Source organism: Muriventricola aceti (assembly GCF_025567565.1).
Lineage (GTDB): Bacteria > Bacillota > Clostridia > Oscillospirales > Oscillospiraceae > Lawsonibacter > Lawsonibacter aceti.
This window is the reverse complement of sequence record NZ_JAOQKF010000014.1, coordinates 31,964-89,634: the sequence shown is the minus strand read 5'-3', so window position 1 is coordinate 89,634 and position 57,671 is coordinate 31,964. Positions and strand designations below refer to the sequence as shown.

53 protein-coding genes, 2 tRNA genes and 1 riboswitch (1 of these 56 cut by a window edge) are annotated in these 57,671 nt (G+C 54.6%); of the genes, 42 read left to right on the top strand and 13 right to left on the bottom strand.

Annotated features, from left to right (window positions below):
• The 9 genes from alaS to OCV64_RS14120 all read left to right on the top strand — a co-directional run.
• Positions 1–1,109: the 3' end of an alanine--tRNA ligase gene (gene alaS / locus OCV64_RS14160; RefSeq protein ID WP_262670380.1), read on the top strand. It extends 1,576 nt beyond the left edge of the window; 1,109 of the gene's 2,685 nt are visible here — the last part of the coding sequence; its start codon lies beyond the left edge, outside the window; it ends in the stop codon at positions 1,107–1,109.
• Positions 1,110–1,112: 3 nt separating this feature from the next.
• Positions 1,113–1,655: a hypothetical protein gene (locus OCV64_RS14155; protein WP_262670379.1), complete on the top strand. Its 543-nt coding sequence runs from the start codon at positions 1,113–1,115 to the stop codon at positions 1,653–1,655.
• A 393-nt stretch (positions 1,656–2,048) separates the two neighbouring features.
• A complete protein-coding gene (locus OCV64_RS14150) occupies positions 2,049–2,552 on the top strand; it encodes an RNA polymerase sigma factor (RefSeq protein WP_262670378.1) in 504 nt (167 codons plus the stop codon).
• Positions 2,539–3,579 carry a cyclase family protein gene (locus tag OCV64_RS14145; RefSeq protein ID WP_262670377.1) on the top strand — a complete coding sequence of 347 codons (1,041 nt, stop codon included), beginning with the start codon at positions 2,539–2,541 and terminating at the stop codon, positions 3,577–3,579. The genes OCV64_RS14150 and OCV64_RS14145 overlap by 14 nt, the downstream gene beginning before the upstream one ends.
• A 65-nt stretch (positions 3,580–3,644) precedes the next feature.
• On the top strand, positions 3,645–3,983 hold the full coding sequence (locus tag OCV64_RS14140) for a histidine triad nucleotide-binding protein (RefSeq protein WP_262670376.1): 339 nt from the start codon (positions 3,645–3,647) through the stop codon (positions 3,981–3,983).
• Positions 3,984–3,994: 11 nt separating this feature from the next.
• Positions 3,995–4,168 (top strand): DUF4250 domain-containing protein, encoded by a 174-nt coding sequence (locus OCV64_RS14135; protein ID WP_186852028.1) that lies wholly within the window; start codon positions 3,995–3,997, stop codon positions 4,166–4,168.
• 301 nt (positions 4,169–4,469) lie between these two features.
• A complete protein-coding gene (locus OCV64_RS14130; protein WP_147572059.1) occupies positions 4,470–5,405 on the top strand; it encodes a LysR family transcriptional regulator in 936 nt (311 codons plus the stop codon).
• 89 nt (positions 5,406–5,494) lie between these two features.
• A riboswitch (ZMP/ZTP riboswitch) is annotated at positions 5,495–5,586 on the top strand.
• A 53-nt stretch (positions 5,587–5,639) separates the two neighbouring features.
• Complete coding sequence (locus OCV64_RS14125; protein WP_262670375.1) at positions 5,640–7,304, top strand: formate--tetrahydrofolate ligase; 1,665 nt, start codon at positions 5,640–5,642, stop codon at positions 7,302–7,304.
• A 9-nt stretch (positions 7,305–7,313) separates the two neighbouring features.
• Positions 7,314–8,135, top strand: a complete 822-nt coding sequence (locus tag OCV64_RS14120) for a formate/nitrite transporter family protein (RefSeq protein ID WP_262670374.1) — start codon at positions 7,314–7,316, stop codon at positions 8,133–8,135.
• A gap of 147 nt (positions 8,136–8,282) precedes the next feature.
• Here OCV64_RS14120 and OCV64_RS14115 read toward each other — a convergent pair whose 3' ends face one another.
• A complete protein-coding gene (locus tag OCV64_RS14115) occupies positions 8,283–8,645 on the bottom strand; it encodes a hypothetical protein (protein ID WP_262670373.1) in 363 nt (120 codons plus the stop codon).
• A gap of 2 nt (positions 8,646–8,647) precedes the next feature.
• On the bottom strand, positions 8,648–9,397 hold the full coding sequence (locus tag OCV64_RS14110) for a helix-turn-helix domain-containing protein (protein WP_262670372.1): 750 nt from the start codon (positions 9,395–9,397) through the stop codon (positions 8,648–8,650).
• A 453-nt stretch (positions 9,398–9,850) separates the two neighbouring features.
• Between OCV64_RS14110 and epsC the strand changes: the two genes are divergently transcribed.
• From epsC to rbr, 3 genes are all read left to right on the top strand, one after another.
• Positions 9,851–10,525 (top strand): serine O-acetyltransferase EpsC, encoded by a 675-nt coding sequence (gene epsC / locus OCV64_RS14105; RefSeq protein ID WP_147572071.1) that lies wholly within the window; start codon positions 9,851–9,853, stop codon positions 10,523–10,525.
• 57 nt (positions 10,526–10,582) lie between these two features.
• Positions 10,583–12,028 carry a cysteine--tRNA ligase gene (gene cysS / locus OCV64_RS14100; RefSeq protein ID WP_186852031.1) on the top strand — a complete coding sequence of 482 codons (1,446 nt, stop codon included), beginning with the start codon at positions 10,583–10,585 and terminating at the stop codon, positions 12,026–12,028.
• Positions 12,029–12,258: 230 nt separating this feature from the next.
• Positions 12,259–12,795, top strand: a complete 537-nt coding sequence (rbr, locus tag OCV64_RS14095; protein WP_147572073.1) for a rubrerythrin — start codon at positions 12,259–12,261, stop codon at positions 12,793–12,795.
• A 48-nt stretch (positions 12,796–12,843) separates the two neighbouring features.
• Here the strand turns inward: rbr and OCV64_RS14090 are convergent, their stop codons facing one another.
• Positions 12,844–13,557, bottom strand: coding sequence for a coiled-coil domain-containing protein (locus tag OCV64_RS14090; RefSeq protein ID WP_186852032.1), 714 nt, complete (start codon positions 13,555–13,557; stop codon positions 12,844–12,846).
• Positions 13,558–13,808: 251 nt separating this feature from the next.
• On the opposite strand from OCV64_RS14090, the gene OCV64_RS14085 reads away from it, so the two are divergent.
• The 4 genes from OCV64_RS14085 (at position 13,809) to OCV64_RS14070 (ending at position 17,484) form a co-directional block, all read left to right on the top strand.
• Positions 13,809–14,678 (top strand): class I SAM-dependent methyltransferase, encoded by an 870-nt coding sequence (locus OCV64_RS14085; protein ID WP_147572075.1) that lies wholly within the window; start codon positions 13,809–13,811, stop codon positions 14,676–14,678.
• 147 nt (positions 14,679–14,825) lie between these two features.
• Positions 14,826–15,671 (top strand): energy-coupling factor transporter ATPase, encoded by an 846-nt coding sequence (locus tag OCV64_RS14080; protein ID WP_147572076.1) that lies wholly within the window; start codon positions 14,826–14,828, stop codon positions 15,669–15,671.
• Between the two features lie 130 nt (positions 15,672–15,801).
• Positions 15,802–16,674 carry an energy-coupling factor transporter ATPase gene (locus tag OCV64_RS14075; RefSeq protein WP_147572077.1) on the top strand — a complete coding sequence of 291 codons (873 nt, stop codon included), beginning with the start codon at positions 15,802–15,804 and terminating at the stop codon, positions 16,672–16,674.
• Positions 16,675–17,484: an energy-coupling factor transporter transmembrane component T family protein gene (locus OCV64_RS14070; RefSeq protein WP_240287225.1), complete on the top strand. Its 810-nt coding sequence runs from the start codon at positions 16,675–16,677 to the stop codon at positions 17,482–17,484.
• Here OCV64_RS14070 and OCV64_RS14065 read toward each other — a convergent pair.
• Entirely contained in the window at positions 17,415–17,750 is a 336-nt protein-coding gene (locus OCV64_RS14065; protein WP_262670371.1) for a hypothetical protein, read from the bottom strand. The genes OCV64_RS14070 and OCV64_RS14065 overlap by 70 nt on opposite strands.
• An 89-nt stretch (positions 17,751–17,839) precedes the next feature.
• Between OCV64_RS14065 and OCV64_RS14060 the strand changes: the two genes are divergently transcribed.
• The 5 genes from OCV64_RS14060 (at position 17,840) to OCV64_RS14040 (ending at position 23,242) form a co-directional block, all read left to right on the top strand.
• Complete coding sequence (locus OCV64_RS14060) at positions 17,840–18,061, top strand: helix-turn-helix domain-containing protein (RefSeq protein WP_147572080.1); 222 nt, start codon at positions 17,840–17,842, stop codon at positions 18,059–18,061.
• A gap of 41 nt (positions 18,062–18,102) precedes the next feature.
• Positions 18,103–18,855, top strand: coding sequence for a tRNA pseudouridine(38-40) synthase TruA (truA, locus tag OCV64_RS14055; protein WP_147572081.1), 753 nt, complete (start codon positions 18,103–18,105; stop codon positions 18,853–18,855).
• 42 nt (positions 18,856–18,897) lie between these two features.
• Entirely contained in the window at positions 18,898–20,067 is a 1,170-nt protein-coding gene (locus OCV64_RS14050; protein WP_262670370.1) for a DUF5711 family protein, read from the top strand.
• A 29-nt stretch (positions 20,068–20,096) separates the two neighbouring features.
• Positions 20,097–20,792: a CvpA family protein gene (locus tag OCV64_RS14045; RefSeq protein WP_240287233.1), complete on the top strand. Its 696-nt coding sequence runs from the start codon at positions 20,097–20,099 to the stop codon at positions 20,790–20,792.
• A gap of 137 nt (positions 20,793–20,929) precedes the next feature.
• Positions 20,930–23,242: an ATP-dependent Clp protease ATP-binding subunit gene (locus OCV64_RS14040; RefSeq protein WP_186852038.1), complete on the top strand. Its 2,313-nt coding sequence runs from the start codon at positions 20,930–20,932 to the stop codon at positions 23,240–23,242.
• Between the two features lie 74 nt (positions 23,243–23,316).
• On the opposite strand, the gene OCV64_RS14035 is transcribed toward OCV64_RS14040, so the two are convergent.
• Positions 23,317–24,858: a copper amine oxidase N-terminal domain-containing protein gene (locus OCV64_RS14035; RefSeq protein WP_186852039.1), complete on the bottom strand. Its 1,542-nt coding sequence runs from the start codon at positions 24,856–24,858 to the stop codon at positions 23,317–23,319.
• A gap of 238 nt (positions 24,859–25,096) precedes the next feature.
• Between OCV64_RS14035 and leuS the strand changes: the two genes are divergently transcribed.
• The 6 genes from leuS to OCV64_RS14005 all read left to right on the top strand — a co-directional run bounded on the left by leuS (position 25,097) and on the right by OCV64_RS14005 (position 30,477).
• Complete coding sequence (gene leuS, locus OCV64_RS14030) at positions 25,097–27,520, top strand: leucine--tRNA ligase (RefSeq protein WP_186852040.1); 2,424 nt, start codon at positions 25,097–25,099, stop codon at positions 27,518–27,520.
• A 152-nt stretch (positions 27,521–27,672) separates the two neighbouring features.
• Positions 27,673–27,855 (top strand): 30S ribosomal protein S21, encoded by a 183-nt coding sequence (gene rpsU / locus OCV64_RS14025; RefSeq protein WP_023348912.1) that lies wholly within the window; start codon positions 27,673–27,675, stop codon positions 27,853–27,855.
• A 265-nt stretch (positions 27,856–28,120) separates the two neighbouring features.
• Positions 28,121–28,196: transfer RNA gene (locus OCV64_RS14020), tRNA-Ala, on the top strand.
• Positions 28,197–28,236: 40 nt separating this feature from the next.
• Positions 28,237–28,312, top strand: a tRNA-Ala gene (locus OCV64_RS14015).
• A gap of 440 nt (positions 28,313–28,752) precedes the next feature.
• The gene (locus OCV64_RS14010; protein ID WP_240287236.1) at positions 28,753–29,679 is read left to right on the top strand and encodes a nucleotidyltransferase family protein; all 927 of its coding nucleotides are present in this window, start codon (positions 28,753–28,755) and stop codon (positions 29,677–29,679) included.
• 39 nt (positions 29,680–29,718) lie between these two features.
• Positions 29,719–30,477: a creatininase family protein gene (locus OCV64_RS14005; protein WP_262670369.1), complete on the top strand. Its 759-nt coding sequence runs from the start codon at positions 29,719–29,721 to the stop codon at positions 30,475–30,477.
• A gap of 114 nt (positions 30,478–30,591) precedes the next feature.
• Here OCV64_RS14005 and OCV64_RS14000 read toward each other — a convergent pair whose 3' ends face one another.
• Complete coding sequence (locus OCV64_RS14000) at positions 30,592–31,641, bottom strand: aldose epimerase family protein (protein WP_262670368.1); 1,050 nt, start codon at positions 31,639–31,641, stop codon at positions 30,592–30,594.
• 157 nt (positions 31,642–31,798) lie between these two features.
• On the opposite strand from OCV64_RS14000, the gene OCV64_RS13995 reads away from it, so the two are divergent.
• From OCV64_RS13995 to OCV64_RS13940, 12 genes are all read left to right on the top strand, one after another.
• Positions 31,799–32,833, top strand: coding sequence for a LacI family DNA-binding transcriptional regulator (locus OCV64_RS13995; RefSeq protein WP_262670367.1), 1,035 nt, complete (start codon positions 31,799–31,801; stop codon positions 32,831–32,833).
• A 131-nt stretch (positions 32,834–32,964) separates the two neighbouring features.
• A complete protein-coding gene (locus tag OCV64_RS13990; protein WP_240287240.1) occupies positions 32,965–34,266 on the top strand; it encodes a galactokinase in 1,302 nt (433 codons plus the stop codon).
• Between the two features lie 26 nt (positions 34,267–34,292).
• Positions 34,293–35,282, top strand: coding sequence for a UDP-glucose 4-epimerase GalE (galE, locus tag OCV64_RS13985; protein ID WP_147572096.1), 990 nt, complete (start codon positions 34,293–34,295; stop codon positions 35,280–35,282).
• Positions 35,283–35,318: 36 nt separating this feature from the next.
• Positions 35,319–36,809, top strand: a complete 1,491-nt coding sequence (gene galT, locus OCV64_RS13980) for a UDP-glucose--hexose-1-phosphate uridylyltransferase (RefSeq protein ID WP_262670366.1) — start codon at positions 35,319–35,321, stop codon at positions 36,807–36,809.
• A 272-nt stretch (positions 36,810–37,081) separates the two neighbouring features.
• Positions 37,082–38,620, top strand: a complete 1,539-nt coding sequence (locus tag OCV64_RS13975; RefSeq protein WP_262670365.1) for an amidohydrolase family protein — start codon at positions 37,082–37,084, stop codon at positions 38,618–38,620.
• Between the two features lie 264 nt (positions 38,621–38,884).
• Positions 38,885–39,532: an aspartate/glutamate racemase family protein gene (locus OCV64_RS13970; protein WP_243200915.1), complete on the top strand. Its 648-nt coding sequence runs from the start codon at positions 38,885–38,887 to the stop codon at positions 39,530–39,532.
• 261 nt (positions 39,533–39,793) lie between these two features.
• Positions 39,794–41,233 carry a sodium:solute symporter family protein gene (locus OCV64_RS13965; RefSeq protein WP_147572100.1) on the top strand — a complete coding sequence of 480 codons (1,440 nt, stop codon included), beginning with the start codon at positions 39,794–39,796 and terminating at the stop codon, positions 41,231–41,233.
• 114 nt (positions 41,234–41,347) lie between these two features.
• Entirely contained in the window at positions 41,348–42,541 is a 1,194-nt protein-coding gene (locus OCV64_RS13960; RefSeq protein ID WP_262670364.1) for a Zn-dependent hydrolase, read from the top strand.
• Between the two features lie 23 nt (positions 42,542–42,564).
• Positions 42,565–43,947 carry an allantoinase AllB gene (gene allB / locus OCV64_RS13955; RefSeq protein ID WP_207721878.1) on the top strand — a complete coding sequence of 461 codons (1,383 nt, stop codon included), beginning with the start codon at positions 42,565–42,567 and terminating at the stop codon, positions 43,945–43,947.
• 156 nt (positions 43,948–44,103) lie between these two features.
• Entirely contained in the window at positions 44,104–44,874 is a 771-nt protein-coding gene (locus tag OCV64_RS13950) for an IclR family transcriptional regulator (RefSeq protein ID WP_147572102.1), read from the top strand.
• A gap of 83 nt (positions 44,875–44,957) precedes the next feature.
• Positions 44,958–45,206 carry a TIGR04076 family protein gene (locus OCV64_RS13945; protein ID WP_147572103.1) on the top strand — a complete coding sequence of 83 codons (249 nt, stop codon included), beginning with the start codon at positions 44,958–44,960 and terminating at the stop codon, positions 45,204–45,206.
• A 16-nt stretch (positions 45,207–45,222) separates the two neighbouring features.
• Positions 45,223–46,059, top strand: a complete 837-nt coding sequence (locus OCV64_RS13940; protein WP_374739753.1) for a nitroreductase family protein — start codon at positions 45,223–45,225, stop codon at positions 46,057–46,059.
• Positions 46,060–46,319: 260 nt separating this feature from the next.
• Here the strand turns inward: OCV64_RS13940 and OCV64_RS13935 are convergent, their stop codons facing one another.
• The 5 genes from OCV64_RS13935 to OCV64_RS13915 form a co-directional block, all read right to left on the bottom strand.
• A complete protein-coding gene (locus OCV64_RS13935) occupies positions 46,320–47,873 on the bottom strand; it encodes a tripartite tricarboxylate transporter permease (protein ID WP_240287247.1) in 1,554 nt (517 codons plus the stop codon).
• 12 nt (positions 47,874–47,885) lie between these two features.
• On the bottom strand, positions 47,886–48,320 hold the full coding sequence (locus OCV64_RS13930) for a tripartite tricarboxylate transporter TctB family protein (RefSeq protein WP_186852051.1): 435 nt from the start codon (positions 48,318–48,320) through the stop codon (positions 47,886–47,888).
• 116 nt (positions 48,321–48,436) lie between these two features.
• The gene (locus tag OCV64_RS13925; RefSeq protein ID WP_186852052.1) at positions 48,437–49,477 is read right to left on the bottom strand and encodes a tripartite tricarboxylate transporter substrate binding protein; all 1,041 of its coding nucleotides are present in this window, start codon (positions 49,475–49,477) and stop codon (positions 48,437–48,439) included.
• A 419-nt stretch (positions 49,478–49,896) separates the two neighbouring features.
• Complete coding sequence (locus OCV64_RS13920; protein WP_186852053.1) at positions 49,897–50,571, bottom strand: RraA family protein; 675 nt, start codon at positions 50,569–50,571, stop codon at positions 49,897–49,899.
• Positions 50,572–50,617: 46 nt separating this feature from the next.
• Positions 50,618–51,637: a C-terminal binding protein gene (locus tag OCV64_RS13915; RefSeq protein WP_186852054.1), complete on the bottom strand. Its 1,020-nt coding sequence runs from the start codon at positions 51,635–51,637 to the stop codon at positions 50,618–50,620.
• Between the two features lie 179 nt (positions 51,638–51,816).
• Between OCV64_RS13915 and OCV64_RS13910 the strand changes: the two genes are divergently transcribed.
• From OCV64_RS13910 to OCV64_RS13900, 3 genes are all read left to right on the top strand, one after another.
• Positions 51,817–52,746, top strand: a complete 930-nt coding sequence (locus tag OCV64_RS13910; protein ID WP_240287252.1) for a LysR family transcriptional regulator — start codon at positions 51,817–51,819, stop codon at positions 52,744–52,746.
• Positions 52,747–53,060: 314 nt separating this feature from the next.
• The gene (locus OCV64_RS13905) at positions 53,061–53,918 is read left to right on the top strand and encodes a MurR/RpiR family transcriptional regulator (RefSeq protein WP_186852056.1); all 858 of its coding nucleotides are present in this window, start codon (positions 53,061–53,063) and stop codon (positions 53,916–53,918) included.
• 226 nt (positions 53,919–54,144) lie between these two features.
• A complete protein-coding gene (locus OCV64_RS13900) occupies positions 54,145–55,092 on the top strand; it encodes a hydroxyacid dehydrogenase (protein ID WP_262670363.1) in 948 nt (315 codons plus the stop codon).
• 959 nt (positions 55,093–56,051) lie between these two features.
• Here OCV64_RS13900 and OCV64_RS13895 read toward each other — a convergent pair.
• Together OCV64_RS13895 and OCV64_RS13890 are read right to left on the bottom strand one after the other, a co-directional pair.
• On the bottom strand, positions 56,052–57,245 hold the full coding sequence (locus tag OCV64_RS13895) for a M20 metallopeptidase family protein (RefSeq protein ID WP_262670362.1): 1,194 nt from the start codon (positions 57,243–57,245) through the stop codon (positions 56,052–56,054).
• A gap of 98 nt (positions 57,246–57,343) precedes the next feature.
• A partial coding sequence (locus OCV64_RS13890; RefSeq protein WP_262670361.1) for a tautomerase family protein occupies positions 57,344–57,671 on the bottom strand: 328 nt, incomplete at its 5' end.

Below are 57,671 nucleotides of genomic sequence, written 5' to 3'. Positions count from 1 at the left end.
AGAGCGGGCGTGGGATGTTGTTTGAGGTCCATGACGTGCAGAAGAACAAGGGCGGCAAGTATATGCACTATGGCCGGCTGATGGAGGGAACCCTGAAGGTGGGCGACACGGTTCGGGCCCAGATCGATCTGGACCGCCGTCGGGCCGTCATGCGGGCCCACTCCGCCACCCACTTGCTGGATAAGGCCCTGCGCGCTGTTCTGGGCGATCACGTCCACCAGGCAGGCTCTCTAGTGGAGGCCGACCGGCTGCGTTTTGACTTCACCCACTTCTCCGCCATGACGGCAGAGGAGTTGGCCAAGGTCAGCGCCATGGTGAATGAGGCTGTGCTGGCCGGCTATGACATTGTGACCGAAGAGCTGCCCATTGAACAGGCCAAGCAGAAGGGGGCTATCGCCCTCTTTGGAGAGAAATATGGTGACGTGGTCCGAGTCGTGGACATGGGCCAAGGCTACTCCGTGGAGTTCTGCGGCGGTACTCACCTGGATAACACCGCCAAGGTGGGGGTGTTCCACATCTCCAGCGAGTTCTCTGTGGCCTCCGGCGTCCGCCGCATCGAGGCTACTACCGGTATGGCTTCTTTAGAGGTAATGAACCGCAATCAGGAGCTGCTCTTCCAGGCTGCTGCAGCCCTGAAGGCTAAACCCGGTGAGTTGCGGGAGAAGGCGGAGGCTACCATGGGCGAGATCCGCCAGCTCCACCAGGCAGTGGAGAAGTTCAAGGCCCGTGAAGCGGTCAGCGAGGCCGAGCGATTCCTTTTCGCTGCCCATGAGGTAGGGGGCCTGAAGGTGCTTACCGCCACGGTGCCGGACGCGGATGCCGACCGTCTGCGCAAAATGGGGGACTTTTTGAAGGACAAGGAGCCCAACGTTGTGGCCGTCCTGGCCGCCATCAATGGGGAGAAGATTACCTTCTTGGCCGCCTGTGGCAAGGAGGCCGTCCAGAAGGGAGTCAAGGCCGGAGAGATCGTCAAGCAGGTGTCCGCCATCGCCGGCGGCTCCGGCGGCGGCAAGCCTGACTCCGCAATGGGCGGCGGCAAAGACCCGCTGATGGTGGACAACGCCCTCGCTATGGTGGATAACGTGGTATCCATGAAGCTGGGGCTGTGAGCCATGACCCGCGAGGATCTCAAGCGCTTTTGCGCTCTGGATATTGACTTTGAAAGTATTGGCTTGATGGAGCCTGGACTTTCCTTGGAGCCTTATTTCTGTACTCCGATGAATGCCGAGCCGGTAGGGAGGCTGGGCTGCGACGGTATCCATTTTGTCCTTCTGCCCGGGGATGAGCGGGTGTTTTGCGTGGACCCCGCTATGGGGGAGCCGGGGACCTATGTCCTGCCAGTAGCGACAGATTTTCGGGAATTTTTGTCCTTTGTCCTCTACTGCCGGGATGCCAACCCCCTCTCCCAGATCTGGTGGCTGACGGAAGAACGGTTCCGGGAACTGTTGGAGGAGGACAAGAGGGCTGTCTGGCCTGGGTGTGAGACATTTTTTGCTGGGAAACAGACAGCCCTGGAGAGGATAGCAAGGGCCTTTGACCTGGCTCCCGCTGCTCCGTATCAGCAGGTCAAGGCCCTTCAGGCCGCCTTTGATCCCACGATTATGAAATTTTCCAACGAATACTATGATGTGCTGGGACTGGAGTATCCAGAGTGACAGGACAGGGATAAGGAAACGGGCTTTGCAGGGACAAGATTTTCCAGCATCGAAGTTCTATCTGCCTTCCTGATTTTGACTTTTTATGCTAACAGATACCGTGCGGCACGGTTAACTGGACCGTTGCCGCACGGCTCTTTTATCTTTCACTTTGATTTAAATCTAATTTTGACTGTTTTTTTAGTAGGCTGGAAAAGGCGGCGCCCCGGCTCTGAGTGGAATAGATGAAAACCGCGGCTGGGACGGGGAGGCCCTGTGTACTTGAAGCAAAAGCGGTAAACGGACCCCATCTTCAAAAGGGACGGCCCTTGGGCCGTCCCTTAAAATTTTTTGGGAGATTCTCAACATTTTCCCCAGCCAGATTGTGTGATAAGCAGAGAGACAAAAAGGGAGGTGTCCTATTTGGAACATAGCCAGAGCGGGGAGAAGATGGCCGCCCTCTACCGCCGATATGTGACCATGGTCTATCAGATCTGTCTGATGCTGATGAAAAATGTACCCGACGCAGAGGACGCCACCCAGACAGTCTTTCGAAAAGCGATGGAGCATGAGGGCCTCTTCCGTGATCCGGAGCATGAAAAGGCCTGGCTTATCGTTACCGCCCGGAACGAGTGCAAAAACCAGCTCAAGCACTGGTGGAGGACAAAGAGGGCGGGAGAAGAGATACTTCAGAACCTGACCTGGGAGCAGCCGTCGGACGGGGAGCTGTGGGATCTGATCCTTACCCTACCGGAGAAATACCGGATGGTGCTGTATCTCCACTACTACCAGGGTTACACCGCGCTGGAAACAGCGGAGATCTTGGGGAAGAACCCATCCACCATTCGTACCTGGCTGGTTCAGGCGAGATGGAAACTGAAAGAAATTTTGGAGGTGGAAGAGTATGGACGAGGATAAGCTCAAGCGGGTGTTTGACCAGATAAAACCCACTCAAGAGCAGGAACGGGTTATGCTGGACCGCCTCCTGACAGAGCAGAAGGAGGTCAAACCTGTGAGTCGAATGAAGAAGATGCCCGCTGTACTGGCGGCCGCCGCCGTGCTCCTGCTGGCCTGTGCCTTTACAGTGGCTACGGGGTTGGATCAGAAACTTGCGGCGCTGTTTGGGGCAGGGGAGCAGGAGGTAAGGCTGATCAAAGACGGTGTGGTGCAGGTGGATCAAAGACACACCTATGAAAATGGATGGACGGTTGAAGTGGAACAAATGCTGGTGGACCGGTATACCTTGGCGGTCCTACTGGACGTGATCGCCCCAGAGGAGACTGCCTTATGGGGAGAGGACTATTCTGTTCTGGCAACTTCCGATATTGAGCCTGAGTCGGAAGAGAATGGCGTGGGCGGCTGGGTGTCCGGCTCCATTGTTTTACCAGATGATGATCCGGGTGACCATCACATCTCGATTTTGTGGTATCGGGGACCGACCACCTATCTTCAGGCAGATGCTCAGACATTTCTGGGTGGGGAATTTACGATTACTCCGTTGCGCCTGGTTGAAAAGACCACCTTTGAGAACTTGGCTGACTTTTCTCAGGAGCGGCATGACTTTTGTGTGAAACTGCCTGACCAGGACAGCGGACGACAATATGAGGCCGGGCTTCCCATTCAGGTGGGAGAAGACAATATGGTCCTGCAGTCGCTGTATGTTTCGCCCATCAGTGTTGCCTTTATGATTCAAGGAGAGGAAAACGATTTCCGTATGTGGGGGCCAGCGGCGTTTTCCGAAATAGAAAGTACTACCGTTCTGAATCTGTTGGACGGCCAAACCGCATCTGTGGGCCGCACAGTGAGCCAGAGCTATAATCCAGATACCGGGATGGGCGAATTTGTGTTCCAACTGAATCAGATTGTGGACCCGGATGAGGTGACATCCCTTACCACCTTAGGCCAGACCTTCTCTCTGGGAGGGCTGCTCCCGGTGGAGGAATAAAAACCTTGGCAATTCTGGCAAAAGGGGGTACAATGGTCTTACTAACAAACAAAGGAGGTTTCCCAATGTCTGACTGTCTATTTTGTAAGATCGCGGAGGGGCAGATCCCGTCCAACAGAGTCTACGAGGACGAGGTATGCTTTGCCTTCCATGACATCGATCCCCAGGCGCCCACCCACTTTTTGGTTATCCCCAAGGCCCATATCGGATCTGTGGCCGAGGTGACAGAGGAAAACGCCGCCGTAGTGGCCCATATTTTCGCAGTCATCTCCAAAGTGACCAAGGAGCTGGGCCTGGACAGCTACCGTGTGGTGTCCAATATTGGGGAGCAGGCGGGCCAGTCTGTCCCCCATCTCCATTTCCATGTTCTGTCTGGCCGGGATATGACCTGGCCTCCAGGCTGAGGGAGAAGGGGATGGTACCGAATGATCCCGCCATCCTCCTCAGCTTCTTGAATACCCGGCTTAGGGATGACGGCTGCACCCTGGAGGAGCTGTGCGCGCAGCTGGATGTAGAGCAGAGCGGGGTGGAGGATAAGCTGGCTGCCATAGGCTACACCTACCATAGAGAGCGCAACCAATTCCTTTGATAGAGGAAGTCGGAAAAAAGGGTTGACAAGAGAGTTAGAATGTGCTAACCTATACGTGGTTAGAGAGAGCTAACTCTCATCCTCCTTACACCTCCCTACTTTCACTTTTCCTGACTGAGGGCGCGCTCTGACCACCAGACGCTTGGGCGGGGCAGGCAATACCGCCGGGCAGACCGGGGCCGTGGATCATTCCACGGCTCCGGTTTTTCTTTCTGTATCAGAAAAAGGAAGATACCCCTTTCCATACTGGGTGAACTGTGATATAATCCTCATAGCTTTTTAGTTATGGGGTGTGCTGTTTATGTTCGTCAAGAATCCGGAATATTTTATGGCCATCGTCAAGGAGCGGAGCATCTCCAAAGCGGCGGAGCGGCTCTATCTCTCCCAACCCTATCTCAGCCAGTATCTGGCCAAGCTGGAGTCCAATCTGGGGGCCGTGTTGCTGGACCGTTCCCACTCGCCCCTGAAGCTGACGCCGGCAGGGGAGGTGTTCCATGCCTATCTGGAGCGCCAGAGTTATTTGGACCGGCAGCTGGTCAGCGACCTGCGGGATCTGCAGAACGAGAAGCGGCCTGTCCTCCACATCGGCGTATCCCCTTGGCGCGGTTCCACCCTTCTGCCCGATGTGCTGCCCCTGTTCACAAAGCAATATTCCGACGTCCAGGTGGTCCTCCATGAGGCGCCGGTGCCCGAACTGGGGGATTTGGCGGCGGGCAGTGTCACGGACTTCTGCATCATGCACATCCCTGGGGATCTGACGGAACTGACCTATGAACTGGTCATGCGGGAGCATATCTTCCTTTTGGCCCACCGGGACCACCCCCTGGTCCGAGGGCTCACCAGTACCTACGACGACCCCATACCCTTCCCCGACCTGCGGCAGCTGGAGCGGGAGCGTATCGTGATGCTGCCTCCGGACTGGCGGCTGTCCAAGCTGCTCCACAATACTTTCTCCGTCCATAACGTGGAGCCCCAGAATATTCTGGTGACCACCAACAACACCACAGCCATCAATCTGGTGGCGGAAAACATGGGCTTCGCCTTTTTACAGGAGAGTGGCATCTCTCGCACCCCATATCTGGATCGGCTGGCCTGCTTTACCATCGGAGAGCCGCCACTGACCTGCCCCATGGCGGTGGTCTACAAGAAAAATGGATTCCTGTCACCGGCGGCCAGAACGTTTATCGACCTGATCAAAGAGTATTACAGCCGCTTTGACCGTCCCGCCAACCTTTGAACAAATATCGGGCCTGATTTTCAGCAAAAGGGACGGAGAGAAACCACACCGCCCCCCTTGACGAGGGAGGAGGCCTATGCTAAACTGAATCCAAGCCCTGCGACTGACGGAAGTGGAGTGACCACGTGGAACAGGGCCCGGCGTGTGAAACGCCATATTGCCGACCGTCTGGGCGCACTATTGCTTAGTGCGCCCTTTTATTTTTGCGGGCGCAACAGGAAGGAGTTATGGAAGATGAAGACTGACATCGAAATCGCCCAGGCCGCGGAGATGCTTCCAATTGGCCAGGTGGCCCACAAGGCGGGGGTCAGCGAGGAACTGCTGGAATACTATGGGCGCTATAAGGCTAAAATCGACATCACCCCCCTGCGGGACAAGGCCCGGAAGGGCAAGCTGATCCTGGTCACCGCTATCAATCCGACCCCCGCCGGAGAGGGCAAGACCACCACCTCCGTTGGGCTGGCTGACGCGCTGAAAAAGCTGGACAAGAACGTAATCCTGGCCCTGCGGGAGCCCTCCCTTGGCCCTGTGTTCGGCGTCAAGGGCGGCGCCGCCGGTGGTGGTTACGCCCAGGTGGTGCCTATGGAGGATATCAACCTCCACTTCACCGGCGACTTCCACGCCATCGGAGCGGCCAATAACCTTCTGGCCGCCATGTTGGACAACCATATCCAGCAGGGTAACGAGCTGGGTGTCGACGTGAAGAAGATCACCTGGCGCCGCTGTGTGGATATGAACGACCGGCAGTTGCGAAATATCGTGGACGGTCTGGGCGGCCGGATGCAGGGTGTCCCGCGAGAGGACGGCTTTGATATCACGGTGGCCAGCGAGATCATGGCGGTCCTGTGTCTGGCCACCGGCCTGAAGGATTTGAAGGAGCGGCTGGCTCGTATCATCGTGGGCTACACCTATGACGACCGGCCAGTGACCGCCGCCGACCTGAAGGCCCAGGGAGCCATGGCCGCCCTGCTGAAGGACGCCATCAAGCCCAATCTGGTCCAGACGCTGGAGAACACTCCCGCCTTTGTCCACGGCGGCCCCTTTGCCAACATCGCCCACGGCTGCAACTCCGTCTCCGCCACTGACACCGCCCTGAAGCTGGCCGACTATGTGGTCACCGAGGCGGGCTTCGGAGCTGACCTGGGCGCGGAGAAGTTTCTGGACATCAAATGTCGGGCCGCCGGACTGACCCCGGACGCGGTGGTCATCGTGGCCACGGTTAAGGCGCTGAAGTACAACGGCGGTGTGCCCAAGGCCCAGTTGGGAGAGGAAAACCTGGAGGCGTTGGAGCGGGGCCTGCCCAACCTGCTCAAGCATGTGGAGAATATCACCCAGGTCTTCGGTTTGCCCTGTGTGGTGGCCATCAACCGCTTTGTCAACGACACCGACAGAGAACTGGACCTGATCCGCTCCAAGTGTAAAGAACTGGGGGTCAACGTGGCCTTGTCCGAAGTGTGGGGCAGAGGGGGCGAGGGCGGTATCCAACTGGCCCAGGAGGTGCTCCGCCTGTGTGAGCAGCCCAAGAAGTTTACCTACGCCTATGAGTTAGATCAGCCTTTAAAGAGCAAGATCGAGGCTGTGGTGAAAAAGATATATGGGGGCGTGGGCGTGAGCTATTCCGCTGCCGCATCCAAGGAGCTGGAGCGGCTGGAGAGGATGGGCATGGGCGGCCTGCCCGTGTGCATGGCCAAGACCCAGTATTCCCTCACCGATGACCAGACCAGGCTGGGCCGCCCCGAGGGCTTTACCATTACGGTGTCCAAGGTGAAGGTGTCCGCGGGCGCCGGCTTTGTGGTGGTCCAGACTGGGGATATTATGACTATGCCCGGCCTGCCCAAGGTACCCTCCGCGGAAAAGATCGACGTGGATGAGAACGGAGTAATCTCCGGCCTGTTCTGAGGGGGGCACATGGATAACCATTTCAATTCCCCCGCCCAGGTGACGGCGCTCTACGCCGCCGCTGGGGCGGAGAAGGCCGGAAAGCCAGCCTCTGTCCTGATCCTGCTGGGCATCCTGGCTGGGGCCTTGATTGCCATGGGCAGCGCCGCCACTAACACGGCCTCCTATGGCATCCAGGGCACCTGGACCGCCCGGACGGTGTGTGGCCTGCTGTTCCCCTTCGGGCTGGGAATGGTGATAGCCACCGGGGCGGAGCTCTTTACCGGCAACTGCCTGATCACCATTTCTCTGCTGGATGGGCGCTGCTCCTGGCGGGGGATGTTGCGGAATTGGAGCATCGTCTACCTGTCTAATTTTGCCGGAGCCCTGCTGGTGGCGGCGGGCTGCGCCTGGTTCGGTCAGCTCGACTACTCCGGCGGGCAGCTGGCCCTGTTCACAATGAGAATGGCGGCCGCCAAGTGTGCCATCCCCTTCCAGAATGGGGTGGTGCTGGGCTTCTTCTGCAACCTTCTGGTCTGCCTGGGCGTGGTCATGGCCATGTCGGGCAGGGACACAGCCAGCCGCCTGATGGGGGCATTTCTTCCGGTATGTTACTTTGTCCTGTGCGGCTTTGAGCACTGCGTTGCCAATATGTACTATATTGCCGCTGGCCTTATGGCCAAGGCGGTCCCGGCCTATGCCCAGCTGGCGGCGGAGGCGGGTCTGGACCTGTCTGGATTGACAGTGGGGGGATTCCTGCTGGGAAACCTGCTCCCCGTCACCATTGGGAACGTCCTGGGCGGCGCGGGGCTGGGCGGCCTGCTGTGGTATTGCTACCGCCCGAAAAGCTGACGGCCTATTGGCATAGAAAACGGCTGTGGGAGATGATCGAGAGACCATCTCCCACAGCCGTTTTTTCGACCGGGCTTGGTCAGCCGGTTTCTTGAACTTTCACAGGTGCTTAGACGACCCTTTCTTCAGAATAAGCCCGGAGGACCGCTATCGACAGGCCCGTTCTCTGGCGGTTAAGTAGAGCAGTCCGCCCGCCTGATAGGCGATGAAGTCCCAGAGGTCGAAGACTGCCCCCGCTTTCCAAAGTGGGGCGAGAACCTCCCACACCAGCCCGCAGGCCAGAAGCAGGGGGACCGTGTGCTTTACCGAGCGAAGGGGGGCTAGCCTGCCCCAGCGCAAAAGGTAGTCAGCCCAGGCGCATATGGCTCCCCCGGCAAACAGGTCGTTGGCATAGCAGGACAGGAACCATCCTAAGTGTCCGTCTGAGTTGGGAATAAGAAGGCAGCGGTTGACGATATAAAATACTAGGACCCCGCCGCACACCCGCAGGTCAAATGTCCGAATATCCAAGGTCAGAGGAAGCTGAGGAGCAGCACGGTTACTATTAAGCCTAAGATAACGGCACCCACTGCGGCACCGAAAGACAGGGGCTCCCGGCGGGGCTCCTCACGGCTGGAAAGGTCATCCACAGGGAATCTCTTGCTCAACTGCTCCAGGTTGCTGCCCGCGTCGGAGGGATAGGAGCGGAGGTCCGCAAAGTGGTCCAGCAGCTTCAGGGCCCGCTGGACCGTGGTATAACTGGCGTTTGTAATCAATATGACCGGCGGGAACAGGAGCATATTCTCGACAGAGTGGGAGGAAAGAACGCCCGCCTCCGCATCTCGCAAGATGGCGTCCGGTAGGACAGCGGAATAGGTCTCATCTTGCAGCACCTCCCGATAAAACTGGGCTAAACGGTCCCGGACCATTTTAGGATCCGTGATATGATTGATGACAAGGGTGTACGTCCCATCTTCCAGACGTTCTGCAAGAGACCGGCCACAGTTGGGACAGAACCGGTCCAGACCGGTGACAATGGCCTGACAACCGGGGCAGCGCGCGGGGGTCCTCTCCAGGGCGCTCTCCTCTCCAAGAAGCAGCCAGTCGGAGGACACGCCAAACAGACGGCACATCTCTGCCAAATAGGCCACATCTGGGTTTGTCTGTCCGCTCTCCCATTTGCTTACCGCCTGCCGGGAGACGCCTAGCTTTTCTCCCAACTGCTCCTGGGATAATCCGGCCTGCTTCCGGGCCAGGGCGATCCGTTCATACAGTTCCATCATGGTCCTCCCACCTTTCTGATCCTGCATCCAAGATACCCCAAATCCCACGATATGACAAGAAAAATAAGCTGGAAATTTGTCAACTTGAAGTTGACAGGCGGCTGGAGGGGGAAAAACAGAGAAAAAGGCGGGGCTATACTTGACACCTCCCAGGAAGGATGCTAATATAATGACTTGTAACAAGCGCGAGGAACGGAAAGAGTAGCGTCCCGGCCAACGGACAGAGAGGGCCCTTCACCGGCTGAAAGGGGGCCCACAGCGGCAGACGTGAAGTGCGTCCGGGAGCGCGGGGCGTAATGGCCTCCGGTTCGGCCCCGATAGCGGCCGGTCAAGTGAGAAATGAGAGTGGAACCGCGAGTCATCGCCTCTTATGCCAAAATGGGCATAAGAGGTTTTCTTTTTGTCCTGCCCAGCGAGGGGCAGGATTACCGCAAAACAAGGAAGGAGGAGCCTATGTTCAGATCCCTCATGGAAACCTTGGAGGCGTATCAGCGCCGTGACCCGGCCGCGCACTCCAAATTGGAGATATTTTTGCTCTATCAAGGGGTGCATGCCCTGTTGTATCACCGGCTTGCCCATTGGTTATACTGTCATAATCTGAAATTTTTGGCCAGGGCAGTCTCCCAGTGGAGCCGGTTCTGGACCGGTATTGAGATCCATCCTGGGGCCAAGATCGGCCGCCGTCTGGTCATGGACCATGGTATGGGCATCGTCATCGGAGAAACCGCCGAGGTGGGGGACGACTGCCTGCTCTACCATGGAGTCACTCTGGGGGGAACCGGTAAGGATCAGGGCAAGCGCCACCCCACCATTGGCAATAATGTCCTAGTCAGCTGCGGGGCCAAGGTGCTGGGCCCCATCAAGGTGGGCGACAACTCCCGGATCGCGGCTAACGCCGTGGTCCTGTCCGAGGTGCCGGAGGACGCTACTGCCGTGGGTATCCCGGCCCAGATCGTCCGCATCGCCGGACGCACCACCCGATACGCGGATGAAGTGGACCAGACCAGCGTGGAAAACCCCACGCTGGAGCGTTTGGAGGCCCTGTCCTCCAGACTGGAATTTATCGAAAAGCTGCTGGATGAGCGATACGAGATTATTAGGGAACAGGGAGAGCGGGAGACGGTCTGACCGGCCGCCTGCGCTCTGAGGACAAGAGAAAGAGACTAGATAAAAAGGAGAGGTACCATGTATCTGTATAATTCCGCGACCCATAAGAAAGAGGAATTTCAAACTCATACTCCCGGACATGTAGAGATGTATACCTGCGGTCCCACAGTATACCACTTTGCCCACATTGGCAACCTGCGCTCCTATATCATGGAGGATGTGCTGGAAAAATTCCTGCGCTACGATGGGTACGAGGTCAATCGGGTCATGAACATCACCGATGTGGGCCATCTGGCCTCTGACGCTGACACCGGCGAGGATAAGATGCTCAAGGGCGCCAAACGGGAGCACAAGTCAGTCATGGAGATTGCCAAGTTCTATACTGACGCCTTTTTCAACGACTGTGAAAAGCTGAATATCAAGCGGCCCGACGTGGTGGAGCCCGCCACCAACTGCATTGAGGACTATATCCGGATCGTATCCGGCCTGATCGAAAAGGGGTACGCCTACCTGGCTGGAGGAAACGTTTATTTTGACTCCTCCAAGCTGGACCGCTATTATGTGTTCAACGACCACGATGAGGAGGACCTGGCGGTAGGCGTCCGGGAGGGCGTGGAGGAGGACTCCAACAAGCGGAATAAAAACGACTTCGTCCTCTGGTTCACCAAGAGCAAATTTGAGGACCAGGCCCTGAAGTGGGATTCCCCCTGGGGGGTGGGCTATCCCGGATGGCATATCGAATGTACCGGTATCTCCCTCAAGCACAACGGAGAGTATTTGGACCTGCACTGTGGCGGGATCGACAATGCCTTCCCCCACCACACCAACGAGATTGCCCAGTCGGAGAGCTACCTGGGTCACCCCTGGTGTAAGCAGTGGTTCCATGTCCACCATTTAAATACAAACAGCGGAAAAATGTCCAAGTCCAAGGGGGAGTTCCTCACTGTGTCCTTACTGGAGGAGAAGGGCTATGACCCTCTGGCCTATCGGTTCTTCTGCCTCCAGTCCCATTACCGCAAGGGCTTGGTCTTTTCCTGGGAAAATCTGGATAACGCCGCTGGGGCTTACCAAAAGCTGATTGCCAAGATCGCGGCCATCGACCCCAAGGACGGTGTGGTGGACGAGGACCTCTTGGGTGAGTATCAGATGAAATTCCGTCAGCAGGTGGGCAATGACCTGAACACATCCATGGGAGTCACCGCCCTGTATGACGCCCTGAAGGCCAAGACCAACGGGGCCACCAAGCTGGCCATCCTGAACAGCTTTGACCAGGTTTTGTCCCTGTCGTTGCTGGAAAAGGCGGAGAAGGTGCGGAAGGAGCAGGCGGCTCAGAAGTCCCAGTCTGCCGGCGGCTATACCGTCACCGGCGAAGGGGACCCGGCCGTCGATGCTCTGGTGCTGGCACGGGGCGAGGCCAAAAAGGCAAAGAATTTTGCCGAAGCCGACCGCATCCGGGATGAACTGAAGGCGATGGGCATCGAGGTCACCGACGTGCCCGGAGGCGCGTCCTGGAAGCGGGTATAACAGGGAGATGCCGGGGGCGGCCATCCTGCAAAGGAATGGCCGCCCCCGGCTGATCGATTTCTGCCTGTTTTATGGTACAGGTTCCACGCCTTTTTCCAGGGGAGCGTGAGAAAAAATTGAGGAAAATTTTTGCTTTTCCCATTGACATTTTCGCGCCGGTTTGCTATATTAAAACTAAGTTATTGAGAATAATTCTCATTTAACAAATACAGGAAAGTGAGGTAATTATCATGCCTGAGCTGAAGGGAAGCAAGACCGAAGCCAATCTGTGGACCGCGTTTGCCGGCGAGTCCCAGGCCCGCAACAAGTATACTTATTTCGCCTCCAAGGCCAAGAAGGACGGCTATGTCCAGATCTCCAAGATCTTTGAAGAGACCGCCGCCAACGAGAAGGAGCACGCCGAGATCTGGTTTAAGCTGCTGGAGGGCATTGGAACTACCGCGGAGAATCTAAAGGCTGCCGCCGAGGGTGAGAATTACGAGTGGACCGATATGTACGCCACCATGGCCAAGGAGGCCAAGGAGGAAGGCTTCGACCATATCGCTTTCTTGTTTGAGGAGGTCGCCAAGATCGAGAAGGAGCACGAGGAACGCTACCTGAAGCTGCTGGCCAACGTGGAGGGCGGCATTGTCTTCTCCCGCGATGGCGACATGATTTGGCAGTGCTCCAACTGTGGCCACATCCATGTGGGCAAGCAGGCCCCCGAGGTATGCCCCGTCTGCGCCCATCCCAGGGATTATTTCCAGCTGAAGGCTGAAAACTATTGATGGAAACAGAAAAAGCAGGACCGCCACCGGCGGTCCTGCTTTTTTCAGTCAGCTTTCGGGGATGGGCATGGGAGCCTTCACCTTGGTGAGGTCGCTGTCCGCATAAGCTTGGGCCAGAGAATCCAGGGCCACATCCTGGGCTTCCAGGAGGACGCCCACCTCTTTCAAGGCGGCGCCAGCCTTGTCCAGCTGGTCGGCAGCATGAGAAACAGTGGACTCCACCTGGGTACGAAGAACATCGTATTCCTGCTCCACTCGCTGCATCCAACGCTCCATCTGACGGCGGAGCTGACGGGCCTGCTCCTCCGCCTGCTCCTGGACGGTCTGGGCCCGTCGGTGGGCCTCCAGCTCTACGCCGGCGGTCCGCTCCTTCAGGGCGGCGTAAGCTTCGGCATCCGGTTCCAAGGCGGCGATCCTGGTTTGGGCCTGGGCCAGTGAGTTCTCTAGCTGGGCCAGCCGGTCGCTTAACTGGCTGCGCTCGGTACGGCTGGTGGACAGGGCCACATTGGTCTGCTCCAGTTGACCGGAGAGGGCGTCCTTCTCCTCCTGGAGCCGCTGGTTGGCCTGCTGGAGCTGGAGGATCTGTTGGCTTTGTTCCTCAATCTGGCGAAGGGCAGACTCGGCGGCCTGACGCTGCTGTTCCAACTGCTGCTCCAGGGCCTCGCGCTGTTGAGCGGCTTCCCTGGCGGTATTTTCTAAATAGGTCAGGACGTCCTGGCGGTTAAAGCCGCCGAAGGCAGCACCTCGAAAGGGATGGTCCATGGATAGCACCTCTCTGAAACGCGGAACAAACCGCGGTTTTTGTCATTTTCCCAGATATCTTACCACAGGTCGGGAATAATTACAATCCTTTCTCTGGCCCCAGCAGGGGAAAGGAAGGTTTTTCTGCCCTTTCGACAGGGAATCAGTCATAATTCATTGACTGGAACGGTCTGGAATGATATACTAACTTAGTTTTCCAATCGTTTTGCCCCTGTATATCAGGAGGATCGAACAGGTGAGGTGTGCCATATATGTGGGCGTCCGACAACTGGAAGGATTATGAGCTGATCGACTGTGGCCGGGGAGAAAAGCTGGAGCGGTGGGGGGACCAGCTGTTGGTCCGCCCCGACCCCCAGGCCATCTGGAACACGCCCCGGACCCACCGGGGTTGGAAAGTGAATGCCGGCCGATATGCCCGCTCCTCCACGGGGGGAGGACAGTGGCAGAATAAGTCCATGCCGGAGCGGTGGACGGTATCCTATGGGGACCTGACCTTTAACATCAAGCCCATGAACTTCAAGCACACCGGCCTGTTTCCAGAGCAGGCGGTCAACTGGGACTTTGCCCGGGAACAGATTCAAAAGGCCGGCCGGCCTATTTCGGTGCTTAACCTGTTTGCCTATACCGGAGGGGCCACCGTGGCCTGCGCCGCGGCCGGAGCCAGCGTCTGTCATGTAGACGCAGCCAAGGGTATGGTCCAGTGGGCACGGGAGAACGCCAGGGCCTCCGGCTTGGAGGAAGCGCCCATCCGCTGGATTGTGGATGACTGTGCCAAGTTCGTGGAACGGGAGATACGCCGGGGACGGAGGTACGATGCCATCATCATGGACCCGCCCAGCTATGGTCGGGGCCCCACCGGAGAGGTGTGGAAGCTGGAGGAAAACCTGTTTCCATTCGTGGAGCTGGTATCTGGAGTGCTGTCCGACGACCCGCTGTTCGTTATTTTGAACTCCTACACCACCGGGCTGGCGCCCAGCGTGGTGACCTATATCCTGGAGACCATCCTCTCCAAACGCTTCGGCGGCCACACTACCAGTGACGAGCTGGGGCTGCCCGTCACCGAAAGCGGGCTGGTCCTCCCCTGTGGGGCCACGGGGCGTTGGGTCAAGCATGAGGCGTGAAGTGTTGAGAGGGAAGAGATCAGGGCGAGTCCCGGCCGTGTGGTGGAACAACAATAGGACGAAAGGCGGAGTGAAACCGCACGGATATGCGTCTATATCCCCACTCTTTGCTCTCTGCTCTCAACTCTATCCAGAAAGGGCTATCATATGAGCAACACCATCATCAAAACTGAAGACCTCCGTTTCTCCTACCCGGCGGCCGAGGGGGTGTCCCCAGTGGTGCTGGACGGCGTAGATCTGGCCATCAAGGAAGGCTCCTTTGTAGCCGTCCTGGGGCACAACGGGAGCGGAAAATCCACCTTGGCCAAGCATATGAACGCTATCCTGCTGCCCAGCGGAGGCAAGGTGTACGTGGACGGCATTGACACTACGGATGAGGACAGGCTGCTGGACGTCCGCCGCGCGGTGGGTATGGTGTTTCAGAACCCGGACAACCAGATCGTCGCCAATGTGGTGGAGGAGGATGTGGCCTTTGCACCTGAAAATCTGGGCGTCCCCCCGGAAGAGATCCGCAAGCGGGTGGATGAGGCCCTGAAGGCGGTAAATATGTATGAGTTCCGGGAGCACGCTCCCCATTTGCTGTCCGGAGGGCAGAAGCAGCGGATCGCCATCGCCGGAGTCATCGCCATGGAGCCGCGGTGCGTCGTGCTGGACGAGCCCACCGCCATGTTGGACCCCACCGGACGGGCCGATGTGCTCCGCACCATCAAGGCGCTGAACCAGGAGCGGGGAGTTACGGTGGTCCTTATCACCCACCACATGGACGAGGCCGCACAGGCTGACCGATTGGTGGTTATGTCTAAGGGCCGTGTGGTGGCCGACGGAGTGCCTAAGGAGGTTTTTTCCCATGTGGAGGAGCTGAAGGCGGTAGGGCTCACGGTCCCCCAGACCACCCAGCTTCTCTGGGAGCTGAGGCAGGAGGGGATCAGCGTCCCTCTGGACGCCCTCTCAGACGAGGAGTGTGCCGCGGCCCTGTGGTCCGTGCTGTCGTAAGCGGGAACTGATATGTTATTGTTGGGGACGGGCTCTGCCGCGCTCCCATGTGCCTTCCCTTGGGGGAGAGTTTTTTGGACGCGACTCCATCACTGGGGCGTGTACCACTGATACAAGGATGGAACCTCTCATGGACCCTATCATTGAAACGAAACAACTGACGCACACCTACTCCGCCGGCACACCCTTTGAGCGCACCGCACTGGAGAAGGTGGATTTTCAGGCTTATCCCGGAGAGTATCTGGGCATTATTGGCCACACAGGCTCGGGGAAGTCAACCCTGATCCAGCATCTGAACGGCCTGCTCAAGCCCACATCGGGCCAGGTACTCCTCCAGGGCACTGACATCTGGACCGACCCCCAGACCACCCGAAAAAGCCGGTTCCAGGTAGGGCTGGTCTTTCAGTACCCGGAGTACCAGCTCTTTGAGGAAACAGTCTATAAGGACATCTCCTTCGGTCCGAAAAATATGGGGCTGGACGAGGAGGAGATCGACCGCCGGGTGCGGTCCGCCGCTTATTTTGTGGGCCTGCGGGACGACCAGCTGGAGAAATCTCCCTTTGAACTGTCCGGCGGCCAGAAGCGCCGGGTAGCCATCGCCGGAGTTATCGCCATGGAGCCCAAGGTGCTCATTTTAGACGAGCCCACCGCCGGACTAGACCCGGAGGGAGTGGAATCCATCCTGCAAAATATCCGGGACTACCACCAGGCCCACAACGCCACCATTATCCTGGTGTCCCACTCCATGGAGGACATGGCCCGCACTGTGGACCGGCTGGTGGTCATCGACGACGGGACCATCCCCTTCCAGGGTACCCCCCGTGAGGTGTTTCAGCACGGGGACGAGCTGGAACAGATGGGGCTGGGCGTCCCCCAGATGACCAGGGTGTTCCACCGGCTTCGGGCCCTGGGGGTGGACATCGACCCCTCGGTGTTCACGGTGGAGCAGGCCAAGGCCGCCATTTTGGCCAAGCTGGGCCGCAATGAGAAGGGGGTGGGCTGAATGGCGCTGAAGGATATCACCCTGGGACAGTATTTTCCAGGTAACTCCCTGGTCCACAGGCTGGACCCCCGTACCAAGCTGATTGCTGTGGTGATCTATATCGTGGCCCTGTTTCTGGCTAAGTGGTTTGTCACCTATGCCATCATGTTCTGCCTGCTGGCTTTGTCCATCGCCGTATCCAAGGTCCCAGTGCGCTCCATCCTTCGGGGGATGAAGCCAGTGCTGTTCATTGCCATTTTTACAGCCATCCTCAACCTATTCTACACCCCCGGTACCCATGTGCTGGTAAAGATATGGGTACTGACCATCACCATGGAGGGGGTGTTCCAGGCCTTCTTTATGGTGGTCCGCATCATGATGCTTATTGCTGGCACCTTTCTGTTGACCTACACCACCTCGCCCATCCTGCTCACGGACGGGTTGGAGTCTCTGATGAATCCCTTGAAGAAGATCCGGGTCCCCGTCCATGAGCTGTCCATGATGATGTCTATTGCCCTGCGGTTTATCCCGACTCTGATCGAGGAAACGGACAAGATCATGTCCGCCCAGCGGGCCAGGGGAGCCGATTTTGAGAGCGGGAACCTGATCCAGCGGGCCAAGGCCCTGATCCCGCTGCTGGTCCCCCTGTTTATCTCCGCCTTCCGCCGGGCGGATGAGCTGGCGGTGGCGATGGAGTGCCGCTGCTACCACGGGGGAGAGGGGCGCACCCGTCTGCGCCAGCTGAAGTATCAGGCCAGGGACTATATGGTGCTGGCCTTTTTCCTGGCCGTGGCCGTGGGAGTGGGCGTGCTGGCGCATATTGGGCTTTGATCATCCGGCTCCAGGGCGGAGAGCAGCTCCCGCCGCAGGCCCAGACCGAACAGGTAGTAGGCACGCGCCTCATAGGCCAGTTGGGCGTTCATAGCCGCCTCAAAGGGGAAATAACATTCCGGCCCTACCAGCCGGCTGATTTGGTCAGCCTGGCTGGCAAAATCTGCCTCTGCCGTCTGGTAACCAGGGACGGTTCGGCAGAACTTTGCCACTTCCCCGGCAAGCCCAGGGTTGTCTTGAAAGAGTTTATACAGTATCATGTTCATAATTGATTAACCCTCCGAATATCACGGTTTTTCCGTGTATTATATGGTATAGCGCGAAAATTCCGTGTATCAAGAGAAAAGGACGTATTATGGCAACATTTGCAGAACGTATCAAGGAACTACGGAACGAGCAGCATCTGACTCAAAACCAGCTTGCTGATATTTGCGGGGTCAAATACCGAACCTATCAGGATTATGAGTATGGAAAGTGCCACCCTACCGCCCTTGGTCTGGTGTTTCTGGCCGACTACTTCAACGTCAGCCTGGACTACCTGATGGGCCGGACGGAGCGGCGGGAGATCAACCAATAGGGGCCGACCCCGCTTCTTACCAACCCGAACCGAGGTGTTACATGGAACGCAATATTGCCTTAAAGCTGATGTATAACGGTACGGCCTATCACGGCTGGCAGGTTCAGAAAAACGCTGTGTCCGTGGCCGAAACCCTGGAAAAGGCCCTGTCCACTGTGGTTTGCCATCCAGTGAAATGCACCGGGGCGGGCCGTACCGACGCGGGCGTCCACGCTGAGGTCTATGTGGCCAACTTCCGCACCACCTCCACGATACCCTGTGACCGGATCCCTCTGGCGGTCAACACCCGGCTGCCCAACGATATTGTGGTGGTCAAGGCCACTCAGGTGCCCGATTCTTTCAACGCCATCGGTTCCTGCCAGAAAAAGGAGTATACCTACCGCCTGTATAACTCCCGGCTGGGCAACCCCTTCTATGTGGACCGGGCCTGGTTTTATCCGAAGCGCTTGGATGAGTCCGTGATGAGGAGGGCGGCCAGCCAGTTCGTGGGCACTCACGACTTCCGGGCGGTCCGGTCCGTGGGCACCGAAACCAGGACCACTGTGCGGACGGTGTACTATTTCGACGTTTCCCGCCAGGGGGAACTGATAGAGTGTAAGGTGTGCGCCAACGGCTTTCTATACAACATGGTCCGGGCGATGGTAGGCACCATCGTCTATGCTGCCGAGGGCAAGCTGGCTCCAGAGGACATCCCGGCCATTTTGGATTCGGGCAACCGCACCTTGGCTGGCCCCACGGTCCCGCCGGGGGGGCTGTATATGACCAGGCTGTGGTATGAGGAAGATGTGCTGTGACTAGGGGAGCACCCCTACTAAAGAGAAGCAAGGACGAATAGAATGGAAGGAAAACAGCCGGCCAAGAAGGCGAAAAAACCGAATATCCTGTTTCGGCTGCTGGCCCTGTTGGTGACGGCGGCCCTGGTGCTGGGCGCCCTGGCTCTGGTCGTGTACCGGGACCGCTTCAACCTGGACGCGGTGAAGCGGTGGCTGGCCTACCGCTCTATTCAAACCAGCGATACCGGCGAGGCGGTCCCCTTCACCCACGCCGGCGGGGACAAGATGTCACTGGCGTATCTGGAAAATGGTATTCTAATGTCCTCAGCCGCTGGGGCCCACTACTACTCCTTCTCTGGCCGCCAGTACGCCGAGGAAGTGCTGTCAATGGACAACCCGGTGCTGTCCGCCTCCTCCAAGGCGGGGGTAGTGTATGACGCCGGGGGGCAGTCCCTGTTCCTCTTCCGGGGGACGGAGGAGGTCTTTGACCTGTCCCTAGAGGGGGACGGCGACCTGCTGTCCGCCCGGGCCAACGACAGCGGCTGGCTGGCGGTCACCGCCCAGCGGAGCGGGTACAAGGGGGCGGTCACAGTCTACGATGCCTCTGGAAGCGAAGTAATCCAGATCAGCCTGTCCTCCACCTTTGTGGTGGACGCTGCCCTGTCTCCCGACTGTAAGACCGTGGCGGTGGTCACAATGGACCAGGAGGGCGGCACCTTCCTTAGTCAGGTGCTCTTTTTCCCCGTGGACCAGAAGGAGCCCAAGGCCCAGGTCAGCCTGGGCAGTGTGACAGTGCTGGATCTGGACTATGAGGACGGCCTTCTCTGGGTGCTGGGGGAGGACAGAGTCATGACACTGTCTGACGATGGAAAATCTGCCAACAGTTATCCCTTTGGGCGGTCTTATCTGAAGGGCTGCGACTTTGGAGGGGAGGGCTTTGCGCTGCTCCTGCTGGGCCGATACCGGGCAGGCAGCGCGAACCAGGTCATGACCATCGATCCGGAGGGAGAAGTGAGGAGCAGCATGGAGCTGCGGAGCCAGGTATTGGACTTTGACAGCGCTGGCGGTTACTGTTCCCTGCTCACCGGCAGCCGACTGACCATTTACACGCCGGAGCTGGTGGAATACGCCCGACTGGGAGACACCCAGGGGGCACGATATACCGCCCTGTCCTCCAACGGCTCTGCCCTGCTGGCCGACGACCAGCTGGCCTGGCTCTATATCCCAAGCTGATCTCTCCCCGTTTTCCCATGGAGGTTTTTATGAATTATCTGATTTTTGACGTTATCATCGCCTTGATTCTCCTTTTTGCCCTGTGGCGGGGGTACAGCCGGGGTTTTATCCTGACATTATGCGGCTTTTTGGCTATCTTTGTGGCCTTTATCGGAGCCACAGTTATCTCGGACAACTTGGCCAGGCCGGTGGCAGACGCCATACGGCCCGCCATCGAGCGCCAGATCCAGGGGACGCTGGAGCAGTCCCTTCAAGTGGAGGACTCCCTCGCCTCTACCGGGGGAGAAGCGCCGGCACTGGAGGAGCTGCCCATCTCAGAGGTGCTGGAAGCGCTTCAGGAGTCCGCGCTCTACCGCGGCTTGGCACAGGCATTCCAGGAGGCCGTGGACAACGGAGTGGCTCAGGTGACCACCAGCGCGGCTAAGGCACTGGCGGAATACGCCGCCGTCCAGCTGGCCAGAATGGTTCTCTTCCTGCTGGCGTTTGTAGCTGTTCTCATCGCCTGGTTCCTGTTGAGCCATGCCCTGGACCTGGCCTTCCGGCTGCCCGTCCTGTCCGCCTTAAACCATTGGAGCGGGGCGGCCCTGGGGCTGCTCAAGGGCGGGGCGTTGATTTTCATCGCCTGCTGGCTGCTCCGAAACAGCCTGATCCCCCCTGAGGCGATACAGAATACCTATCTGCTGAACTTTTTTTGTACCTTTGACCCTTTGTCCCTCCTTCCCTGAATTTCTCAGGGGGCAGTTCATGACAAGTTCATATTTCTGCTGTATGATATGCCCTGTGTGGTTATGACCACCCAAAAGGCCGGGCGGAGACCCGGAGCGCTGATCTGATTTTATCTCCTGAAAGGAGTTTTGACACCATGCAGCCTACAATGTGCAGCCGCTGCGGCAAGAACGTGGCGGTCATCTTTATCACCAAACTGGAGGGCGGCACCTCGAAGAACGAGGGGCTGTGCCTCAAATGTGCCAGGGAGCTGGGCATAAAACCCATTGACGACATCATAAAGCGGATGGGCATCAGCGACGAGGACCTGGAAAACCTGACCTCCGAAATGATGTCCGCTTTCGGCGGAGCTGAGGGGATGGAGGGCCTGATGAACCAGCCCAAGGAGGAGGGGGACGAGGAGGACGACGGACGTACCGCCACCTTCCCCTTCCTGAACCAGCTCTTTGGAGGTGGGGCAACCCCAGCGCCCCAGCAGCCCAGTGAGGGGGGCGGCGCGTCCCCCCGGCCAGAGAAGAACGGCGCCCCCAAGCAGCCTAAGCGAAAATTTTTGGACAGCTACTGCATCTCCCTAACCCAAAAGGCCAAGGAGGGCAAGCTGGATAAGCTGATCGGCCGGGACCGGGAGCTCCAGCGGGTCATTCAGATCCTGAACCGCCGGCAAAAGAACAATCCCTGTCTCATCGGTGAGCCAGGCGTGGGCAAGACCGCTATCGCTGAAGGGCTGGCCCAGAGGATATATAAGAAGGAGGTCCCCTACAAGCTGGCGGATAAGGAGGTCTACCTCCTGGACCTGACCGCCCTGGTGGCGGGCACCCAGTTCCGGGGCCAGTTTGAGAGCCGGATGAAGGGTCTCATCGAGGAGATCCGCAAGCTGGGCAACATCATCCTGGTCATCGACGAGGTTCACACTATCGTGGGGGCCGGGGACGCCGAGGGGTCCATGAATGCCGCAAACATTCTGAAGCCCGCCCTGTCCCGTGGGGAGCTCCAGGTCATCGGGGCCACGACCCTCAATGAGTACCGCAAACACATCGAGAAGGATACCGCCCTGGAGCGGCGTTTCCAACCCGTCGTTGTGGAGGAGCCCTCCATTGAGGACAGCGTGAAGATCATTGAGGGTATCGCCCCCTACTACGAGGCATTCCACCAGGTCACGGTCTCCAAGGAGATGTGCCGCCAGGCTGTGCTGATGAGCGAGCGGTATATCACTGACCGCTATCTCCCTGACAAGGCCATCGACCTGATCGACGAGGCCTGTTCCAACGTGAATCTGGAGAATAAGGCCCTGGCCCGTCTGGCCGATGTGGAGAAAGAACTGGCCGATCTGTCCAAGGAGCGGGAGGTTATGATGGCCGCCGCCACGGAGGAGGCCTATGAGCGGCTGGCAACCATCAAAAGCATGGAGCTGCGCCTGGAGGAAGAGAAGCGGGGGCTGGAGGAGAAGGCCCATCCCGCACTAGACCAAGAGCACTTGGCCAACGTCATTGAGCTGTGGACCAACATCCCTGCCAGCCGCATCCAGGAGCAGGAGTACCAGCGCCTGGCCAAGCTGGAGGAGCGGCTGGAGAGCCACATTATCGGACAGGACGAGGCGGTGAAGGCGGTGGCCGCAGCCATCCGCCGGGGCCGGGTGGGCATCAGCCCCAAGCACAAGCCGGTATCCTTTATCTTTGTAGGTTCCACCGGCGTGGGCAAGACCGAGCTGGTCAAGCAGCTGGCCGCGGACCTGTTCGATACCCCTGAATCCCTGATCCGGCTGGATATGTCCGAGTTTATGGAGAAGCACGCCGTGTCCCGCATCATTGGATCCCCTCCGGGCTATGTAGGTTATGACGAGGCGGGCCAGCTGACAGAGAAGATTCGCCGCAAGCCCTACTCTGTGGTCCTCTTCGACGAGATCGAGAAGGCACACCCAGATGTGCTCAACATCCTGCTTCAGATTTTGGACGATGGCCGTATCACTGACGCCCACGGCCGGACGGTGAACTTTGAGAACACGGTGATCGTCATGACCTCCAATGCCGGGAGCAATACCAAGGTGGGCTCCGTGGGCTTTGGCCGCACCGCCAATGAGCAGGGGAGGGAGCGGGCCATGAAGGCCCTCCAGGACTTCCTGCGCCCTGAGTTTATCAACCGGATCGACGAGATCGTCTACTTCAATCAGCTCACGGAGGAGAACTTCAGGTCCATCGCCGTCCTGATGCTCAAGGAGCTGGCAACTGCGATGGCGGAGAAGGGCATCTCTTTCTCCTGGGAGGAGTCCCTGCTGGACTATCTGGTTAAGAAGTCCTATTCCGCCGTCTATGGAGCCCGGAACCTTCGCCGGGTCATCCAGAAGGAGCTGGAGGATGCCATCGCGGTCCGCTTGATCGAGGGATATCAGCACCCCGTTTCCCAGATGAAAGCCCTGGTGGAGGATGACACCATCCATCTACTGGCCATGTGAGAGAAGGCAAAGAGGAACAGCCCCCGGAAACCTTATGGTTTCCGGGGGCTGTTTGTTGAGCGTGTGGGCAGTGATTAAGCGGCAGTGCCATCAGGAACTTCCACATGGTCGTCAGGGGACATTAGCTGGAACATATCCAGGACGGTGGCGTCCGCGGGGGGCTGGGTGCTGGGCTTGGCGCTTGTGGACTGATAAGCGCCGTCCATTTCCATGTGCATAGAAACCTCGCTAGAGAGAATTCCGGGCAGCGTAGAGATAGAAGGATCTTCCCCAGTGGGGAGAGAGGAGGACTGAGTCAGGTCAATGGACATCTCCATTTTACTGTTCCGCATGGAGACGCCGATCTCCATCTCGCCGAAGGAGGGGTCAACGGCAGTCAACTCCATTGCGTATCCGTTGACTCTGGAGCCGGTGGTATACAGAGTGAAGGTGCCAGTGACACCGTCCTCCGCTAAAAATTGGTTCACATAGGAGGAACCGGACCGCTTAAAATGGCTGTCGCCACAGATGGAGTTATACAGGTCCAGGTAGTCAGAGGTGGTAAGATAGCTGGTCAAAGGAGCGGTCCGCAGGACGGTTTCCAACTGCTCAGTAAAGCTGGCGTCCAGGCTGGCGTTGGACAGAGCCAGCAGGTCAGCATAAGTGAAGCCGGTGAGAGCGGCGCTCTGGTCGTAAAAGGACTTCATATCCAGCTTGTACCAGGTATCGTCCGAGGCACCCTCCCCAAGGATAAATTGGTTCAGGGCGGCGCAGTTGAGATAGAGGGCCCCCTGTTCCATATCACCCCGCATAGCGAAGTCAATGGTAAGGGGGAAGGGGAGCTCACCGGTGCTGTCCAACAGCTCCGTGGCGTCTACCCCATTGAGAGAGGCGGCGTAATCCAGTACCATCTGAGTATCGAACTGGAAGGCGGTGGACCCGGCGATAATCATGTCATAATCTCCGTCGGCAAGGAACTGGATATCCATATCCTGCTCGCCGTCGGAGGTGGAAACAGAGATGTCCATGGCGTATTCGCCGCCGACCTTCTGGTTCTTCTGGGCAAAGGTCCGGCTGTAATCTAGGTATTTGTCCATCAGCTCATAGGTTTCTGTGTTGGCCGCCAGGATGGCGTCCACGTCGTCAATGATGACGGTACCGTTGGAGCCGTCCCAGCCTACATTGTAGCCCAAGGCGTCAGCGATCAGCCCGACAGGAACATAAGTGCGGTCCGTGGCGGGATCCACATAGGGGGCTACATCCATAGGGATATTCTGCCCATCCGGCGCTTCCTCTGTATACAAGGTGATGGAGGGTTCTCCGATGGTCAGGCTGATGCGCTGTCCATCCCTGCTGGCGGTGACGGTGCCAGTAGAGCCGTCCCATGTGATGCCGGTATAGCCCAGTGCTTCAAAGGTGGCCGCGAAGGGCAGGAAGGAGCGGTCACTCTTCAACTTGGGTACCGCGTCAGGGAAGGTAAGAGACTCCCCGTTGACCAGAACATAGAAGTCCCCCTGGCGGGTGGAAACGGTGTCAGGGAACGTCTGGAGAATGTCAGGTTCAGCGGCAAAAGCGGGGGCGCTTACTGCTAGCGCCAAAAACGCGGCGCAGAGTAAGGGACGAAACAGTTTTTTCATTTTTAAATCTCCTTTCAAATAGTGAATTTTCGCAACAAACGATAGAAAAAAGCAAACAGCTATCTAAAATAAATTATACCATGATAAGCGAAAGAATCAATCAAAAAATAATTATAAAAATGAATGCTCTTTTTCTCCGCGACCCTTGCAAACAGAGGCGCTATCATATATAATATTACGGAATCGTTTTAACTTTAGGCCAAAACCCGGCTAAGAAATACAGGAGAGCGTGATAACTTTGAAGTACGATTTTACCGAGATCGAGAAAAAGTGGCAGACCAAGTGGAAGGACGAAAAGACCTTTGCCTGCCAGACTGGCGATACCACCAAGCCTAAGTTCTACGGCCTGGTTGAGTTCCCCTATCCCTCTGGCAACGGGCTGCATGTGGGACATGCCCGACCCTACACCGCCATGGACGTAATAGCCCGGAAAAAGCGGATGGACGGCTACAACGTGCTGTTCCCCATCGGCTTTGACGCCTTCGGCTTGCCGACTGAGAACTACGCCATTAAGAACCACATTCACCCCGCTAAGGTGACGAAGGACAATATCGCCAACTTCACCAAGCAGCTGCATATGTTGGGCTACTCCTTTGATTGGGACCGGGTGGTGGACACCACCGACCCCAGCTACTATAAGTGGACCCAGTGGATCTTTCTCCAGCTCTACAAGCACGGCCTGGCCTATAAAACCACTATGCCGGTAAACTGGTGCACCTCCTGCAAGTGCGTGCTGGCTAACGAGGAGGTGGTGGAAGGCGTCTGTGAGCGGTGCGGTTCGCCTGTCATCCGCAAGGAGAAGAGCCAGTGGATGCTGAAGATCACCGCCTACGCCCAGCGGCTCATCGACGACCTGGACGATCTGGACTTCATCGAGCGGGTGAAGATCCAGCAGAAGAACTGGATCGGCCGCTCCACCGGCGCCGAGGTTACCTTTAAGGCTACCACCGGGGACGACATCGTAGTGTATACCACCCGCCCGGATACCCTGTTTGGAGCCACCTACATGGTCCTCTCGCCGGAGCACGAGCTGGTGAAGAAGTGGATGCCCCTGCTGGCCAACGCCCAGGAGGTCCAGGACTATCAGAAGGCCGCCGCTTCCAAGTCCGACCTGGAGCGCACCGAGCTGAACAAGGAGAAGACTGGCGTCAAGCTGGACGGCGTGCGGGGCGTAAACCCGGTCAACGGCAGGGAGATCCCCATTTTCATCTCCGACTACGTCCTGGCCACCTACGGCACCGGCGCCATCATGGCCGTTCCTGCCCACGACGACCGGGACTGGGAGTTTGCCAAGAAGTTCGGCTGTGAGATCATCGAGGTGGTGTCCGGCGGCGAGGACGTGCAGAAGGCCGCCTTTACCGCCAAGGATGAGACCGGCATCTTGGTCAACTCCGACTTCCTCAACGGCCTGACTGTGAAGGACGCCATCCCTGTTATCACCAAGTGGCTGGAGGACAAGGGCATCGGCCATGCCCAGGTGAACTACAAGCTGCGGGACTGGGTGTTCTCCCGCCAGCGGTACTGGGGCGAGCCCATCCCCATGGTTTGGTGTGACAAGTGCGGCTGGCAGCCCATCCCCGAAGACCAGCTGCCTCTGCTCCTGCCCGAAGTGGAGAGCTATGAGCCTACCGACGACGGCGAAAGCCCCATCAGCAAGATGACCGACTGGGTGAACACTACCTGTCCCTGCTGCGGCGGCCCCGCCAAACGGGAGACCGACACCATGCCCCAGTGGGCGGGTTCCAGTTGGTACTTCCTGCGGTATATGGACCCCCACAACGATAAGGCATTAGCCTCCAAGGAGGCACTGGACTACTGGTCCCCGGTGGACTGGTACAACGGCGGTATGGAGCACACCACTCTCCACCTGCTGTACAGCCGCTTTTGGCACAAGTTCCTCTATGACATCGGCGTTGTGCCCACCAAGGAGCCCTATCAGAAGCGCACCTCCCACGGCATGATTTTGGGCGAGGGGGGCGAGAAAATGTCCAAGTCCCGGGGCAACGTGGTCAATCCCAACGACATCATTGATATGTACGGCGCTGACACCATGCGTACCTATATCATGTTCATCGGCGACTTCGAGAAGGCCGCCGCTTGGTCCGCCAATGCGGTGAAGGGGTGCAAGCGTTTCCTGGACCGGGTGTGGAACCTGGCTACCGAGCAGGAGCATGTGGGAGATGCGTATTCCCAGGCCAACGAGCTGGCGGTCCACAAGGCGATCAAGAAGGTGTCTGAGGACATCGAGGCCATGAAGTTCAATACCGCTATCGCGGCGCTCATGTCCCTGGTCAACGACTTTTACGCTAACGGTGCCAGCCGGGGCGACATGAAGGCGCTGCTGCTGATGCTGTCCCCCTTCGCTCCACATATGTGCGAGGAGCTGTGGGAGATGGCGGGCTACGGGGGCCAGGTATGTCTCCAGCCCTGGCCCGTGTATGACGAGAGCAAGACCGTCACCGCCACCGTTCAAATGGCCGTCCAGGTCAGCGGAAAGGTGAAGGCCAACATCGTAGTGTCCGCCGACGCCTCTGACGAGGACATTGTGGCGGCCGCCTTGGCTGAACCTAAGATTGTCAAGCTGGCCGAGGGCATGACTTTGGTAAAGAGTATTGTGGTCAAGGGCAAATTGGTTAGTCTGATTTTTAAGCCCCAGGCTTGACCATCCTGCTATGGTCAAAAGGTTTACAGCCCGTTCATAATTGGCCCTTGACATCTGGCCGTGGAACGAATATAATACTACTGTTAAAGCCATAAAAATGGCCCTTACGCGAGCAGGGGACGCCCCGCCGCGCCGGAGGGAGGGAAATATAAATGTCGGAAGTCCGTGTGAGAGAGAATGAGTCTCTGGAGAGCGCCCTGAAGCGCTTTAAGCGTAGCTGTGCCAAGTCTGGCGTGCTGGCCGAGGTTCGTAAGCGCGAGCACTACGAGAGCCCCAGCGTCAAGCGCCGCAAGAAGTCTGAGGCCGCCCGTAAGAATCGCAAGAAGTTCTATTAAGCAGTTAAACCGCCGCAGTATTTACTGCGGCGGTTTTTATTGCAGCCCGAAAACTCCCGTCTGTACCGGGGGAATCATGATTCAGAGCGATGTGGGAATATGGAAGGGTATGTGACTCTTTCCATCTGACGTGGGACAGGACATCTGGACTAGGACAGACAAAAAAGTTGAAAAAAGTTTGAATTTTGCGTTGACAAACCAACGCCTTTCTGGTAAGATATCACTTGCGCTGAACAGGGACACCTGACCTGTAAGGCTTTTATTTGGGGGTATAGCTCAGCTGGGAGAGCGCTTGAATGGCATTCAAGAGGTCAGCGGTTCGATCCCGCTTATCTCCACCACTTACAACTCAATATTGGTAGACAAGCAGTTCTCCTATACGGGGGTATAGCTCAGCTGGGAGAGCGCTTGAATGGCATTCAAGAGGTCAGCGGTTCGATCCCGCTTATCTCCACCATCTCAAGGAGAGCTGCTTTCAAAAATCCGTTTCCGAAAGGAAATGGATTTTTGTTTTATAGGGAACTTTCCCCGACAAACAGTTCTGTTTCATTGAAACACCCGCTCCAGATGCCTAACAATGCGGCTCGATATTTCATCTGGGATCGTTGCCCGCTATTTCTACAAAAGCGTACAGTCAACACCTGCTTCCAAAAGCGGCCGATGAGGACTACAGATGGTCAGATGGAGGCTTATTTGTTCGGACACCGCCATATTCGTGCTGGCCGAGTTCGCTCTGTGCCTGCCTATATTCTCTGATTTTTACAGGAAAAGGCTTGACTTAAAAATTCTATCGTGTAAAGTAAGTGATGATCCTCTTTTGACTGTAAAAGTCTAGGGGTGGGGCAACTTTACATAGGGCCCCGATCCGATCTATGAAAGACACAGGAGGCATACAAAATGAACAGACCCGTTTTGGTGGTCATGGCCGCCGGTATGGGCAGCCGATACGGCGGCCTGAAGCAGGTGGATCCTGTTGGAAGCCATGGCCAGCTCATCATCGACTACTCCATCTATGATGCCCGGCGGGCAGGCTTTGAGACAGTTATTTTTGTGATCAAGCACGAAATCGAGGACACCTTTAAAACAGCCATCGGCAACCGGCTGTCCAGGGTCATCGATGTGAAATACGCCTATCAGCAGCTGGATGACATACCAAAGGGCTACTCTGTTCCGGAAGGCCGGATAAAGCCCTGGGGCACTGCCCACGCCATTCTGGCGGCACGCAACCTGATTGACGGCCCTTTCGCGGTGGTTAACGCCGATGACTACTACGGCCCAGAGGGCTTTCAGGCCATCTACGACTATCTGGAGCGCAATCCGGACCAGCCCGGCCGCTATGAATACGCCATGGTGGGCTACCGCTTGGGCAACACAGTCACGGAGCACGGCCATGTGGCCCGTGGGGTGTGTGAGGAGGACCAGGACAACTATCTGATCCGCGTCACGGAGCGCACCCATATCGAAAAAGAGGGGACAGACGCCCGCTTTACCGAGGATGGAGGACAGACCTGGACCCATCTGCCTGGAGACGCCATCGTGTCCATGAACCTCTGGGGCTTCAGCCAGAGCTTCCTTCGGGAGGCCGAGGCCCGCTTCCCCGCCTTTCTAGACCGGGCACTGGCGGAGGAGCCCCAAAAGGGGGAGTATTTCTTGCCCAGTGTAGTTACCCAACTGCTGGAGGAGGGTAAAGCCAGGGTGAAGGTACTGCGCTCTGAGGACAGGTGGTATGGCGTGACCTACCAGGCGGATAAGCCGGCTGTGGTAGCCGCAGTCGCTAGGATGACGGCCGAGGGGCTTTACCCCGAGTCGCTGTGGGAAAGGTGAGCCGGGAAGGCCTTGCCAGATAGAGAAAGGAGGGATACTATGTTGATTCGATGGACTGAACTCTCCTACCCGGATCTGGGGGCTTATCGGGATCAGGCGGCAGTAATGATAAACTTCGCGTCTACAGAGCAGCACTCGCTCCATCTGCCCGTGGGGACAGACGCCTTTCTGGGGGCAGCTGTGACCGAACGGGCTGCGGAGCTGTGCCATAGACCGGTCCTGCTCCTGCCCCAAGTATGCTTTGGATACTCCCCGCACCACCGCTTTGCCCCCGGCTATGTGACAATGCCTCAGCATCTGCTGAAGGAGTATGCGGTTTCTATCTGTGAGAACGTGATAGCGAATGGTTTTTCCCAGATGTTCTTAGTGAACTCCCACGGGGGAAATCAGGTCTATCTGTCCGCCGCTGTCAATGAGATAGGTGAGAAGCACGGGACGGAGTTTCAGCTACGGGAACTGCAGTATTGGGATGTGGCGCACGAGCGAATCAGCGCCATTCGGGAATCGGAGCTGGGGGGCATGGGCCATGCGGGCGAATTTGAGACATCTATGATGATGTATCTTCGCCCTGACCTGGTCCAGGAGGAGAAAATCGTCCCCTGTGGACCTGTGGCCGAGCGCCCCTGGTTTCAAAAGGACCTCTTGGGCAGCAAGGCATATCAGAGATTCCATCGTTTTGATGAAGACAACCGAGAGGGGCATATTGGCCAGCCTCAGCTGGCTACAGCCCAGAAGGGCAAAGCCTTTTTTGAGTCAGTGACGGAGGAACTGGCCAGATTCCTGGACTATTTTGACTAGGAAGGAGAGGGAGACCCGATCCGAATTTTGGAAAACGGTTTCCCAACCTGAGATTTCAATCAAAAAGAAGAAAAAGCCGCCTATGCAGTGAGCGTAGGCGGCTTTCTAATCCTATCAATCTTCTGTGGAGAAGCAGAAGCGGGTGATATGGTCATAGTGCTCTCCGGCCCGCAAAATGGCGGAGGGAAAGGCGGGCTGGTTGGGGGAGTCGGGGAAAAACTGGGTCTCCAGACAAAAGGCGTGACGGGGGGCGTACACCGCCCCCTCTTTCCCACGGCGGCCCGCTTCCAGGAAATTAGCGGTGTAGAACTGGAGACCCGGCAGGGTGGTATCCACTTGGAGGGCGATGCCGCTGGCCGCCGAACGGGCCCAGGCAGCGGGGCGGAGCAGCCCGAAAGGTCCATCCACCACATAGTTATGGTCATAGCCTCTGCCCCACTCCAACTGCTGGAAGGGGTCCTCAATGTGGGCTCCAATGGGGGTAGGGGAGCGTAGGTCCATCGGGGTGCCCTCCACCGGCTGAATAGAGCCAAAGGGGATACTGGTCTGGTCAGCGGGAGTATAGGACCCGGCGTAGAGTCGGATCTCCTGGTTCAATACCGGGCCAGAGCCCTGGCCATCCAGGTTGAAATAGCTGTGGTTGGTCAGATTACAGGGGGTGTCTTGGTCACTGCAGGCCTGATAGTGGATGGATAGGGTAGAGCGGTCCAGTTGGTAGGTGACCCGGACTTCCAGAGAACCGGGATAGCCCTCCTCGCCGTCCGGGCTGGACAGGGACAGAACCGCACGGCTTCCGGTCAGCTCCTCCACAGTCCATACCTTATAGGAGAAACCCTGGAGACCACCATGCAGGTGGTTGGGGCCATTGTTGACTGCCAGGGTATATTCCCGGCCATTCAGGGAAAACCTGCCTCCAGCAATGCGGTTGGCAAAGCGGCCCACGACCGCCCCCAGATAGCCGTCCTGGTCCTGATACTCCTTGAGAGTCTCGTACCCCAGGACCACGTCCACAGGCCTTCCGGTCCGGTCCGGTACCCAGAGGGCACGTAAGGCGGCGCCAAAGGTAATGATCTGACAGGACAGAGTGCCGTTGTCCAGCGTGAGCAACTCCACCGGCTGTCCGTGGTGGGTGGTGCCAAAGGGCTGACGGCTGGCAGTGGTCATAGATAGGCCCCCTTTTGATATTGTGACCTTTATAGGTTAGATGTGACACCAGTGTAGCAGAGTTTTAGGAAAAAGGCAAAGAAAAGGGGCTGTGAGTCTTGATAAAATTTTCTGAATGTGCTATTTTATTTTTAGTAAAATTTTGTGGAGGACTGCTATGGCGACCCTGAAAGAACTTGCCGACCGGACGGGCTATTCTCCGGCTACCATCTCCCGGATCCTGTCGGGGGACCCCTCCTTGTCCGTTACAGCTGAAGCCAGAAGAAAGGTGCTGGAGGAGGCGGGACGGCTAAACTACACCGCGACCCGAAGCCGCCGGGGAAGGAGCCCGAAGGGGTTGCTCCGGGTTGGAGTGGCGGAGATGCTCACCCCGGTCCAACAGCTGGACGACCCTTATTACCTCTATCTTAGTAATTTCCTCCGCCAGAATTGCCTGGATAGGAAATATACCTGCATTCCGTTGGAGAGCAGGGGAGAGGGATTTTTGGCTCCGGAGGAAAAACTGGACGGTGTTGTGGCCATCGGCCTGTTTACCCCAGCACAAATCGACTCTCTGGCGGCCCTGTCCCCCAATCTGGTTTTTTTGGACTCATCTCCCTTTGAGAGCCGGTTTGATTCGGTAGTGCTGGGCTATGAGCTAGGGATATCCCTGGCCCTGGACCACCTGACTGAGCTGGGCCACACTAGGATCGGCTTTATCGGACCGGTATATAAATTGGATGACCGCCGCCAGCGGGCGCTGGAGGTCCGTCACCAGCTGTTTGAGAGGCAGGCAGAACAGAGAGGGCTGCTGGATCTGGGCCTGATGCTGGACTGCCCCATGGAGGCCCAGGCCGCCGCCAGGGCGGTGGGGGAGCTTTTATCCTCTGGAGCGGCCCTCCCTACCGCTTTCTTGTGCGCCAACGAGGAGGGCGCTGTGGGCGCCCTCCTGGCTTTGCGGGAGGCAGGTCTGTCTGTTCCAGGCGACCTGTCGGTTGTGTCCTTCAATGATACGCCCCGTTCTGCCCTTGTGGACCCGCCCCTCACCTCTGTGTCCACCCATGTAGAGGAGATGGCACGAGCGGCCCTGCGCCTGCTGGGGGAGAGGGCGTCCATCGGAGGGAGGGAGCCCATCCGCACCCTGCCGCTGAAGCTGGTTGTGCCGCCCACTCTAACTGTGCGGGAGAGCACCGGACCAGTCAGACGACTGTGAAAACCACTAGAAAAAGACCCTTATTTCTGTATACTGTTCCAAAGTTTTTTAATGGAAAAAATTGTGGTTGAATTTTTAGTAAAAATTTAATATACTTGACCTATCAAAAAAGAGAATGAGGTGACCTCTCGATGAACAGCTGTGCCAAGCTGCTCCAAGAACTGACCGCCGGCACCCACGACGAGGTGCTGGCCGCCCTCTACGCCCTGGATGGGACACAGGCAAGTCTGGACAGGGCCCAGGAACGGGCCGCCCAGGTGGTCCGTTCCTTTGCGGAGATTTTTACCCCTGAGGAACATGCTTCGGTGGCTCTGTTCAGCGGCCCCGGCCGCACCGAGATCGGCGGCAACCATACCGACCACCAGCACGGCCATGTGCTGTGCGGCAGTGTGGACTTGGATATGTTGGCCTGTGCCGCCCCCAACGGGAAGGAGGTCATCCGTATTCACTCCCAGGGCTATCCCACCCTGGAGGTGGAGTTGAGCAGCCTGCTGCCAAGGGAGCGGGAACGGAATACCTCCGCGGCCCTGGTCCGAGGGGTGGCTGCCAAGGCTGCGGAGTTGGGTTACCCGATGTCCGGCTTTGACGCCTATGTGACCTCAAATGTGCTGTCCGGATCTGGACTGTCCTCCTCCGCCGCCTATGAGGTGCTGGTGGGCAATATCCTGAACCACTTTTGCTGCGGTGGGGCGCTGGACCCCATTCAGATCGCCAAGATTGGCCAGTACGCGGAGAACGTGTATTTTGGCAAGCCCTGCGGCCTGATGGACCAGATGGGCTCCTCGGTGGGCGGGGCCGTGGCCATCGACTTTGCCAATCCGTCCGCTCCGTTAGTCAAGAAGGTGGAATATGACTTTACCCGGTCCGGCCACGCCCTGTGCATCGTGGACACCGGTTCCAGTCATGGCGACCTGACCGATGACTACGCTGACATTACGCGGGAGATGGGCGCCGTGGCGGCCCACTTCAACAAGCGGTTCCTGCGGGAGGTCCCTGAGGCCGACTTCCGCGCCGCTATCCCCTCCCTGCGGGTCCGCTGTGGGGACCGGGCAGTCCTCCGGGCCATCCATTACTACGAGGATGACCGTAGGGCAGTCCAGGAGGGCGAGGCCCTGGAGCGGGGAGATTTCGCCAGGTTCCTGGAGCTGGTCAACGCCTCCGGCCTCTCCTCGGCAGTCCATCTGCAGAATACCTGGTCTATATCAGATCCGAGTCAGCAGGCCATCCCTCTGGCCCTGGCTGCCGGTCAAGAACTGCTGGAGGGCACTGGAGCCATCCGGGTCCATGGCGGAGGCTTTGCCGGCACCATCCAGGCCTTCGTCCCCAACGACAGGCTGGAGGCCTTCCGGTCTGGTATGGAGGCCCTGCTGGGCCGCGGCAAGTGTCACATCCTCCACATCCGTCCCCAGGGCGGAACTGTGGTGATTGGTTGAATTTAAGAAAGGCAGGTCTTTATATTATGGCGATTTTAGTACTGGGTGGAGCTGGCTATATCGGCTCCCACACTGTGTATGAGCTGATCGACGCCGGCCGGGACGTGGTGGTGGCGGACAACCTGCTCACCGGCTTCCGGGCCGCCGTACACCCCAAGGCCCGGTTCTATGAGCTGGACATCCGGGACCGGAAGGCCCTGGACGCTCTTTTTGAGAAGGAGACCATTGAGGGAGTTATTCACTTCGCCGCCTCCTCCCAGGTTGGGGAGTCCATGGTGGACCCGCTGAAGTATTATGACAACAACCTCTGGGGCACCACCGTCCTGCTCCAGTCCATGGTGGCCCATGGGGTGGATAAGATCGTCTTTTCCTCCACCGCCGCCACCTATGGTGAGCCGGAGCGGGTGCCCATCCTGGAGAGCGACCGGACCGAACCCACCAACTGCTACGGTGAGACCAAGCTGGCCATGGAGCGCATGATGTCCTGGACCAGCCGGGCCCACGGCCTGAGGTATGTGGCCCTGCGGTACTTCAACGCCTGCGGTGCCCATCCCTCCGGAGCCATCGGCGAAGCCCACGACCCTGAGACACACCTCATCCCCCTGATTCTCCAGGTGCCCAACGGGGAGCGGGAGAAGATTTCTGTCTTTGGCGATGACTACCCCACCCGGGACGGGACCTGCGTACGGGACTATATCCATGTCACTGATCTTGCCCAGGCACATATCCTGGCGCTGGATTATCTGCTGGCCGGTGGAGAGAACAACGTGTTCAACCTGGGAAACGGAGTGGGCTTTACCGTCAAGGAGGTCATCGATGTGACCCGTAAAGTGACCGGCCACCCCATCCCAGCCGAGATTTGCCCCCGGCGGGCGGGCGACCCGGCCCAGCTTGTGGCGTCTTCGGAGAAGGCCAAGACTGTCCTGGGCTGGAAGCCCCAGTACGCGGAGCTGGACACCATCGTGTCCTCCGCCTGGACTTGGCATAAAAATCATCCCAACGGCTATCAGGGCTGAGGAGCACCACAGAAAATAGAGTATGAGGTGAGGAACATGATCGACGCCGCTGTTTCCAAACTGGCTGTCTATGCCCTGCGTACTGGGCTGATCGAAGAGAGCGAGTACCTCTGGGCGGTAAACACGATTTTGGATACGCTCAAGCTGGACAGCTACACCGACCCTGGACAGGAGTGGGGAGAAATCGAGCTGGCTCCCGTGCTGGAGGAGCTGCTGGACGACGCATACGCCAGGGGCGTACTGACAGAGAACTCTGTTGTCTACCGGGATCTGTTTGACACTGAGCTTATGGGGCGGCTCACCCCCCGGCCTTCTCAGGTCATCAGCAAGTTCCAGGCGCTGTACCGTGAGGCTCCCCAAAAGGCCACTGACTGGTATTACGAGCTGAGTCAGGACACCAACTATATCCGGCGGGACCGCATCGCGAAGGATATGCAGTGGAAGACGGACACAGAATACGGCCAGCTGGACATCACCATTAACCTGTCCAAGCCGGAGAAGGACCCAAAGGCCATCGCGGCTGCCCGGGATCTACCCGCTTCCAACTATCCCCGCTGTCAGCTATGCGCCGAAAACGAGGGCTATGCTGGCCGGGTGAACCATCCGGCCCGGCAGAACCACCGCATCATTCCCATCACCATTAATGATTCTCCTTGGTTTTTGCAGTACTCCCCCTATGTGTACTACAATGAGCACTGCATCTGCTTGAACAGCGTCCACACACCCATGAAGATCGATAGGGCCTGCTTTGGAAAGCTGCTGGACTTCGTCCGGCAGTTCCCCCACTACTTCGTGGGCTCCAACGCCGACCTGCCCATTGTGGGCGGCTCTATCCTGGCGCATGACCACTTCCAGGGTGGGCGCTATACCTTTGCTATGGAGAAGGCACCCGTGGAAACGCCCTTCGCCTTCCCGGGTTTTGAGGATGTGAAGGCCGGCATCGTCAAATGGCCCATGTCCGTGGTTCGTCTTGCCTGTCAGGACAGCGGACGTCTGGTGGAGCTGGCGGACAGGATACTCACAGCTTGGCGGGGATATACCGACGAGGCGGCCGCTATTTTGGCCGAGACGGAGGGTGTTCCCCACAATACGATTACGCCTATCGCCAGGATGCGGGACGGGAAATATGAGCTGGATCTGGTGCTGCGGAACAATCTGACTACAGAGGAACATCCCCTGGGGCTGTATCACCCCCACGCCGAGCTTCACCACATCAAGAAGGAGAATATCGGCCTGATCGAGGTAATGGGGCTGGCAGTCCTTCCCGCCCGGCTGAAGGAGGAGCTTGCGGCCGTAGCCGACAGCTTGGTCTCCGGCTCGGATCTGCGGGCCAGCGCGCTGACAGAAAAGCACGCGGATTGGGCGGAGAGATTCCAGACAAAATATACTATCACACGGGAAAATGCCCTAGACATTGTCCAGAGGGAGACCGGACTGGCCTTTGCCCAGGTACTGGAGCATGCCGGAGTGTATAAGCGGTCCAACGAGGGCAGAGAGGCTTTCTTAAGATTCTTGAAGACCATCTGAACAAATGAATCGATATGGGCCCACAGCAGAGATAGCTGTGGGCCCTGTTTTTATTTTTAGATATCCTGGCGCCCAAGCTGCTATATCTCTAATTTGCACTTCACTCCTGTTCACAATTTTGAAACTTAAAGCCTCCTAAATGGAAATTATTGGTGTTTAAAAGAAAATCTAACTTAAAATCCATTGACAAATTTATAAAAAATGGCTATTATAAACATATACATGAAATATGTTCCGATATTGTGAATTTTAAAAGGACAGGAGGAGCTGTTATGCTGGTAAGAGGAAAATATGTCCTTACGGATGGAGCAAACAGCAAATCTGTATTTCAAGAGGATGCCGCTGTCCTAATTTGTCAGGATACGATTCGGGAGATCGGCCCTTATGAAGACCTGCACCGGAGGTATCCTCAGGAGGATGTAGCTGGGGACGGCACCCAGATCCTCATGCCGGGTCTGATTGACGCCCATACCCATGGCGCAGGCCTGTCCTATGTACAGAGGGGCGTCACGCTGGACTACCTGGAGAACGCCCTTTTGAAATTTGCCACAGCCTTTCAGCTCCAGCCTGAAACCACGGCTATGCTCAACGCGGTGCGTCATATCCAAAATGGCTGCACAACCCTGCACCATAACGAGAGTGGGGCGGCGCTGGACCCTCATCTGAAGGAGACGTGTGCCAGAAAGATAGAAGGGTATCAGACGACTGGTATCCGACTGGGTTTTTCCCCCGGTGTGCGAAATAAGAACGTGCTAGCCTACGACGACCGGGAATTTCTAAAGACACTGCCGCCCGACCTGCGGCAAGAGGCCGAGCCCATGGTATATATCGATCAGGAGCGGGCGGTCGATGAGTATATGGAGGCCTTTGAGGATCTATATTCGAAGTATAATAGCGCAAAGACCCGGATCTTTTTTGGGCCAAATTGGGTCCAGGGGTCTACGGATGAGTTCTTAAGGCGTGTAAAGGAGCGGGCAGACCAGCTTCATAAGATACCCATCCACCTCCACTGTTTGCAGACCCCGGTCCAAAAGGCCTTTGGCCTGCGCAAATATGGAAAATCACTGGTAGGGCATCTAGATGATCTGGGACTGGTGGACTCCAACCTGGTGCTGGGCCACGCTGTCTACCTGAGTGAAGAGGATATTGCTCTGTTGGCGGAAAAAGACGCCTTTGTCACCCACCACGCCAGCTGTAATTTGATTATGCGGGATGGAATCGCGCCGGTCTATTATATGCTGAAGGCCGGGATGAATGTGGCCATGGGGATGGATGAGAAGGGGATCAACGATGACGAAGACCCCTTCATGGAGATGAGGATGATCTATTTCCTCCACCGACACGCTGGTATTTCCCTCACAGATTGTCCGGCATTGAGCCCTTATGAGGTCCTGCGGCTGGCCACGGTGAACGGGGCTAGGCCCACTGGCTTCGCCGGGGAGATCGGGGCCCTGCGTCCAGGTATGAAGGCCGATATGATTCTTGTGAATACTCAGGAGATTCTGAATGCGCCCTGTATGCTGCCTGGCTTCGATATGGGAGAGGTAGTGCTGCGCCGCGGACTGGGGCGCTATACGGATACGGTGATCGTAGGCGGAGAGAAGATTATGGAGCACCGCAAGCTGCTGAAGATCGATTTAGAGGCACTCTATCAGGAGGTGCGGGAGCAGGTGAGCCATGGACGCACTCAGGCCCAGTTGGACCGGGAGGCCTTTTTGGAGCGTATTAGGCCCTATTACCAGGCCTGGTACAACAGCTGGCTGGAGAATGTGGAGCTAGATCCATTTTATCGCTTCAACAGCCGGAATTGACTGCTACGAGGAAACGATCCTGTGTTTAGGAGGAACCGGTAAAACAACCGCAAAACAAGTCAGGGGCCCCTGACTTGTGCTCTATTCATAATAGAGCACAATATCCTGCGACATTTGTCATGATACAGCAGGACAAGACATATTTATCATCAAGATATATTTGGAACAATGACGGAACGCCTATGGGTCCCAGAGTGGATTATGCCGTCAACTTAAAGAAATATGTTTCAATATTGTGTAAATTGGATTGGAAAGGTGAAAGCGATGAGAGTGTTGATCATCAATCCAAATAGCGACCAGGAAACGGCAGATGTGTTATCCAAAACGGCACAGTCGTTTTTGGAGGACCGGGGAGAGTTCGACGTGGTGTCCATGAGAACAGCCCCCAAATTGGTGGTCACCTATGAGGACCAGGCGGCCTCTGCCATGGAACTGATCGCCACGGTACGGGCGGGGAGAGAGCGATATGATGCCTTTATCCTGGCCTGCCATGCCGACCCAAATCTGGACCTGGTACGGGAAGTAGCCGGTGGCAAGCCCGTCTTTGGCATTGCCGAAGCATCGATGAGGATGGCGGCTATGCTGCATGGCGGATATGCGGTGATTACTCCGTCTGAGAAGATCATTCCCAAAAAATTCGCCCTCGCCCGAAAATACCACTGTGAAGAAGAACTGAGGACTGTGGTGGTCAGCGGAGGGAACGAGAAGGAGCACCTGCTGGATGCAGGGAGAAAAGCTCTGCAGGTCCCAGGAGTTAACGCCATCGTGCTGGGCTGTGCCAATTATAGCGGCCTGGACAGCGCCCTGGAGCAAGAGCTGAATGTACCAGTTTTTGACGGTCTGATATGGGCCCTGATCCTTGCGGATGGAGCGGTTCATAACAAGGAGTATCAGAGAAAGACTCTGGGATAGGCCGAGTGGGGCAGCTCGTTTGGAGAGGAGGGCATAGAGTTCAAAGGAATGAGCACCCCGGTTTGCTTGAGAAAGGAGGACATAAGATAACGCAAAAGCCCATTTCCCGGTATTTTAGCCTGTAATCAGTATCAAACAGAAAGGATGAAGAAACATGGGAGTTTCTGGAAGCTGCATATTCCTCTGGGCTGTTTATCTCTTTTTTGGGATTTTCCCCTTGGTCTATGTTTCCATAAAGGATAAGAAAGGGGGTAAGAAGGGATGAATAACAACACGATTTACTTAGCGGTCACAGTTGCGTTCATGATTGGCTTGGCCATCATTGGTATCATGATCTCCAGGGGCGTAAAAAGCTCCGAGGACTGGATGGTAGCTGGTAAGTCCCTTGGTAAGATCCCCATGGCCGGCACTTATTTCGCCACCATTGTTTCGGCCACCTCCATTATGTCCTATATGGGCTATTATTACTTGAATGGCTGGCCCGGCTGGTGGAATGCCGCCGGAACCCTGATGACCTCCTTCCTGGCCTGTATTTACTTTGCCAGAAAGGTCCGTCAGAGTGAATGCAATACTCTGCCTGAGTTTATTGAGAAGCGGTACAGCCGGGCCTTTTCTATTCCGGCCTCCCTGCTGGTCGTGCTGTGTTGTACTGCCCTGTTGGCCAATCAGGTCACTGGCGCTGTCATCCTGCTCCAGTCCTTTGTTGATTGGAGCACCATTACCTGCTGCGTTATTCTGCTGCTGGTCTTTATCGTCTTTACCTGTATCGGCGGTATGAAGGCTGTGGCTTGGACTGATACGGTCTGTGCGCTGGTCATCATCGTGGGCGTGTGGATCATCGCGGGAGAATTCCTGTTCCGTGTGGGCGGCTTTACCGCCATGAACGAGGGCATTGCTGCCGTTGACCCGGAGTTTGTCCAGGGCTTCAGTGTCTCTATCCCGCCCATGACCGCCCTGTCTTGGGTCATTACCTGGGGTATCTGCAACTTTGGTGCTCCCCAGTTCGTGGCCCGCTTCATGTCGGCTGAGTCTCCTGAGGTTGCCTCTAAGTCCCAGGGCATCACCGGCATCGGCCTGCTGCTGTTCTATGTGCCTCTGGCTATCATCGGTCTGTGCGGCATCCTGATCCATCCCGGCATTGAGAAGCAGGACGCGGTGTTCACCACCCTGATTATGTCCGAGGTCACTCCTCTGATGGGCGCTGTGATGTTGGCTGCTGTGGTCGCCGCCATCATTTCTACCGCTGACTCTCTGCTGCTGCTAGTAGCTACCACCTTTACCCACGACTTCTACTGCAAGGTTAAGAGCAACGTGACGGATAAGGAGGAGCTGCTGGTGTCCCGTGTGTCCACCATCGTGTTCGGTGTGGGCAGCGTGGTATTGACCTTCTTCATCAATGATACCATCCAGACCTTCCAGGCGAAGGCCGTTACCCTGATGGGTTCCGCCCTGGCAGTCACCACTATGGTGGGCGTCGCCTATAAAAAGGCGAACAAGATCAGCGCCATGATCGCCGCGGTTTGTGGCTTTGTCACCGCGGTTATCTGGTACGCGCTGAACCAGCCCTTTGGCATCATGCCCGCTCTGCCGGCTTGCGCCGTCTGCTTCGTGGTCATCATGGTCGCCTCCTGGATTACGCCTGCCAGCGCAAATGATACAGCCGACAAGGAAGTGATGGAGAACCTGTTTGGCAAACAGTAATTTTTGAAATCAGACACCGGGATATCTCCAGAGATATCCCGGTGCTGAGAGAAACCATCTTAGGGGAACTGGACCTGGGATGGAGGATATATGTTAGACGAGGTGACAGTGATCATGAGTCGGTTAAACGATATGCTCCAGGAGATTGGGGGGATCGGCCGGAATGAGGACGGTTCTATCACGAGGCTTGGCGCGTCAGAGGGGTATTTCCAGGCCCTGGAGCAGGTCAAAATGAGGATGGAGGCCCTGGGGATGAAAGCGGAGCAGGATCCGGTTGGAAATCTGCATGGCATCCTCCCTGGCACTGACCCGGAGGCCAAGTCCATTGTACTCGGATCTCATCTGGATACGGTGATCAAGGGCGGCGTCTTTGACGGTATGCTGGGCGTTACTGGCGCGCTGGAGGTGGTTTACCGCTTGAAGGAGCAGGGCCGGGCATTGAAGCATCCGCTGGAGATCTGGGGCTTTAACCTGGAGGAATCCAGCCCTCTGGGGGGCACTTTTGGAAGCCGCTGTGTGGCTGGTATGGTGGATGCGGAGGCTCCCGGCTATGCTGAACGGCTGGCCAAGTATGGAATGAAACCGGAAAATGTCCGAGCTGCCAAAAAGGACTTGGATAAATATGGGTGTTATTTGGAGTACCACATTGAGCAGGGCGACAAGCTGGACAGCGCCGGGCTGGATATTGGCGTCGTGAGCGGGATCGTCAGCGTTGTCCGCTATGAGGTGACCGCCCACGGGATCAGTAACCATGCCGGCACGACGATGATGCCCAGCCGCAAGGATGCGCTGGTAGGGATGTCCAAGCTCATTGTGGGGGCCGATGCCCGCGCCAGAGAGCTGGATGATACCCTGGTGTTCACCGTAGGAAAGCTCTCTGTTGCCCCAGGGCAGGAGAATGTTATTCCCAACGAGGTAGTCGCAACCTTTGAGATGCGGCACATGGACAAGGCGGTCACAGATCAGTTCTATGCAGATATCCAGGCGATGGCCAAGGAGATATCCAACTGTGAGTTTACTTTTGTGAACACTGTGGCAAAGTACTCCACTCCCTGTGACCCGGCCCTGATTGATACGATCGACCATGTTTGTACCGGCTTGAATATCAGCCATATCATCATGCCCAGCGGCGCCGGCCATGACGCAAATCCCATGGCGCACGAAGGGGTCCCCATCGGGATGGTGTTCGTGCCCAGTGTAAAGGGGATTAGCCACCATGGAGACGAATGGACGGATCCGAAGCACATCGATCTGGGCGCGGACGTCCTGTATGAAACCGTGTTAGCTCTGGATAAAACAGATCTTTGAGAAATTGGAAAGGAAGGATAACTATGCTGGATCTTTTGGTCAAAAATGGCCTCACCTATGTAGATGGAGTATTCAAAAAGTGCGACGTAGGCGTCAAGGATGGTAAGATTGCCTGTGTGGCTGAGTGCGGCATCCTGGGTGAGGCGAAGCGCGTCATTGAAGCGGAGGGGAAGTATGTGATCCCCGGTGGCATTGACACCCATGTTCACATCCGCAGCCCAGGACATGATGACCGGGAGGACTTTTACACCGGCACCATGAGCGCGGCACAGGGCGGCTGCACCACCATCTTGGAGCACCCCATTTCCACGCCTCCTCAGTACAACAAGGAGATCCTGGATAACCGCAAGAATATCGCCCGAGACAAATGTGTGGTGGACTACGCCTTTTACGGCGCGGCCGGCGGAGAGTTCCCCGAGGAGATCACCGAGATCGCCAAGGAGGGCATCGTGGCCTATAAATCCTTCCTCCACCAGGCGCCTGAGGGCCGTGAGAAAGAATTCGTGGGCCTGACGATGGCCAACGACGCTGAGATTCTGGTGGGTATGCGTGAAATCGCAAAGACCGGGCTCATGATGGCCTCCCATGCGGAAAATAATGACCTGATTACCTATAACATCGCCAAGATGCGGGCCGAAGGGCACACCAAGCCTCTTGACCACTGCAAGTCCCGTCCTCCCATCACAGAGTATTCCACCGTAGCAAAGCTCATCATGTTTGCCAAGGAGACAGGATGCACGCTGGAGCTGGCCCATATGTCCACAGTGGAGTCCATGGAGCTGGCCAGAAAGGCTCGCTTTGAGGGACAGAAGGTCTTTGTGGAGACCTGCCCCCACTACCTGCTGTTGGATGAGACCGCGTTGGAGAAGTATGGTCCCTTTGCCCGCTGCAACCCCCCGCTGCGTCCCAAGGAGACCGTGGAGAAGCTGTGGGACTATGTAAACGATGGCACCATCGACTTTATTGGCAGTGACCACGGCCCCTTCCTACTCTCGGAGAAAGAGCAGGGGAACGAGGACATCTTTAAGGCATTCTGCGGTGCCCCCGGCGTGGACCTTCGTCTGCCGCTGATGCTGGATGCCGCCGCCCGTGGAAAGACCACCATCGAGCGTGTGGTGGAGCTGCTGTGCGTCAATCCCGCTCGGTGCTTTAATATCTATCCCCAGAAGGGGACCATCAGTGCTGGCGCGGATGCTGACTTGGTGGTATTTGACATGAACGACACTACCGTGGTGGACCGGAACAAGAGTTACAGCAAAGCCCGTGAGACCGCCCGCATCTTTGACGGCTGGGAGTTGGGCTGCAAGCTGAACTATACGGTGGTACGGGGCCGCGTTCTGATGGAGGACGGCGTCGTGGATCCAGATTGCGCCGGATACGGTCAGCTGGTTACTCCCCAGAAATAACTTATTCTCTCTTTCCTGCTCAAAGAGCCCCCGGCTACTGCTCGGGGGCTCTCTGCATCCGGCCGGTTCATGTTGAAATCCGGAGAGAAACAGGATATAATCCAAAGCGGTATCCTATCAATGGATATTCACATGAAATGAAAAAGAGGGGCGGAAATGAAGGAAAGTCTGAAGGAAAGTGAGTATATCAATTCCATTGTCCGGGCGACAGAAATTTTGAATCTATATCGGGTCAAAGATGTCAAATATCTTGGTGTGACCGACATCAGCCAGGAGTTAGGACTGCATAAGACCTCGGTGTTTCGTATCGTCAAAACGCTGGAACATACAGGGTGGCTAGTCCAAGACGCGCCAAATGGGAAATATCGGATTGGCGCGAAGCTGATCGTCCTCTCGGCTGTTTCCCGTCAGCAGTTTTCTATTGACGACATGATCTATCGTGAGATGCAGCTGCTGGGGCAGCGGTTTAACGAGGATATTGTCCTGACCGGCCTGGTAGACGGCTATCAGGCGGTCTGTATCACAAAAATAAAATCCAACAATGCGCTCCAGATATCTTCCAACGTAGGGTATGCCATCGGAATGACCAAAGGTTCCACCGGGAAAGTCCTGCTGGCCTATCTCCCTAAGGAGATGCAGGAAAAGGCAATTCAGTTGGACAGCCCTGACATCACAGAGGAAGGCCGGGAGGCACTCTTTAAGACATTGGAGAAGATTAGGGAAACCGGATACTGTGTATCTACTTCCGAGCGGGACGAGGGAGTTTCCTCTATTTCCATGCCGCTGTTTGGGCGGGACGGACGCATCATTTACTCTTTGGGCATCGTAGGGGAGGAGCATCGCATGACCAATAAGGGCCGTGAACAGATGCGCCGCGCCCTGCAAGCGTCGATAGAGAGGATCCAAGAGGTGCTGTCTATCGTATAAAGGACCTATCGGCTTTACTTAGCCTCAGGACGGCCCATACCCATTTTCCCGGCTCAGGGCCAGAACACAAAAGGAGGATCGCCATGGAAGACCATAAAACAAAGATTGTGGTATTGGAGAGCGGCTGCCCCCACTATCAGGCGGGGGATGAGATCTATTTCAGCGGCGCATTTATTGAAAAGGAAAAGAGCGCGGAACTGTGCGCTGTGGCTTTAAACGCCGTTTATCCGTTTGTATATGCCGCCCGCCGGGGCGGAAGTGTAAAGCCGACGCCGGTTCAGTGTCCCGACTGCGGCGAAAGCGTCGTATTCCAAGTGATGCGCCTGGATTGAGATCCGCTGTGCAGAAATGACTGAAAAGAGGAAAACAATGGGAAACAGAGCAGCTGATAGAACATACGAAATACAGTGCCCCTCCTGCGGAATGTGTTATAGAGAATGCGTACTACAAGCGGATGCCATCACGCAAACAGAATATGGGGTAAAGATTGATTTGGACAGATGCAGCCGCTGCGGTCATTGTGCAGCGGTCTGTCCCACCGGCTGTATGGAACATCCATATGCGCCCCTCCAGACGGAACAGCCTCTGGTCCTGCCCCCGGAAGAGGCTCTGGCCTTCCTTCGGACACCCAGGTCAGTGCGCCGATATCGGTCTGATCTGGTCCCTAAAGATGTCATAGAGAGACTTCTCAATGCCGGACGCTATCCTCAGACCGCGAAGAATGCGCAGGGGATCAGCTATTTGGTGGTGAGCGGACGGGAAAAAGTGGTACAGATCAATCAACTATACTGTGAGATCGCAAGAACTTTGCCGGAGGACTTTCCACTGCGAAGCCGTGTCATGCGCCCTGTACTGGTCCAGGAGGAGAAAAAGACAGACGCGCTTTTTTACGGCGCACCTCAGCTGATATTTACTCTGGCAGATATGGACCACGAGCGATGGAAGGAGAACAGCCAGTTTTCTCTTACATTTCTGTCGCTCATGGCACCCTCGCTTGGGTTGGGCACCTGCTGGTGTGGGCAGATGGGCCTGCTGACCGCTCAAATGGAATATATGAAGCGGTTTGGAGCGCTGATAGGACTGCCGGAAGGAAAACGAATCTGTGGATGCATGATCTTCGGATACCCTGATGTGAAGTTCAGACGGCTTGTGGCCAGGGATCCTCTGGAAGTTTTTTGGCGATAGTAGAGACTGAAGCGCTATAGCTCCGCGACATATCCTGATTAATAATTGGAGATGGATGGAACAAAACCCTGATGCGTAAAAGAAGTGTGCCGCCTGTTTTCACAGGCGGCACACTCTTTGCTTTCGTCAGCCCTATATGCTTATACCTTCTTGGTATATAGTTATATATATTCAGAGGTTGACATGTAAAAGCCGATGTTCTATAAGAAAAATATTGTTGCGAATGCTTCTGCTATCCTGTATCTGGTTATCGCAGAGAATCAATCTTCATGAGCGGTGTCAGCTAAAACGTCTGGATCAGAAGGGGCGGCCTTCTTATTGATAATTTTCATCAATACAGGGCTGAACAATGCTACAAGAATCAACACGACCAAAACCATGGAAATTGGTCTTGTCAAAAAGTATTGGAATAGCCCTGTACGCTTCGTGATGACCAATGTCTGTCTCCAATTGCTTTCAGCTATTGGCCCTAGGATCATAGCCAGAACTACAGGTGCCGTAGCAAATCCGTACTTGCGCATGAAATAGCCGATAAAACCAAAAATCAACATAATCCACACATCAAAAATGCTCTGTTGGACAGCGTAGGAGCCCACAGTGGACAATGCGATAATCAGCGGCGCCAATATCGTCATCTTTACAGTAGAAATTTTAACTACCTGTTTACATACTAGCAATCCGGCAACGCCCATTAAAATATTTGCGATTGCAAATGCTAAGATAATACAATAGACGATAGGACCGGTAGTGGCATCAGTAAAAAGCTTATAGCCGGGATTCAATCCCTTAATCATCAATCCGCCCAGCATGATAGCTGCCACGCCAGAACCGGGGATTCCCAAGGTCAAGAGAGGAATCAGGGCACCTCCGGTGACTGCGTTATTGGCGGTTTCAGATGCTGCAATACCGACAAGCGAGCCATGTCCAAACTGTTCAGGATTCTTCGAGGAGTTCTTTGCGGTGTTGTAAGAAATCCAAGAGCCGATATCGCCGCCAGCACCAGGCAAAATTCCAACAAGAATGCCAATAATAGAGCTTTGTGCAATCGTGGGAAGTAACGGCTTGAATTCGCGCCAAGGTAATAGCGGGCTGCCAGACAAATTCTTGGCATTCTCATCCAGAACGGTAGATTTTCCTTTTACTACATCTTCTATCGAAAACATGACTTGGCTGATGGAAAACAGGCCTATCATAGCGGGGACTAAGTTAATACCTGCTTGAAGCTCTAAAAAACCGAAGCAATATCTGGGGGCCGATGTTTGGATATCCAGGCCCACGCAGCCAATAATCAATCCGAGGCAACCGGAGAGCAACCCTTTCATCATGTTATCGCCGGCCAAAGACCCAATAATGGTAAGACCGAATACCCCAATCAGAAAGTACTCCAAGCTGCTGAATTTCAAGGCGACTTGGGAAAGAGCCGGCGCAATGAACAGCAATGCAATTGCGGAAATTGTTCCTCCAATCATCGAACAGATGGTGGAGGTGCCAATTGCCTTGAGTCCTTTGCCCTGGCGGGTAAGCGCGAATCCATCTGCTGCGGTGGCTGCTGATGCAGGAGTGCCAGGGGTGTGGAGCAGACATGCGGTAATAGAACCGCCATAAATTGCGGAGGTATAAACCGCAACCAACAAAGTGATGCCTGCCTCGCCACTCATACCGAAGGTTACGGGAATCAACAACGCCACTGCCATAGAGGCAGACAATCCAGGCATAGCGCCAATAAACATACCGCCTAATGTGCCGGCGATAATTGCAACGATTACGTCGGGCTGTGTGAGCATAGCGGCACCTTGCGCCATTAAGTTAAACATATGCTTGCCCCCTTACTTCAACAGAGGTACTTTCAGTACCACTACAAACAAAACGTAAATAAAAACTAAATAAACGGCGTCTATTGTTAAAATCAACCAAAGCGGCTTGACTTTCTCAATTAGCATAAATACGAGGATCAAAATCGCCGTTGCAATAAAATAGTTCGTAAAGCTAAATAGGACGCAATATAATACGACACCCAAAAACATCAGAATGGGGACTTTGATTTCAGAGATAGATGTATATCCCTCGTTGGAAGGATTCTTTTTTAATTGCCTTACCGTGCGGACTAAAAGAGCTGTATTACATATCAGAGCCACTGACAAAATCAGCCGCGGCATAGTTTCGGCACCGCTCTTCATAGTAAAGGTCTGCATGAAACAAAACAACATGAATGCATAAATCAAAATACAGGCAAAAATGTCCTGCTTTGCCTTTCTGTTCACCAAGGATCTCCTCCCCTTTGCGGATATAAGACACAAAGCCAGCGTCCCCCAGGCGGATGCGCCTGGGGGGACGCCGCCTATTATTATGTGATATCTGTCATGTTATGAAGCGCGGATTAGGCACCCCAGATCTCTCGGGCAGTGTTCTGCATTTCGGTCAGGTAGTTTAGATACTCCTCGCCTTCCTTGAAATCAGTGGTGGTGTAAATATCAGACAGCTGCTTAATCATATCAGGATCCTGAACCGCCTGCTTAACTGCGTCAGCTAGAACGACTTTAATATCCTCGGGCACATCCTTCAACATAGCATATCCGCGGCTGGAGCAGCCAGTAATGTCGGTTCCAGTCAGCTCCTTGTAAGTAGGAACGTCGGGCAAATTGGGGTCGCGCTCGTCAGCAAATACGCACAGAACTTTATACTGACCATCCAGATGACCGGCGGCCATTTCGGAAACATTACCCATTACAAAGTCGGTGGTACCGTTCAGCAAGAAGGTAATATTGTCACCAGAGCCTTCAGAAGCAATAATGTCTACTTCAACACCAAGGTCATTCGCCACCAGCATATCAGTAGTAGAATCGTCAGAGGTAATACCCATACCGGATGCGGAGGTAATCATTACACCTTCCTGTTTCCAGTAGTTTGCAAAGCTCTCCCAGTCAGAGTAACGATCATCATCTACTCGGATGGCCATACAGCTTGAGTCGGTAACCTGGTTGCAAATTAACTCGAAGTCATTATGATCATACTTCATCGTGTTATTCACATCGTATTTACCGGCAGTTACATTGGGGCTGTTGATGAGGAAAAAGCTATATCCATCGGGGTCGGTACTCTCCAGCATTTGATTCCATAGCACCCAACCAGAGGCGCCCGTAACATTTTCGACGGTACAGGTAGTACCGAGAATCTCACCGACCTTAACCGCCATCAGACGGCACAGGGTGTCGGAGCTGCCGCCGGCAGAATAGCCACAGTACAGTGTAATATTTTTATTTCCTGGGTAGGTTCCGGTTTGAGAAGGGGCCTGTGCTGATGTAGACGTACCACCGTCAGCGGATGTAGAGGGCGTCTTGGTGTTGTTGTTTCCGCAAGCGCTTAAGGTCATTACCAGAGCCAAGGACAACGCGGTAATGGATGCAAGTTTCTTTTTCATAATCTATTCTCCTTTTCATCCTAATTTTTATTTGTACGGGGGTGGGTTCCCGAACAAATCGACAATACCTTACACTGGAGACTAAATACAAGGAAACTATCACTACAATTTGAAGTATAGCCTCTACATTTACTTCATTCAATCGGAAAATATTTATAGAAAAGAAGGGTCGTTTTTATCTATTTTTCCGATTCTTAAAGGGGGAATGAAAAATTTCTTCATTTATAAGGTAATTTAATGTAGTGAATGAAGTGACTGTTACCCCTGTGAAACAAAAGATTTTCATAAAGACACATTCGTGATAGATTACAGAGAAGGTTTCGAGTTGTTCATGAGTTGGAACAATTTAAACGATATCCGCGCTAACTATTCTAATTCTCGGTTGGATTTGTTTCTAGATGCATTGAATAGAAAAAAACTTAAAAATCACACCCGATTTCTTTTAACTTTTCATCTACCCAAGGGCGAATATATTCGCCTTTATGGATAATATTTTCCATAATTTTTGCTTCCTTTTCCATCGTCTTGCAGGTAGCGGCGGCCAGTGCTTCGGCGTCTACAGGATCGATAATAACAATACCATCTCCATCTCCGACAATAATATCTCCTGGTTTTACTGTTTTCCCTCCAATAACAATAGGAACATTGATTTCTCCAGGTCCATTCTTGTAAGGCCCATTGGGGGTTACACCTTTTGCATAGACAGCAAAATCTGTCAGTGTGCTAATCCCATCAAGATCGCGAATCGCCCCATCACAGACAATACCGGCGATCCCCCGAACTCGGCAATAGCTGACCATTAGTTCACCGAAAATGGCACGGTCTACACTACCGCCAGCGTCGATCATGATGACATCCCCAGGCAAAGCCATATCCATAGCTTTGTGGAACATGAGGTTGTCTCCCTGCGGCATACGGATTGTAAAGGCTGTGCCCAGTAAAGGGCTCCGGTTCATGGGACGAATTGCCGCGTCTACCGCTGCAATTCGTCCCATATTATCATCGATGTTGGCCACTGGCATCTCTCGGAACAGTTCTACCAGTTTTTTATCAGGCCGGTTGATTTCATAAACAATTTTGTTTCCTATACTCATTTTGCTCTCCTTTACCCTATTTGTACCAATTAGCCTTCGGTTCGTTTCAAATAAACTTAAGTCCTAAATCTTTGTCTAAAACTGCGCGATTGGCTACATAGCGACGAGGCAGCTTTCCCACCGTGAGGGCGTCAGGCAACAGTTGGCATACCATGGTAATTTGCGTCTTTTTTGCTCCCACACCATATGATCCGCTATGGGGACTCAAAATTACATTGTCCATTTTAAGCAACGGATCATTTGCTTCTATCGGCTCTTTTTCCACGGTATCCAAGCCGGCATAAAGGATTTCACCGTTTTGTAAGGCCCATGCAAGTGCTTTCTGATCAATCACTGGGCCGCGAGACGTATTGATAATCATAGCTGTATTTTTCATTTTGCGGAATGCGTCTTCGCTAAAAATATGGGTTGTTTCAGGAGTAAGATTAACATGTATCGATATGATATCACTGTCCGTGAGCAGCTCATCAAAAGATACAAACTTCACATGTGGATACTGGCGCTTAACTTCGTCTGTAATATAGGGGTCACATGTAATAATTTTTGTACCAAATCCATTGTAGAAGATATCATGCAAGTGGCGGGCGGCCCCACCAAACCCGAAAAGCCCTAAGGTCATCTCTCGAACATCCCCAGGGAGTAAGTATTGACACTTAGGCCAACCACCCTTGCGAATTTCGCGGTCATAGTAATTGGTATTACGGATTAATCCCATAATCATAGCCGTGGCTAAATCTGCAAGCTCTTTAGCACAAAAACCAGGCAGATTTAAAACGACGATACCCAGTTCTGCAGCTGCGTTCAAATCAATGGAATTGACGCCTACACCAAAACGTTGTACATATTTTAGTTGTGGTAACGCTTCCATAACTTTGCGTGTAATAGGGGGATTTCCGGTCGCTAAAATTGCAATTGCTCCTTGACAGCCACTGATAATTTCTTCTTCTGTAATAAAGTGTTGTGTATCCAGTTTTAAACCTGCCTGGGCATAAGCTGCTCGTACTTTCTCCAATTCTTCGGACGATACACTGCCATAATCTTTATCTACGACTACTGCTCTTTCCATATATCTCCCTTCCTTTTGACCCAAATGATTTTGACTTTATGCTTCGGTTTATGTATATTGCACAATTTGATTTGGCTTAATGATAGCATATCATTGACGAGAAGTACAATTCAATATATAATATAATCAACATTCCTTTTATGTCATATAGACTCCGGGAGAATCTGAAGGTAAGAGCTATGTTGTATAAAAATTACGATTATTTTCTGACTATTGCGAAGCTTGGCAGTTTAACAAAGGCTGCTGAAGCACTATATGTTACTCAACCATCTCTTAGCAAATATTTAAGTCGCCTTGAAGAAAGCCTCAATATTCAACTATTTGATCGATCTTCCTCCCCGCTTTCATTGACCTATGCCGGGAAATTATATCTTGACTATGTCAATAAAATGGCCGACCTGAATCATCAGCTTCAGGATGATTTTGATAAAATACGCAATGATGAGAAGGGAGAATTTACATTTGGTATTACAAGCTGGAGGAGCAGTATTATGCTCCCCACTCTTCTGCCGCTGTTTCGGAGTCGGTATCCACATATAAAAATTAATGTTGTGGAGGGCAAAAGCTACACATTTGAAAGCGCTATGCTGAACAACCAGGTGGATTTTTGCCTGATGAGTGTACCATCTAACTTTAGTTTCCCTGCTACTTATGAAAGTCTTGGGATGGAGAAGATCTATCTGGCCGGAAATCGACGGCACTTACTTGTCCAACATGCGTTGCAGCAGCCGGCAGGCCCTGATGGTATACACAATTTTGACGTTTCTTTACTGAATGGCGAACAATTTATTAATCTAAAGCCAGGTCAGCTGCTCTGCCGTTTAAACCAGCGATTTTTTAATCAACATGATGTGCATCCTAGAGAGATCTGGAGTACAGAAAATATCGTGACCGCACTGAATCTAGTTAATTGTACAGAATATTTTACATCTATCCCTGCGCTATGTACCAAGATGGAGCATTTGCCTGAAAATGTCGTCCTCTTTGAGTTCGGAACGCCTCCTCTTGAGTGGGAAATTGCCATTGTCTATCCTAAAAACTCACATATTACACGTACTATGAGATTATTTATAGATACAATCAAAGAATTATATAGCTATCCAGCTTGATCGATTAAGGAGTGTAATACAGTATGAAATTAATTATAGGCGATAAAAGAGGCGAAAAAGCGCAAAACCACAACCACTCAAGTGGCAGTCAGGATTAAACTGTCTGGAAGTAATCGATCAGTCATAGCTCTAACGCTGCGAATGAGAGACTGGTTAGCGGAGTTCCTAAGAGGGGCACAATGGCCTTTAGGGGATAACACCAGGCCGGGATTTTCTCATTCTAACAGCTTTGGTATCAGATGTGAAAAAGGAACGGATAACGGCCGTAGCTCAATCCTGTAAAACCACCTTGATTGTAATAGGGGGATCTTCGGGTGAACACTTCTTTTGTTCGGCGCATTCAACAAGCCCGACTTACTCATGGACAGTTAAAAATTGCGGACTATTTTTTAAAACATCAAAATCGAATTTGCACAATGAGCAGCTTGGCGGTTGCACGTGAAGTAGGAGTAAGCGACGCCTCTATTATTCGTTTCTCACGAGCAATTGGCTACAAAGGTTTTGCGGATTTAAAAAATGATTTGCATAGCAATTTGACACAAGAGCTTTCGCAGATAAATCTAGGTAAATATCCGCCAGACAAGCGCCTGGATGTGCAAGTGAAAAAGTATGAATATTTAAATCGTCCCGCTGAACTGCTCCATCTTTTGCTAAATAATGTGGAACAGTCCCTTCGACAAAATGACTTTCAACAATATGAGCGGGCGGTAAATCTTTTGTCTAGTGCTCGAAGGCATCTGGTGCTTGGACTACATGGGTGCCAGGGGATTGCACTCTATTTTGCACGGGCGCTTAGTTTTTTGATGGACGATGTACGGACTATAACTGCTGGTTCCAGTGATGATGCTGCATTGCTTCAAAACTTGTGTCAAAATGATGTAGCGCTTGCGATCAGTTTTGCCCGATACTATAAAAGTGATTTTATATTGGCTAATTTAATCAAAAGTCAGGGGATTTCTTTGATTACCCTTACTGATAGTACCGCATCTCCCTTGGCTCAGGTTGCCGACGTTGTCCTATTAGTAGAAACAAAACATATGAGTTTCCTAAATTCCGCTGCTGGGTCAATTAGTGTTTTAGAATATTTATTGGCTATGCTTTGTTGGAGAGAGCCTCAGAAATATCAAATGCATATGGAGGAGCGTGAAAAATTTACTGCCCCCTTCTTGTAATGACGATCTTGTCATCCACTACAAAATCTATTCTTTTTTGTCACTTTTTTTGCCTTGTATAGCGGACTAAACGACAAGTTATCCAAAAAGTATAGAGAAATTTTAGAAAAAGTCTGCCATTGAATGTTGTGTGTGTAGTGCCTATAATCAAGTTTGTAGTATATACTACTTTCTGCGTTCTTGCCTATAACCACAACCCTTAAAAGAAAGGCAGGCAAATAATCATATGACACATCGGGTTTTAATTTCTGAAACTGTCGCTCAGGAAGGAATTGAATATCTAGAGGAACATGGGTATCAGGTTAAGCGTGGACATGGAATTGATCACTTATCATTGTTAGAGGATATTCAGGATTGTGATGCTGTACTTGTCCGAGTAGCTATCATTGACCAGGAGATTATAGAAAAAAATCCTCAACTGAAAGTGATCGCAAAACATGGCGCGGGCTACGATAATATTGATGTCGGAGCCGCGGAAAAGCAAGGAGTTCGAGTTGTTTTTGCGCCAAATGCCAATTCCCTATCTGTCGCTGAACATACCATGGCGCTTCTCCTTGCCTGTGCAAAAAAAATCCCTTATTTTTCTCGTGAATATGCGAATGGAAATCCTCAGGTACGTGATCTTTATCCGAATGATGAGATTCATGGCAAGTGCCTAGGGTTACTTGGTCTTGGTAGAATTGGAATGGCAGTGGCCAATATGGCGATACATGGCTTTGGTATGCGTGTTATTGCATATGACCCATTTTTAGCTGAAAATAGAGACATTGGTGAGGTAAAGCTGGTACATAATCGGGATGAATTGCTGGCACAGGCGGACTATGTCAGTGTCCACATCCCGGCGACGCCGGAAAATATTAAGAGTATCAGTAATCATGAATTCCAGATCATGAAGCCTACGGCAGTTTTAATTAATGCCGCCCGTGGAAAAATCGTAGATGAAACGGCACTGGAAAGGGCTATTCGAAATAAGGAAATTGCAGGCGCCGGTTTGGATGTGAGTGACCCGGAGCCAGCTGTGCCTGATAATCCGCTTTTCCATATGGATGAGGTAATTATGACTCCTCATTGTGCAGGCACAACGCATGAGGCTATGGTCCGTATGGTGCTTGATGCTGCAAAAGGGATCGACGAAGTATTTTCCGGCAGGGAACCTACTTACAAGATTATATAATACTTTATGAAAAGGCCCTCTCATGCGGTGTTGTTGTCCCGTTTTGAGAGGGCCTTGTTGTACAGATGTTTCGTCCTATTGCCCGGACTGATAAAAGATAGTCATATGTTTCCCATATAATATTGGGGGGCAATTTTTACTAAAATAACTGCGATAAGATTGGCAAGAGAAACCTTCTGATCTACGAGGAATATCTAAATAGAGTCCTTCGTATCCCAAGTATCTGGCGTTCATGGACAAGGCTTATGCGGCTGAAGGAAATGAAGATGAAGAATTTCTTAAATAATGTAACTAATAATGCCGGTTACAACTTTTCTGAAATAACTTTAGAACTCTTTTAACTATAAAATATTTTAACCCGGACAAAGGCTGTCTGGGTTTTCTATTATTCTCCAATATAGAGTGGAAAAGAATGTCTCGTAAGCAAGGGCAGTCATAAACTTTTCATAGACCAGGGAGATCGTTTCAGTTGGTACGGCGGATAAACGACGGTTGGTTACAAAGACAATATTCCGAACTGGTGTATACGTTGAATATGGTATGCCACGGCACTACACCGAGCAAATACTGCGGCAGTCACCTAATAACCACTTACTTATCGGCTTGGAAGTGAGGCGTGTATCGTCTCCTGGATCCAGGCATACATCAGCGGAAGGTGGTTTTCAGAGGTGCGGATGTTCATACGGAAGGTCGTGGTTCATAATTAGAACATGAGGTGAGGGAAGTATTCTCGACAGACAGGGGAGATCATGATAAGGATAATTGGGTTCATTGGCACAATTGAAGAAAACATGGAGTAGGGTAGAACTTCATAGATGAAAAAGCCCCCGTCAGATACTGCTTCTGCAGTATCTGACGGGGGCTGGGCAGTTCGAAGCTCCCTTGTCAAAGATGTCTTGCAGGGGAGGAGTTTTTAAGTGTTTATGGCGTCGCGGTGACGACACGCTATACACCTGATATTATCGGGCGTCCTTACTGTGACGGTCCAGGATATACTGGACCATAACGGCAATACCGTAGGGGATGGCCTCATCGTTAAAGTTAAAGGCCCCATTGTGCAAAGCTGTGTACTCAGTGCCATCGGGCCAGCCGATCCCCAGCCGGAAGAAAGCGCCCTTACCCACTGCGCTTACTAAATTGGAGAAGTCCTCAGACCCCATGACTGGGCCATCCAAGGGCTTGACGTGGGACTGACCCAGGGCTTTGACCATAGCCTTCTCTAGATTCTGAGTCACGCCGGGATCGTTGTATAGGGCGGGAACGCCGCGGGTATACTCGATCTCAGCCCGACAGCCTAGTGCCTGGGCGGCCCCCTCGACAGTACGTCGGATTTTGGACTCCAGTTCATCCCGAACGCCGGGGTCCAGGCAGCGGACCGTACCGCCGAACTTGACTTCGCCAGGGATGACATTGAAGGCGTCGCCGGCATGGATGGAGCACACACTAACCACCGCCTGCTTGGCGGTGACGATTTCGCTGGATACGATGTTTTGTAGAGCGCTAACCGCTAGGGCGGCGGCGGGGATGGGGTTCGTGGCTTTATAGGGCCGGGCACCGTGTCCACCCTGGCCAATGACCCGGACCTGGAACATATCGGCGGAGGCCATATATTCTCCGGGCCATACTCCCACTTCACCTACCTTTAGATAGGGCCACCCGTGGAGGCATACCACCTCCTCCACGTCAGGATCTTTCAGGGCGCCGGACTGAACGATCTTGAGGGCGCCATACAGTCCCTCCTCCCCGGGCTGGAAAATCAGCTTTACCACGCCGGAAAACCGATCCCGCCACTGGTGGAGCAGCTTGGCTACGCCCAGCAGGACGGCCACATGACCATCATGTCCGCAGGAGTGGGCTGCGCCAGGATTTTGGGAGGAATAGGGGGCACCGCTCTCTTCGGTGAGAGGAAGGGCATCGATATCAGCCCGAAGGCCGGTGACGGGACCATCGCCCAGACCGCCCCGGATGATGGCGACTAGGCCGGTCTCCAGCTCCAGAGGCAGGATCTCTACCCCCATTTCTTCTAGTTGCCGACGAATAAAGGCGGTGGTCTGAAACTCCTGGAAGGAGAGCTCAGGATTCTGATGGACGGTCTGGCGGCAGCCAGTGCAGTATTCCTTTAGGGCAAGAGCTTCTTTCAGCACATCTGTCATAGTGATATCCTCCTAGAAAGAGGGGCACGGGCCCCGTTCAGATGGGATAGGAGCTCGCCCGGTGCCGATGAAAGGATCAGGACCGGGCGAGGGGCGTATTATTGTTGGCTGCGATAGGGATTGATGGGGGGCTTTGGGTCCATGGTCTTCAGTACACCACGGGCGCACACATTGGAATTGGGATGCTCCTTGAAGATAACAAAGGTATCCCCCTTCTGCTCGCCAAAGACGTCGCCGCAAACCTGGTCGAAGAGCTGTCCCACCTTGTTTTTCTGTTCGTCGGGCTTGCCTTCGGTGGTGTATACGATGAGGACACGTTTCTTAGCGGCGTCGGGGCACATATTTTCCGGCTCATACTCCTGGACCCAGAGGGAGATCGCCATGGGAATCAGGTCAAAAGCTTCACACAGGGCGTTCTTGGTTTCG

Excerpts from the sequence above, each read along its gene's own strand:
- OCV64_RS14155 (WP_262670379.1), top strand. The coding sequence starts at position 1,113 with ATGACCCGCGAGGATCTCAAGCGCTTTTGCGCTCTGGATATTGACTTT.
- OCV64_RS14145 (WP_262670377.1), top strand. The coding sequence starts at position 2,539 with ATGGACGAGGATAAGCTCAAGCGGGTGTTTGACCAGATAAAACCCACT.
- OCV64_RS14140 (WP_262670376.1), top strand. The coding sequence starts at position 3,645 with ATGTCTGACTGTCTATTTTGTAAGATCGCGGAGGGGCAGATCCCGTCC.
- OCV64_RS14135 (WP_186852028.1), top strand. The coding sequence starts at position 3,995 with ATGGTACCGAATGATCCCGCCATCCTCCTCAGCTTCTTGAATACCCGG.
- OCV64_RS14130 (WP_147572059.1), top strand. The coding sequence starts at position 4,470 with ATGTTCGTCAAGAATCCGGAATATTTTATGGCCATCGTCAAGGAGCGG.
- OCV64_RS14125 (WP_262670375.1), top strand. The coding sequence starts at position 5,640 with ATGAAGACTGACATCGAAATCGCCCAGGCCGCGGAGATGCTTCCAATT.
- OCV64_RS14120 (WP_262670374.1), top strand. The coding sequence starts at position 7,314 with ATGGATAACCATTTCAATTCCCCCGCCCAGGTGACGGCGCTCTACGCC.
- OCV64_RS14110 (WP_262670372.1), bottom strand. The coding sequence starts at position 9,397 with ATGATGGAACTGTATGAACGGATCGCCCTGGCCCGGAAGCAGGCCGGA.
- epsC (WP_147572071.1), top strand. The coding sequence starts at position 9,851 with ATGTTCAGATCCCTCATGGAAACCTTGGAGGCGTATCAGCGCCGTGAC.
- cysS (WP_186852031.1), top strand. The coding sequence starts at position 10,583 with ATGTATCTGTATAATTCCGCGACCCATAAGAAAGAGGAATTTCAAACT.
- rbr (WP_147572073.1), top strand. The coding sequence starts at position 12,259 with ATGCCTGAGCTGAAGGGAAGCAAGACCGAAGCCAATCTGTGGACCGCG.
- OCV64_RS14090 (WP_186852032.1), bottom strand. The coding sequence starts at position 13,557 with ATGGACCATCCCTTTCGAGGTGCTGCCTTCGGCGGCTTTAACCGCCAG.
- OCV64_RS14085 (WP_147572075.1), top strand. The coding sequence starts at position 13,809 with ATGTGGGCGTCCGACAACTGGAAGGATTATGAGCTGATCGACTGTGGC.
- OCV64_RS14080 (WP_147572076.1), top strand. The coding sequence starts at position 14,826 with ATGAGCAACACCATCATCAAAACTGAAGACCTCCGTTTCTCCTACCCG.
- OCV64_RS14075 (WP_147572077.1), top strand. The coding sequence starts at position 15,802 with ATGGACCCTATCATTGAAACGAAACAACTGACGCACACCTACTCCGCC.
- OCV64_RS14070 (WP_240287225.1), top strand. The coding sequence starts at position 16,675 with ATGGCGCTGAAGGATATCACCCTGGGACAGTATTTTCCAGGTAACTCC.
- OCV64_RS14065 (WP_262670371.1), bottom strand. The coding sequence starts at position 17,750 with ATGAACATGATACTGTATAAACTCTTTCAAGACAACCCTGGGCTTGCC.
- OCV64_RS14060 (WP_147572080.1), top strand. The coding sequence starts at position 17,840 with ATGGCAACATTTGCAGAACGTATCAAGGAACTACGGAACGAGCAGCAT.
- truA (WP_147572081.1), top strand. The coding sequence starts at position 18,103 with ATGGAACGCAATATTGCCTTAAAGCTGATGTATAACGGTACGGCCTAT.
- OCV64_RS14050 (WP_262670370.1), top strand. The coding sequence starts at position 18,898 with ATGGAAGGAAAACAGCCGGCCAAGAAGGCGAAAAAACCGAATATCCTG.
- OCV64_RS14045 (WP_240287233.1), top strand. The coding sequence starts at position 20,097 with ATGAATTATCTGATTTTTGACGTTATCATCGCCTTGATTCTCCTTTTT.
- OCV64_RS14040 (WP_186852038.1), top strand. The coding sequence starts at position 20,930 with ATGCAGCCTACAATGTGCAGCCGCTGCGGCAAGAACGTGGCGGTCATC.
- OCV64_RS14035 (WP_186852039.1), bottom strand. The coding sequence starts at position 24,858 with ATGAAAAAACTGTTTCGTCCCTTACTCTGCGCCGCGTTTTTGGCGCTA.
- rpsU (WP_023348912.1), top strand. The coding sequence starts at position 27,673 with ATGTCGGAAGTCCGTGTGAGAGAGAATGAGTCTCTGGAGAGCGCCCTG.
- OCV64_RS14010 (WP_240287236.1), top strand. The coding sequence starts at position 28,753 with ATGAACAGACCCGTTTTGGTGGTCATGGCCGCCGGTATGGGCAGCCGA.
- OCV64_RS14005 (WP_262670369.1), top strand. The coding sequence starts at position 29,719 with ATGTTGATTCGATGGACTGAACTCTCCTACCCGGATCTGGGGGCTTAT.
- OCV64_RS14000 (WP_262670368.1), bottom strand. The coding sequence starts at position 31,641 with ATGACCACTGCCAGCCGTCAGCCCTTTGGCACCACCCACCACGGACAG.
- OCV64_RS13995 (WP_262670367.1), top strand. The coding sequence starts at position 31,799 with ATGGCGACCCTGAAAGAACTTGCCGACCGGACGGGCTATTCTCCGGCT.
- OCV64_RS13990 (WP_240287240.1), top strand. The coding sequence starts at position 32,965 with ATGAACAGCTGTGCCAAGCTGCTCCAAGAACTGACCGCCGGCACCCAC.
- galE (WP_147572096.1), top strand. The coding sequence starts at position 34,293 with ATGGCGATTTTAGTACTGGGTGGAGCTGGCTATATCGGCTCCCACACT.
- galT (WP_262670366.1), top strand. The coding sequence starts at position 35,319 with ATGATCGACGCCGCTGTTTCCAAACTGGCTGTCTATGCCCTGCGTACT.
- OCV64_RS13975 (WP_262670365.1), top strand. The coding sequence starts at position 37,082 with ATGCTGGTAAGAGGAAAATATGTCCTTACGGATGGAGCAAACAGCAAA.
- OCV64_RS13970 (WP_243200915.1), top strand. The coding sequence starts at position 38,885 with ATGAGAGTGTTGATCATCAATCCAAATAGCGACCAGGAAACGGCAGAT.
- OCV64_RS13965 (WP_147572100.1), top strand. The coding sequence starts at position 39,794 with ATGAATAACAACACGATTTACTTAGCGGTCACAGTTGCGTTCATGATT.
- OCV64_RS13960 (WP_262670364.1), top strand. The coding sequence starts at position 41,348 with ATGAGTCGGTTAAACGATATGCTCCAGGAGATTGGGGGGATCGGCCGG.
- allB (WP_207721878.1), top strand. The coding sequence starts at position 42,565 with ATGCTGGATCTTTTGGTCAAAAATGGCCTCACCTATGTAGATGGAGTA.
- OCV64_RS13950 (WP_147572102.1), top strand. The coding sequence starts at position 44,104 with ATGAAGGAAAGTCTGAAGGAAAGTGAGTATATCAATTCCATTGTCCGG.
- OCV64_RS13945 (WP_147572103.1), top strand. The coding sequence starts at position 44,958 with ATGGAAGACCATAAAACAAAGATTGTGGTATTGGAGAGCGGCTGCCCC.
- OCV64_RS13940 (WP_374739753.1), top strand. The coding sequence starts at position 45,223 with ATGACTGAAAAGAGGAAAACAATGGGAAACAGAGCAGCTGATAGAACA.
- OCV64_RS13935 (WP_240287247.1), bottom strand. The coding sequence starts at position 47,873 with ATGTTTAACTTAATGGCGCAAGGTGCCGCTATGCTCACACAGCCCGAC.
- OCV64_RS13925 (WP_186852052.1), bottom strand. The coding sequence starts at position 49,477 with ATGAAAAAGAAACTTGCATCCATTACCGCGTTGTCCTTGGCTCTGGTA.
- OCV64_RS13920 (WP_186852053.1), bottom strand. The coding sequence starts at position 50,571 with ATGAGTATAGGAAACAAAATTGTTTATGAAATCAACCGGCCTGATAAA.
- OCV64_RS13915 (WP_186852054.1), bottom strand. The coding sequence starts at position 51,637 with ATGGAAAGAGCAGTAGTCGTAGATAAAGATTATGGCAGTGTATCGTCC.
- OCV64_RS13910 (WP_240287252.1), top strand. The coding sequence starts at position 51,817 with ATGTTGTATAAAAATTACGATTATTTTCTGACTATTGCGAAGCTTGGC.
- OCV64_RS13900 (WP_262670363.1), top strand. The coding sequence starts at position 54,145 with ATGACACATCGGGTTTTAATTTCTGAAACTGTCGCTCAGGAAGGAATT.
- OCV64_RS13895 (WP_262670362.1), bottom strand. The coding sequence starts at position 57,245 with ATGACAGATGTGCTGAAAGAAGCTCTTGCCCTAAAGGAATACTGCACT.